This is a genomic window from Priestia sp. TGN 0903 (genome assembly GCF_050846855.1).
Taxonomy (GTDB): Bacteria; Bacillota; Bacilli; order Bacillales; family Bacillaceae_H; genus Priestia; species Priestia zanthoxyli.
On sequence record NZ_JBOZGL010000001.1, the window covers coordinates 1,093,199 to 1,150,869 of the forward strand.

General features: G+C 38.7%; 53 protein-coding genes (1 of these 53 cut by a window edge). 11 read left to right on the forward strand and 42 right to left on the reverse strand.

The annotated features are described in order from the left end of the window. The 3 genes from ACRPLY_RS05625 to ACRPLY_RS05635 all read right to left on the reverse strand — a co-directional run. A protein-coding gene (locus tag ACRPLY_RS05625) for a DNA-binding protein (protein ID WP_049163765.1) crosses the window boundary here: on the reverse strand, window positions 1–1,310 show its 5' portion. Its footprint begins 277 nt before the window's first position; the window shows 1,310 of its 1,587 coding nt (coding positions 1–1,310); the start codon lies at window positions 1,308–1,310; the stop codon falls past the left edge of the window. 181 nt (window positions 1,311–1,491) lie between these two features. Continuing rightward, window positions 1,492–1,638 (reverse strand): hypothetical protein, encoded by a 147-nt coding sequence (locus ACRPLY_RS05630; RefSeq protein WP_432231649.1) that lies wholly within the window; start codon window positions 1,636–1,638, stop codon window positions 1,492–1,494. A gap of 68 nt (window positions 1,639–1,706) precedes the next feature. Beyond that, window positions 1,707–1,850 carry a hypothetical protein gene (locus ACRPLY_RS05635; protein ID WP_165635728.1) on the reverse strand — a complete coding sequence of 48 codons (144 nt, stop codon included), beginning with the start codon at window positions 1,848–1,850 and terminating at the stop codon, window positions 1,707–1,709. Between the two features lie 216 nt (window positions 1,851–2,066). Between ACRPLY_RS05635 and ACRPLY_RS05640 the strand changes: the two genes are divergently transcribed. After that, window positions 2,067–3,740 carry a ribonuclease J gene (locus ACRPLY_RS05640; RefSeq protein WP_034266664.1) on the forward strand — a complete coding sequence of 558 codons (1,674 nt, stop codon included), beginning with the start codon at window positions 2,067–2,069 and terminating at the stop codon, window positions 3,738–3,740. A 227-nt stretch (window positions 3,741–3,967) separates the two neighbouring features. Further along, a complete protein-coding gene (locus ACRPLY_RS05645; RefSeq protein ID WP_014460817.1) occupies window positions 3,968–4,120 on the forward strand; it encodes a YpzG family protein in 153 nt (50 codons plus the stop codon). A gap of 44 nt (window positions 4,121–4,164) precedes the next feature. On the opposite strand, the gene ACRPLY_RS05650 is transcribed toward ACRPLY_RS05645, so the two are convergent. The 3 genes from ACRPLY_RS05650 to ACRPLY_RS05660 form a co-directional block, all read right to left on the reverse strand. Then, window positions 4,165–4,305 carry a hypothetical protein gene (locus ACRPLY_RS05650; protein ID WP_013082476.1) on the reverse strand — a complete coding sequence of 47 codons (141 nt, stop codon included), beginning with the start codon at window positions 4,303–4,305 and terminating at the stop codon, window positions 4,165–4,167. A gap of 69 nt (window positions 4,306–4,374) precedes the next feature. Then, window positions 4,375–5,718: an amino acid permease gene (locus ACRPLY_RS05655; RefSeq protein ID WP_432231650.1), complete on the reverse strand. Its 1,344-nt coding sequence runs from the start codon at window positions 5,716–5,718 to the stop codon at window positions 4,375–4,377. Window positions 5,719–5,837: 119 nt separating this feature from the next. Next, window positions 5,838–6,461 (reverse strand): LysE family transporter, encoded by a 624-nt coding sequence (locus ACRPLY_RS05660; RefSeq protein WP_432231651.1) that lies wholly within the window; start codon window positions 6,459–6,461, stop codon window positions 5,838–5,840. A gap of 170 nt (window positions 6,462–6,631) precedes the next feature. On the opposite strand from ACRPLY_RS05660, the gene ACRPLY_RS05665 reads away from it, so the two are divergent. Beyond that, complete coding sequence (locus ACRPLY_RS05665; protein ID WP_033578506.1) at window positions 6,632–6,868, forward strand: hypothetical protein; 237 nt, start codon at window positions 6,632–6,634, stop codon at window positions 6,866–6,868. A gap of 142 nt (window positions 6,869–7,010) precedes the next feature. On the opposite strand, the gene ACRPLY_RS05670 is transcribed toward ACRPLY_RS05665, so the two are convergent. The 15 genes from ACRPLY_RS05670 to ACRPLY_RS05740 form a co-directional block, all read right to left on the reverse strand. Next, entirely contained in the window at window positions 7,011–8,450 is a 1,440-nt protein-coding gene (locus ACRPLY_RS05670) for an aldehyde dehydrogenase family protein (protein WP_432231652.1), read from the reverse strand. A 495-nt stretch (window positions 8,451–8,945) separates the two neighbouring features. Further along, a complete protein-coding gene (locus tag ACRPLY_RS05675) occupies window positions 8,946–9,236 on the reverse strand; it encodes a putative quinol monooxygenase (protein WP_098627159.1) in 291 nt (96 codons plus the stop codon). A 198-nt stretch (window positions 9,237–9,434) separates the two neighbouring features. Continuing rightward, window positions 9,435–10,100 (reverse strand): type 1 glutamine amidotransferase domain-containing protein, encoded by a 666-nt coding sequence (locus ACRPLY_RS05680; protein WP_028413948.1) that lies wholly within the window; start codon window positions 10,098–10,100, stop codon window positions 9,435–9,437. A 267-nt stretch (window positions 10,101–10,367) separates the two neighbouring features. Further along, entirely contained in the window at window positions 10,368–11,588 is a 1,221-nt protein-coding gene (locus ACRPLY_RS05685; protein ID WP_049163753.1) for an MFS transporter, read from the reverse strand. Window positions 11,589–11,942: 354 nt separating this feature from the next. Continuing rightward, a complete protein-coding gene (gene hutP / locus ACRPLY_RS05690) occupies window positions 11,943–12,407 on the reverse strand; it encodes a hut operon transcriptional regulator HutP (protein ID WP_028413950.1) in 465 nt (154 codons plus the stop codon). Between the two features lie 207 nt (window positions 12,408–12,614). Further along, window positions 12,615–13,574, reverse strand: a complete 960-nt coding sequence (locus tag ACRPLY_RS05695; protein ID WP_034266646.1) for an L-threonine 3-dehydrogenase — start codon at window positions 13,572–13,574, stop codon at window positions 12,615–12,617. Window positions 13,575–13,611: 37 nt separating this feature from the next. Then, window positions 13,612–14,802, reverse strand: coding sequence for a glycine C-acetyltransferase (locus tag ACRPLY_RS05700; protein WP_098113424.1), 1,191 nt, complete (start codon window positions 14,800–14,802; stop codon window positions 13,612–13,614). Window positions 14,803–15,264: 462 nt separating this feature from the next. Continuing rightward, the gene (locus tag ACRPLY_RS05705; protein WP_098113425.1) at window positions 15,265–16,725 is read right to left on the reverse strand and encodes an MDR family MFS transporter; all 1,461 of its coding nucleotides are present in this window, start codon (window positions 16,723–16,725) and stop codon (window positions 15,265–15,267) included. A 303-nt stretch (window positions 16,726–17,028) separates the two neighbouring features. Beyond that, a complete protein-coding gene (locus ACRPLY_RS05710; RefSeq protein ID WP_013056263.1) occupies window positions 17,029–17,463 on the reverse strand; it encodes a ferritin-like domain-containing protein in 435 nt (144 codons plus the stop codon). A gap of 105 nt (window positions 17,464–17,568) precedes the next feature. Then, complete coding sequence (locus ACRPLY_RS05715; protein WP_223546472.1) at window positions 17,569–19,134, reverse strand: glycoside hydrolase family 32 protein; 1,566 nt, start codon at window positions 19,132–19,134, stop codon at window positions 17,569–17,571. Window positions 19,135–19,230: 96 nt separating this feature from the next. Beyond that, window positions 19,231–20,685: a glycoside hydrolase family 68 protein gene (locus ACRPLY_RS05720; protein WP_028413955.1), complete on the reverse strand. Its 1,455-nt coding sequence runs from the start codon at window positions 20,683–20,685 to the stop codon at window positions 19,231–19,233. A gap of 585 nt (window positions 20,686–21,270) precedes the next feature. Continuing rightward, entirely contained in the window at window positions 21,271–22,959 is a 1,689-nt protein-coding gene (gene ggt / locus ACRPLY_RS05725) for a gamma-glutamyltransferase (RefSeq protein ID WP_033578497.1), read from the reverse strand. A gap of 221 nt (window positions 22,960–23,180) precedes the next feature. Then, the gene (locus tag ACRPLY_RS05730; RefSeq protein ID WP_228307643.1) at window positions 23,181–23,897 is read right to left on the reverse strand and encodes a YjjG family noncanonical pyrimidine nucleotidase; all 717 of its coding nucleotides are present in this window, start codon (window positions 23,895–23,897) and stop codon (window positions 23,181–23,183) included. A 36-nt stretch (window positions 23,898–23,933) separates the two neighbouring features. Beyond that, window positions 23,934–24,626, reverse strand: coding sequence for a Crp/Fnr family transcriptional regulator (locus tag ACRPLY_RS05735; RefSeq protein ID WP_432231653.1), 693 nt, complete (start codon window positions 24,624–24,626; stop codon window positions 23,934–23,936). Window positions 24,627–24,798: 172 nt separating this feature from the next. Then, window positions 24,799–26,172 carry an amino acid permease gene (locus tag ACRPLY_RS05740; protein ID WP_432231654.1) on the reverse strand — a complete coding sequence of 458 codons (1,374 nt, stop codon included), beginning with the start codon at window positions 26,170–26,172 and terminating at the stop codon, window positions 24,799–24,801. 289 nt (window positions 26,173–26,461) lie between these two features. Here ACRPLY_RS05740 and ACRPLY_RS05745 point away from each other — a divergent pair, with 289 nt between their 5' ends. Next, a complete protein-coding gene (locus ACRPLY_RS05745; RefSeq protein ID WP_028413960.1) occupies window positions 26,462–27,076 on the forward strand; it encodes a LysE family translocator in 615 nt (204 codons plus the stop codon). A gap of 186 nt (window positions 27,077–27,262) precedes the next feature. Continuing rightward, complete coding sequence (locus ACRPLY_RS05750; RefSeq protein WP_028413961.1) at window positions 27,263–28,402, forward strand: SpoIIE family protein phosphatase; 1,140 nt, start codon at window positions 27,263–27,265, stop codon at window positions 28,400–28,402. 30 nt (window positions 28,403–28,432) lie between these two features. Here ACRPLY_RS05750 and ACRPLY_RS05755 read toward each other — a convergent pair whose 3' ends face one another. From ACRPLY_RS05755 to ACRPLY_RS05805, 11 genes are all read right to left on the reverse strand, one after another. After that, the gene (locus ACRPLY_RS05755; protein ID WP_028413962.1) at window positions 28,433–29,287 is read right to left on the reverse strand and encodes a CheR family methyltransferase; all 855 of its coding nucleotides are present in this window, start codon (window positions 29,285–29,287) and stop codon (window positions 28,433–28,435) included. A gap of 18 nt (window positions 29,288–29,305) precedes the next feature. Then, window positions 29,306–32,059 (reverse strand): CHASE3 domain-containing protein, encoded by a 2,754-nt coding sequence (locus tag ACRPLY_RS05760; protein ID WP_432231655.1) that lies wholly within the window; start codon window positions 32,057–32,059, stop codon window positions 29,306–29,308. Between the two features lie 492 nt (window positions 32,060–32,551). Next, a complete protein-coding gene (locus tag ACRPLY_RS05765; protein ID WP_047751329.1) occupies window positions 32,552–33,604 on the reverse strand; it encodes a pyruvate kinase in 1,053 nt (350 codons plus the stop codon). Between the two features lie 129 nt (window positions 33,605–33,733). Continuing rightward, window positions 33,734–34,615: a glycine betaine ABC transporter substrate-binding protein gene (locus ACRPLY_RS05770; RefSeq protein WP_098113427.1), complete on the reverse strand. Its 882-nt coding sequence runs from the start codon at window positions 34,613–34,615 to the stop codon at window positions 33,734–33,736. Between the two features lie 21 nt (window positions 34,616–34,636). Beyond that, complete coding sequence (locus tag ACRPLY_RS05775; protein WP_028413966.1) at window positions 34,637–35,500, reverse strand: ABC transporter permease; 864 nt, start codon at window positions 35,498–35,500, stop codon at window positions 34,637–34,639. A 2-nt stretch (window positions 35,501–35,502) separates the two neighbouring features. Next, entirely contained in the window at window positions 35,503–36,756 is a 1,254-nt protein-coding gene (locus tag ACRPLY_RS05780; RefSeq protein WP_432231656.1) for a quaternary amine ABC transporter ATP-binding protein, read from the reverse strand. An 81-nt stretch (window positions 36,757–36,837) separates the two neighbouring features. Continuing rightward, complete coding sequence (locus ACRPLY_RS05785) at window positions 36,838–37,986, reverse strand: aromatic ring-hydroxylating oxygenase subunit alpha (RefSeq protein WP_047751332.1); 1,149 nt, start codon at window positions 37,984–37,986, stop codon at window positions 36,838–36,840. Window positions 37,987–38,052: 66 nt separating this feature from the next. Further along, the gene (solA, locus tag ACRPLY_RS05790) at window positions 38,053–39,213 is read right to left on the reverse strand and encodes an N-methyl-L-tryptophan oxidase (protein WP_098113429.1); all 1,161 of its coding nucleotides are present in this window, start codon (window positions 39,211–39,213) and stop codon (window positions 38,053–38,055) included. Window positions 39,214–39,243: 30 nt separating this feature from the next. After that, complete coding sequence (locus ACRPLY_RS05795) at window positions 39,244–41,667, reverse strand: GcvT family protein (protein ID WP_432231688.1); 2,424 nt, start codon at window positions 41,665–41,667, stop codon at window positions 39,244–39,246. A gap of 361 nt (window positions 41,668–42,028) precedes the next feature. Beyond that, window positions 42,029–42,670 (reverse strand): 3-hexulose-6-phosphate synthase, encoded by a 642-nt coding sequence (hxlA, locus tag ACRPLY_RS05800; RefSeq protein ID WP_034266616.1) that lies wholly within the window; start codon window positions 42,668–42,670, stop codon window positions 42,029–42,031. 203 nt (window positions 42,671–42,873) lie between these two features. Then, window positions 42,874–43,239 carry a winged helix-turn-helix transcriptional regulator gene (locus ACRPLY_RS05805; RefSeq protein ID WP_014460848.1) on the reverse strand — a complete coding sequence of 122 codons (366 nt, stop codon included), beginning with the start codon at window positions 43,237–43,239 and terminating at the stop codon, window positions 42,874–42,876. Window positions 43,240–43,403: 164 nt separating this feature from the next. Between ACRPLY_RS05805 and zwf the strand changes: the two genes are divergently transcribed. Then, window positions 43,404–44,918: a glucose-6-phosphate dehydrogenase gene (gene zwf, locus ACRPLY_RS05810; RefSeq protein WP_432231657.1), complete on the forward strand. Its 1,515-nt coding sequence runs from the start codon at window positions 43,404–43,406 to the stop codon at window positions 44,916–44,918. Window positions 44,919–45,100: 182 nt separating this feature from the next. Here zwf and ACRPLY_RS05815 read toward each other — a convergent pair whose 3' ends face one another. From ACRPLY_RS05815 to ACRPLY_RS05840, 6 genes are all read right to left on the reverse strand, one after another. Beyond that, window positions 45,101–45,349 (reverse strand): hypothetical protein, encoded by a 249-nt coding sequence (locus tag ACRPLY_RS05815; RefSeq protein WP_432231658.1) that lies wholly within the window; start codon window positions 45,347–45,349, stop codon window positions 45,101–45,103. Between the two features lie 38 nt (window positions 45,350–45,387). Further along, window positions 45,388–45,873, reverse strand: coding sequence for a PaaI family thioesterase (locus ACRPLY_RS05820; protein ID WP_098113433.1), 486 nt, complete (start codon window positions 45,871–45,873; stop codon window positions 45,388–45,390). 139 nt (window positions 45,874–46,012) lie between these two features. After that, window positions 46,013–46,855 carry an aldo/keto reductase gene (locus tag ACRPLY_RS05825; protein ID WP_154972734.1) on the reverse strand — a complete coding sequence of 281 codons (843 nt, stop codon included), beginning with the start codon at window positions 46,853–46,855 and terminating at the stop codon, window positions 46,013–46,015. A gap of 118 nt (window positions 46,856–46,973) precedes the next feature. Next, on the reverse strand, window positions 46,974–48,218 hold the full coding sequence (locus tag ACRPLY_RS05830) for a Bcr/CflA family efflux MFS transporter (RefSeq protein ID WP_028413975.1): 1,245 nt from the start codon (window positions 48,216–48,218) through the stop codon (window positions 46,974–46,976). Between the two features lie 199 nt (window positions 48,219–48,417). Next, the gene (megL, locus tag ACRPLY_RS05835) at window positions 48,418–49,605 is read right to left on the reverse strand and encodes a methionine gamma-lyase (protein ID WP_033578482.1); all 1,188 of its coding nucleotides are present in this window, start codon (window positions 49,603–49,605) and stop codon (window positions 48,418–48,420) included. A 154-nt stretch (window positions 49,606–49,759) separates the two neighbouring features. Further along, a complete protein-coding gene (locus tag ACRPLY_RS05840) occupies window positions 49,760–50,809 on the reverse strand; it encodes an NAD(P)/FAD-dependent oxidoreductase (protein WP_432231659.1) in 1,050 nt (349 codons plus the stop codon). A 189-nt stretch (window positions 50,810–50,998) separates the two neighbouring features. Between ACRPLY_RS05840 and ACRPLY_RS05845 the strand changes: the two genes are divergently transcribed. The 4 genes from ACRPLY_RS05845 to ACRPLY_RS05860 all read left to right on the forward strand — a co-directional run bounded on the left by ACRPLY_RS05845 (window position 50,999) and on the right by ACRPLY_RS05860 (window position 54,810). Further along, window positions 50,999–51,793, forward strand: a complete 795-nt coding sequence (locus ACRPLY_RS05845; protein ID WP_028413978.1) for an ABC transporter ATP-binding protein — start codon at window positions 50,999–51,001, stop codon at window positions 51,791–51,793. Beyond that, window positions 51,794–52,714, forward strand: coding sequence for an iron-hydroxamate ABC transporter substrate-binding protein (locus ACRPLY_RS05850; protein ID WP_028413979.1), 921 nt, complete (start codon window positions 51,794–51,796; stop codon window positions 52,712–52,714). Between the two features lie 81 nt (window positions 52,715–52,795). Further along, on the forward strand, window positions 52,796–53,806 hold the full coding sequence (locus ACRPLY_RS05855; RefSeq protein ID WP_154991520.1) for a FecCD family ABC transporter permease: 1,011 nt from the start codon (window positions 52,796–52,798) through the stop codon (window positions 53,804–53,806). Further along, a complete protein-coding gene (locus ACRPLY_RS05860) occupies window positions 53,803–54,810 on the forward strand; it encodes a FecCD family ABC transporter permease (RefSeq protein WP_432231660.1) in 1,008 nt (335 codons plus the stop codon). Before ACRPLY_RS05855 ends, ACRPLY_RS05860 begins: the two co-directional genes overlap by 4 nt. 37 nt (window positions 54,811–54,847) lie before the next feature. On the opposite strand, the gene ACRPLY_RS05865 is transcribed toward ACRPLY_RS05860, so the two are convergent. Next, window positions 54,848–55,009: a YfhD family protein gene (locus tag ACRPLY_RS05865; protein ID WP_074894520.1), complete on the reverse strand. Its 162-nt coding sequence runs from the start codon at window positions 55,007–55,009 to the stop codon at window positions 54,848–54,850. Between the two features lie 128 nt (window positions 55,010–55,137). On the opposite strand from ACRPLY_RS05865, the gene ytzI reads away from it, so the two are divergent. After that, a complete protein-coding gene (gene ytzI / locus ACRPLY_RS05870; protein ID WP_080754395.1) occupies window positions 55,138–55,272 on the forward strand; it encodes a YtzI protein in 135 nt (44 codons plus the stop codon). A gap of 29 nt (window positions 55,273–55,301) precedes the next feature. On the opposite strand, the gene ACRPLY_RS05875 is transcribed toward ytzI, so the two are convergent. The 3 genes from ACRPLY_RS05875 to ACRPLY_RS05885 all read right to left on the reverse strand — a co-directional run bounded on the left by ACRPLY_RS05875 (window position 55,302) and on the right by ACRPLY_RS05885 (window position 57,659). Further along, window positions 55,302–55,499, reverse strand: coding sequence for a helix-turn-helix domain-containing protein (locus ACRPLY_RS05875; RefSeq protein WP_028413982.1), 198 nt, complete (start codon window positions 55,497–55,499; stop codon window positions 55,302–55,304). A gap of 44 nt (window positions 55,500–55,543) precedes the next feature. Continuing rightward, window positions 55,544–55,972, reverse strand: coding sequence for a MarR family winged helix-turn-helix transcriptional regulator (locus ACRPLY_RS05880; protein ID WP_034266596.1), 429 nt, complete (start codon window positions 55,970–55,972; stop codon window positions 55,544–55,546). A gap of 61 nt (window positions 55,973–56,033) precedes the next feature. Continuing rightward, window positions 56,034–57,659 carry a DHA2 family efflux MFS transporter permease subunit gene (locus tag ACRPLY_RS05885; protein WP_033578477.1) on the reverse strand — a complete coding sequence of 542 codons (1,626 nt, stop codon included), beginning with the start codon at window positions 57,657–57,659 and terminating at the stop codon, window positions 56,034–56,036. Between the last annotated feature and the right edge of the window lie 12 nt (window positions 57,660–57,671).

Genomic DNA, 57,671 nt, shown 5'->3' on the forward strand with positions numbered 1-57,671 from the left:
TTAGCTGAAAGCCCGCTTACCTTTACGCGTATTTGGAATACGCCGCTCGTTGGTAAAATGGCTTGATGTTCAAATGTGTAAGCACTAGCAGTTGGTGGTTGCGTAGTTCCACCTTTATAACCATATGAACCAGATGCAAAAGTTGACGTATCGTACCATTTATACCCTGCTGTAGGTGCTGACCATGGTTCTGGCTGAGGCTCAGTGGACTGACTTGGCGTTTCCGACGAAAGTAATGCTGTAGCTTGATCCAATTGAAGTCCTGATACTTGATTCAAAGAAATATAGCTTTCTTGCTTCGCTAACCAATTGACCATATTTACAAGCAGTGTAGAATCGTCTTGTTCCTTAAATCCGTCATATGTGGTTTTAGAAGATCCTGTATCTTCTCGTTTATATTTTGGTGTAGCATCTTCAACCGGTGAAGAATCTCCTATAAAAGCAGCTTTACCTGCCCCTACTTTTGAAACAGCAGCAAAAGGACCTTCTGCTCTTCCCCCTCCGTTATACACTCCTTGATCTACAGCATTTGACCATTTTGCCGTTGTCTTAGGAAGATACACAATTCCTTTTGCTTTGTTTGGGTCCGTAATTGCAACCGTAGAACCTGCATGCATAGCAACGGTGGAAACACCTAGCGTAATACCGAATGCTTGAGAAGGAGATACAATATCATTGGCTGTCACATCACCAATGGCATTATAGCGAAAGCGAACACCAAAGTTACTTGCTAACCAGTCAGAACTTGTTACGTTTTGCATTGCCTCAGAGTTTGCTTCTTCCGTTGTCATGCCTTTTGCTGGGTTTGTCCATGCTCCACGACGGTACCCGTTAAAAACTTCTGAAGAATCCCAGCGGTTTTTGTTTCGGTCTGCATTGTAATGATCAGCAATAAAGAAGACGCTTCCCCCGTTCTGAACATATTGTAAAAGGGCAGCTTGTTCAGAAGATTTATACGGAATATTTGCTTCTGGCACAACAAACACACTATAACCGCTAAGGTCACTGTATGTAATCGGCGTAGATTTCCGCAGCTCTTTTACATCAAACCCGCTGCCAGCCAGCCCTTTCCCAAAATCAGAAAAACCTCCGTCAATAACCCAATCTGCTGTACCCGCCGTTTGACCATGGGTATTATCAAACAAGATTTTTTTACCATTGTTTTCATTTACAACAGAAGCTTTAATTTCTGGTGCAGGGTCAGCAGCGCTTTCTGCTGATGCTGGATGAGTAGTAAAAGGCAGTGAGATAGATAAAGCTGTACACATTGTCAAAACGGCATAACCTACGCGATTATATTTTTTCCGCATATAAAATGCTCCCCTCAAATTTTTGCAACGCTTGTCTTTTCAAGAGGATTATAGCAGGTTCATTTATGATTTTTTTAAATTTATTGTAAATAATATATATTTTTTCAAAAAAGGTTCTTTATACCTTATATTTGTCGAGACATTCCCTTTTAAATATGCCCATGATTATATGTAAAATTTGTTAACGATAACGACTTGAATATTCGAGAATACTGTGCAGCATTTGACGTGTACTCTTTGATTCGTTTGCGCGTTCTTTATATTCAAGAGGACGACTAGGCGTTGACTTATTTTCTTCTTTATACTGAGAATTTTTGTGTTCTGACACGTTTTTTCACTTCCCTATCTCTATTTTATCCAGAGCAGCTCAAAGCTGCTCTTTTGTCTGTCACTCTTTTATTTGTTATGACGACTTGCTTTTGCTTTTTGAAGCTCATCTGTATGAATATCGTTTGATAAAATATTTTTATTCACATTATCAACAGGAGCTGCTGCACTGCTGCTGACTCCTTGGTTTGTGCTTTTATTTTGTTTACTCATTTCATCCACCTCCATGTGTAACGTCTATATTTTATGGAGTTATAAAAAGAAAATAAGAGGTAGTATTAGGAAAATGACTTTCTTTTCTTTTTGCTTGCATCCTCATATTGAATAAAAATAAAATCTCCATATTTAACAGAATGCACCAGAAATAAATGTTCATACTAAGAGTAGAAATTCTGCATATTCATTTTGAAAATATAGGAGGAACTAAGTGTGAGTACAAATAGAAACACACTATCCATTTTTGCTTTAGGGGGCATTAATGAAATAGGAAAAAATATGTATGCCGTTCAATATGATGATGACATCATTGTAATTGACTGTGGCTCTAAATTCCCTGACGAAAGTTTATTAGGAATTGATTTGATCATACCTGATATTACATACTTGCAAGAGAACCGAGAAAAAGTTCGAGCACTGGTTGTTACACATGGTCATGAAGATCATATCGGAGGTATTCCTTATCTTCTAAAACAGTTAAGCCTCCCCATTTATGCAACAAGCCTTACACTCGGATTAATCGATATTAAACTCCAGGAGCATCAATTATCTGCTGAGACGGAGCTTATTGAAATCAACGAAGAGTCAGAAATTACATTAGGCAATATTCCGCTTTCTTTTTTTAAAACGAATCACAGCATTCCAGATTGTCTTGGAATTGTCTTTCATACGCCTGAAGGAGCTGTTGTACATACGGGAGATTTTAAGTTTGATTTAACTCCTGTTAACGACCAATATCCAGATCTTCATAAAATGGCGAAAATCGGCAGTGAAGGTGTACTGGCTTTAATATCAGAAAGTACAAATGCTGAACGCCCCGGATTTACACCTTCAGAAAAGCTAGTTGGCAAACATATAGAAGAAGCTTTTCGTAAAGCAAAGCGAAAAGTGATTATTTCTACTTTCGCCTCGAATGTTAACCGCGTACAGCAAATTGTCGATGCAGCGATTAAAACGAACAGAAAGCTTGCGCTGCTAGGAAGAAGCATGGTTAACGTTGTATCAGTTGCCTTAGAGAAAGGATATTTAACCATTCCTGAAGGGATGCTGATTGAACCTTATGAAGTACATTCACTTGCGCCTGAACAAGTCGCTATTCTCTGCACTGGAAGCCAAGGCGAGCCGATGGCCGCTTTATCTAGATTAGCCAGCGGAAATCATCGACAAGTAGAGATTCTTCCTGAAGACACGGTCATTTTATCAGCAGGGCCTATTCCTGGCAATGAACGTAATATCTCTCGTATTGTCGACAGTCTTTTCACACTCGGGGCTCATGTGATTTACGGTTCAGGAAGCGCAACAGGCATGCACGTATCAGGACATGGCTATCAAGAAGAGCTAAAATTAATGGCTACATTGATGAAGCCAAAGTATTTTATCCCCATTCACGGTGAGTTTCGAATGCTTCATCACCACAGCTTATTAGCAGAATCCGTAGGGGTGGAAAAAGCGAACATTTTTATTATAAATAACGGTGATATTGTCGACATCAAGGGCGGAACAGCTGTTCAAACAAGAAAAATCTCTGCAGGCAATGTATATGTAGATGGGTTTGGCATTGGGGATGTTGGAAATGCGGTTTTACGTGACCGCAAACAGCTTTCAGAAGATGGCATGCTGGTTATTGTGATTACTTTAAATAAAACGGAAGGAAAAATTGTGTCGGGTCCAGATACAATTTCGCGAGGTTTTGTTTATACAAGAGACTCAGAGCAGCTATTAAAAGACGTTAATCGACAAGTGACTAAAATTGTAAATCAATTACAAAAAGCGCACGTTCACCAATGGAACATTATGAAAAAAGAAATTAAGACCACCCTTGGACAGTTCTTATATAACCAAACGAAAAGAAGACCTATGATTCTTCCCATCATTATCGAAGTTTAATCCCTCCAGCAAAAACTGCCTTAGTCCCCACTAAGGCAGTTTTTCCCTTATAAATCCGAAGCTTAACCTAAAGTTAGAAGTTGCCTTCTGTAGTTTATGAATAGGCACTGCTTTTATATGTATGGTTAAAAGTGTTAGGTGTATTTCTTCTTTTTTACCCCATTCTATAAGAGAGATATTTCACCGCAAATATCTTGTGAAAGTATCCTATCCTTGAGGTGATTATGATGAATGATAAAAATCATGTAGATCAGCATTCAGAACTATTCCGCCACAACTGGACGAGACCGAAGCGTTCAAAGTCCCAAGTAAATGGACATACAGAGATGTCTCAAACGAACATCATCTTGCGAAGTAATGCAAAAGCTCATCGTTGGTAAGGATACACTTCAACAAAAAAAAGACGCGAACGCGTCTTTTTTTGTTATTGGCCGTCTGCCCCGCTTTGAGTTATCTTGCGAATATGACCATCTTCATAATTATTTTCTCGTAGCGCTTTTGCTTTGTCATCTACTACTTGTTTTTGATCTACTTGTGAAGAAGGAGTCTGCTTGTTTTTTGGCATGATCATAACCACCTTTTATTTTGTAATTGTACAACGTGCATAGTGTCCCTCATAAAGATTAAATATATGTTAACTAGCGGCTTCTTCTTCTTTCCACTTATGGCGCAGTTTTAAAATAACAAGGCTTATAACAATTAAAAAGCCTAAGCTTGCAAAGAAACCTGGTCTGCTTGCAGATTCTAACAGCGTACCGCTTACTGCTAGCAGGATTAATAAGAGGCCAACAGCTTGTTTTACTTTATCCCAAACGGTTTGTTTAATTAAGCGATGAAACGAAATTAAAATAAAAAACCAGTTATAAATCAGCATCAGTCCAGCTGCTGTTGTAATGTACTCATAAATTTTCCCGGGCAATAGCAAGGAAAGGACAATAGAAATAACTAATCCCGCTGTTGTTAAAAGTAAAGCCGGTAAAGGAAACTGCAGCTTTTTCTGTTTTTGTTTTGAAAACAATGCAGGAGCATCTCCATCTTCTGAAAGAGTGACAATCATTGTTGTTACGGAAAAAAAAGACGCTGACATCGTTGAGAAACCCGCAATAATCATTGCTTCATTAAAAACATGAGGAAAAAATGGAAGATGATATGTTTCTAAAGCCTTTATAAATGGACTTTGATTTCCATGAAAATCATGAAATGGCACAATTAAAATAGCTAAACTCAGTGAAACAATATAAATAATTCCAAGAAGAATAAGCATACTTCTTCCCGCTTTCGGTGCGTCTTCTTTTTTTTCTAAACGAACCGTCATGATTCCCATGACTTCGATGCCGCCGAAAGCATAAAAGGCATAAAGCAAAGCGCCCCATAAACCTAAAAATCCATGAGGAAATACTTCACTTATCGTTCGCGGCACTCCTTGTTTGGCACCTTCGTCAAGAAATCCAAATAAAGCGAGACTAGCTAATACAATAAACATTAAAATAGCAGCCACTTTTGTGACAGCAAATACATTTTCCATTCGTTCAAAGCCTTTTGTCCCGATTAATACAACACTAATGCCTAAAACAGCATAAATAGAGGCAAAGACCCACAGTGGAATATCTTCAAACCAAAAACGTGTAAAAAGAGATAAAGCCGTGAGCTGACTCCCCATGATCAGCATCTCTGAACTCCAGTACACCCATCCGCTGCTAAATCCTGCCCATCTTCCATAAGCTTTTTTAGCATAGGAGCGAAACGAACCTTTTTGAGGATCTTGAGCACTCATTTTAGCAAGCGCCTCAAATACAATAAATGTGCATACTCCTGCCAGTAAAAAAGCAATTAAAACAGAGGGCCCGGCTGCTTTTATGGCAATACTTGATCCTAAAAAATAGCCTGTGCCGATTATGCATCCTACTCCGATTAAAGACAGCTGCCACCATTTTAATTTCCCTTCAACTTGACTTCCGCAGCCTATTTTCTTTTTCACTCTATCACTCCTCATACTTCGATGTAGTGTGTGATAGTTTGAAAAATTTATGCGTAAAAAGAAGCATCTTTTCTATTATTTTTCAACGTACTGAAAACACTTTAGATTCAGCACTTCTTTTAGCCTAATTGCTGTGCGGCTTGCCAGCCGAAATATAGGCCAAACCCTATTAAAGATAACCCCGATACAACGGACACGGCAGTTAAAAACGTCGCAGCTAAGTATCGTCGAAACGTGCTTGCTAAAGCTGCCATCGCAATATCCCAGGCCAGAATTCCCGTAAAAATAGCGCAGCTATGTAAGATAAGCTGTTCAGTTTCATATGTATTAGCCATTTTTGCTAAAACAGAGCCATAAATGCCAAGCCAAAAGAGAATTGTAAGCGGATTCGTTAATGACAGCAAAAAACCTGAGAAAAAACACTTTAACACAGAATCACCGTTTGTTTTTCTATGCTGTGTAATCCTCCCTGCACCCATTAGCCCCTCAACACCTGTATAAATTAATACAAAGCACCCAAACGAAAAAAGAAACGTTTTCATAAAATCGCTACTTAAAAAATGAACGGATCCAAAATAAACTACAAGCATATAAAGAGCGTCAACCGATGTTGCTCCTATACCTAAGAACCAAGCATGCAAAAAACCATTTTTAATTCCTTTATCAAGCTGAGCTGCATTGATTGGACCGATTGGCGCAGCTAATGATAGCCCTAATAATACATAGCTGAAAAAAGCCCCCACATACATCCACCCTCTATCACTTCTAAGATTTTATAAATTGAACTATGATAAATCTATGCAACCTGCTTAGCTTGTACTACGTAATTTTTATTTTATTTCTAAATACTTTTGTATAGCTACGAAAAACCAGCGCATGTTAACTGTAAATACTATACAGAAGGGTGAGAAGCATGAATTCATACACTCATATTAAAGAAGCATTACAATTAGCTGAACAGGCTGTTTATCAAGGGCAGATGAATTTGGATGCAGCCAATTTTCAAAAAGCTCAAATGCAGTTGAATATGGTTCAGCAGCAAATTAATGAACAAAAAGAAGCGGCGTCTGGTGATAAAGAATTAAATCGAATGGAAGAACACTTAAGACATTTACGCGAAGCACAGCAAGCTATTCAGCAAAATTTTTAATAAGAGTAATAAACATAACTGTTTTCTCACTTCCAGATAAACAAATCTGAAAAAGCTCTAAGAACACACTGCGTTCTTAGAGCTTTTAATCCTTTATCCTAAAAAAAGAAAGGAGAAAAACTCCCTTCTTTTTTTACATTAATTATACTTTTGCCGGAACTTTAACGCCCATGATCGCTTTTGGCTCTAGATATTCTTCAATACCAAATGCTCCCCACTCGCGTCCAATACCAGATTGTTTGAATCCGCCGAATGGTGCAGCTCTGTCTTGCTCAGCATCGTTGACGATGATTTGACCAGCTCTAATATTTTTAGCAACATAGTCAAGTGTTTCTTGGTCTTTTCCGACCGCATAGCCTGCAAGTCCATAAACTGTATCATTTGCGATTTCAAGAGCTTGTTCTAAGTCATCATACGTAATAATAGTTGTGACAGGTCCAAAGATTTCTTCTTGTGCAATAACCATATCATTTGAAACGTCAGTAAAGACTGTAGGTTTAACAAAGTATCCTGTCTCTAAGCCGTCCGGTTTGCCCGTTCCGCCAGTAAGAAGCTTTGCACCTTCATCCATTCCTTTTTTAATATAATCCTGTACGCGATCCCACTGTTTTTCCGCTACGAGCGGTCCAGTTACGTTGTCTTTATCTAACGGATCACCAACTGGGAATGATGGTAGAACCTTTTTCACTGCTTCTTCAAATTTTTCTTTCATAGAGGCAGGAATGATAATGCGCGTTGCTGCCGTACATACTTGTCCTGTATTCATTGCAATGTGTGAAACTGCTATTTTAGCCGCTTCTTCTACATCCGCATCCTCTAATACAACTAGCGGTGATTTCCCGCCTAGCTCAAGCGCTACTTTTTTGATTGTTTTAGCAGCGTTTTGCATAATTTTCTCGCCTACAGCACCTGACCCTGTAAATGATACAAAATCAATGTCCGGGTGAGAACTAATACCGTCACCGATTGTGCTTCCCGTTCCGTTTACAAGGTTAAAGGCACCTTTTGGCACACCAGCTTCATCAATGATTTCTGCTAATATCATCGCTGCATACGGTGTAAGTTCTGATGGTTTTAATACCATTGGACTTCCTGCTGCGATAGCTCCCGCAATTTTAGTAGACGTTTGATTTGTTGGGAAGTTCCATGGTGTAATAAGTCCGCTTACTCCAATAGACTCTTTTACGACCTTGTAGCTTCCATGATCTTTTTCAAATGTGTAATCTTCAAGCGCATTAGCTGCTTCTTTAAAGTGGCTAAGCCCCATTTCATAGTGAACTTCTTCTGAAATCTTTAAAGGAGCGCCAAGCTCTTCAGTCATAACTTCAATAAGTTCCTGTTTACGCTTTTCATATCCTTTTGCAATATTGCGAAGCATTTTAATTCGCTCTTCTTTTGTTGTTTTTGAAAATGTGGGAAGAGCTGCTTTAGCTGCTGCCACGGCTTTATCTAGATCTTCTTTTGTACCTAAGCTAATTTTACCAATTGATTTTTCAGTAGCAGGATTGATCACATCTGACGTTTCGCTTCCTGTTGATTCAACCCATTCTCCGTTAATAAAGTGCTTTAAGTTTGTACGCATTGATTTGATCTCTCCTTTTAGTTTGTTACTTTTAGTTTGTTAATTATTGAACTATGTCATCTAGTTTTTATCTACCCGCCTGTCTGCTTCTCAAACACCACTGGTATTATTTTTTGTTTCTTCCACAGCCTTATCCCTTTTCCAATCGGCTTTTTGCAGCTGAAATTTTTTTCCTCTGCAGCTTTTTAGTTCTTTATAACAAACAGAGATTGAGTCATAACGAAATCAATCCCATCTAAAGATAAACAAATGGGATAAAGGACTTAGTATGGGTTATTTGTTATTCCGCTGTTGATTTCCCTGCAAGCCTTTTCTTTCTGCGTGCGGTCGATTAGCCTCCTCATCGCTTACGCTTCTGCTTGGTCTCACTAAATGAAACTCATATTCACCATAACCACAAAAAAATCCGAACGAGTTTGATTCTCCATCAAGAATCTCGATTACTCGTTCGGATCTTCCTTCAACTAAAACACTTTTGTTCCAGCTTCTTTTTTATTAACGTACTTCTTGTAAACGATGTACTGCTCTGCTTTCAATTAACGGTTCTGTTTGCTGTCTGTATTGTTGATAGTGAGGTGTTTCAATGTGAGCTTCAACATCTTCTTTGCTTTTCCATTTCTCATAAAAAACAAATGTGCCTGCTTTGTCTGTATCCTGGTGGAGAATGTATTGAATACATCCTTTTTCTTCTCTTGATGGTTCAATAACTTTTACTAACTCTGATCGAAGCTCTTCTTCTTTTCCTGGCTTGGCTTGTAAAATGGCGTTAATAATAACTTCTGACATCGTTTTTCCTCATTTCTTTTAAAAAATAGTCTCCATAAAAAACTTCCCTCTTTTTGTATTCATTACACTGACCATCATATTTTTTGTATGATGATGGATCTCTCTAGTCCAAAACAGCAAAACATACACATTATCTACGGCGGTCTTTGTTGATGCTGTTAATAAAAAAGCCTGTAGGACTACAGGCTTTTTTACATCTTAGTTTAATAATTGTTTCACGACTGCTTTTGCTACACTGATTGTTGACTGAGGATTTTGACCTGTTATTAGGTTGCCATCTGCTTGTACATTATCTGTCCAGTTTGGAGCAGTTACTACATTTGCACCAAGTTCACGCAGACGTGTTTCCAAAAGAAACGGCATGAAGCGGTCCAATGTTGTTTCACGTTCTTCATCATCTGTAAACGCAGCAACATCTTTTCCTTCCACCAACGGCTTTTCATCTGATAATGTAACACCTACTAAGCCTGCGGGTCCATGGCATACAGCGGCTACTACTTTGTCTCCTTCGTATAGTTCACGAATTAAAGCGTGAAGCGTTTGATTATCTGGCAGATCAAACATTGTGCCATGACCGCCTGGTAAGAAAACAGCATCAAATTTAGCACTGTCTGTAATTGTATCAAGTTTTAGGGTATTCTCTAGATGCTTAGCTGTATTTAAGATTTCTTGAGAAGTCTCTCCTTCAAGGCTGCGAGCATCCACCGGCGCTTTCCCTCCTAGAGGACTTGCTACAGTAATCGTAAATCCAGCTTTTTCAAACTCTACGTACGCTTCACCAAATTCTGAAAGCCAAAGGCCTGTTGGATGATTTTCTTTCATTTTGTCAGCCGTTGTTACGACCATTAATATATGTTTAGACATAGTAACGTCCTCCTGTAAATAAAGATAGTATTTTCTGTTTCCGCCTTACACACCATATTGTAAGAGAGGAATAACTATAATACAAATTAGAAAATATCTGCTTATCCATAAATATTTTTATAGATACTGTGAACGTCTTTGTTAATAAAGCATCTGTGAAAGAAACAATCATCTAACACCTGAACTTATTTTTTTATACACTCAAAAAAACCGCCCTTTTGAGTAAGCGCGGTTTTTTCCAGAAAAGCATAGAATCTATTTTTTATGTTAAAGAGCAGATTGAGCGTTCATTTGTTTCACGTTCTTTTCTCCCGTTTTTTTAAGACTCATCATAAAAATAAACGAAATACAGTACAGCCCTGCCAAGTACGTCATCGCTACCGTCATATCATAGCTTTGCAAAAGATAGCCGACAAGAATGGGTGACAACCCTCCGAGCGCTCTCCCGAAGTTAAAAATAGTGTTCGTTGCAGTACTGCGAACTTCTACCGAATAGTGACTGCTGATCAAGGCTCCGTATCCTGCGAACATTCCGTTTGAGAAAAATCCGACAACAGCTCCTCCTATAAGCAGCCCTGCACTTCCTTCGGCATACGAGTATAAAAATACCGCACACGCTGAAGCGAGAAGAAAAATTCCAAAAGTACGTTTCGAACCAAAACGATCCATAAATTGACCAAATGTTAGCATGCCTATAATCATTCCAACGGCTGTACTGATTGTCCAAAGAGCTGAACTTGAAACAGAGAGTCCTTGTGATTGCTGAAGCATAGACGGAAGCCATATCATGAGTCCGTTATAGCCTGCAATTTGAACGGTAGCCATCACTGCCAGAGAAATAGTCGTCATCGCCGTCTTAGGCGTAGCAAATAGTTGACGTAGCTTGCCATTATTTTTAACAACGGCTGTTTTCTCTTTTTGAGCTTTTAACCACTCAGGAGATTCGTTTAAATTTTTTCGTACGATAAAAGCAAAAATGACGGGGATAATTCCGACAAAAAACAGCGCTCTCCATCCGAAAATCGGCAGGATCAGAGAACTTAAAAGCGCCGCAAGAATAACTCCAAATTGTGCGCCAATACTAACATAAGATGAAGCTCTTCCTTGCTTATGTTTCGGCCACGCTTCTGCAACAAGAGCCATACCGATTCCGTACTCTCCTCCAGCCCCAATTCCGGCAATAAATCGTGAAGCATACACTTGTTCAACATTTGCTGCAAAACCTGTTAATGCCGTTCCGACTGCAAATAGAAGAACCGTGTAGGTAAAAACCCGCACTCTTCCAAATTTATCTGCTAAAATTCCGAAGATGACTCCGCCTATCAGCATTCCTATATTCGTAATAGAAGAAATAAGTCCACCCGTTGCTAAATCAATGTGAAATTCAGCGATAATCATTGACATAGCAAACGAGATAAACATAATGTCCATCCCTTCTAACGTCAAACCTGCTACTGATGCTACAACTGTCTTGTTACGATAATTCATGTTGTTCCACCCTCCACTGTATTCTTTCTGTATCAACGCTCTTTCTTTTTTGAAGGAATGGATAAAATAACATATGTCCATTCTCTTTTGAAGCCTCTCTGGACTTCGTTTAAAAGAGGTACGCAACGCATAAAAGCCCTTTTGTCGCAGAGGGCAAAAGGGCACAGATAGGCATAGAAGCAGTAAATAAGTGATCCGTCCTTTTCGGCCTCTCTGGACCGTCTTAAAGGCAATTATTATATTAATCATTATGTTAACACGCCGCACAAAAGCTTTCAATAAGAAAAATATCTTTTTTAAAGCAGCTATGTGCATCTCTCACTTTTTACGTTCATACTATTTTGTCCATTATTTTTAAATATGGTTAAAACCAAAACCTAACGTATCATGTTCAAAGCCTTTTTTCGGTGCACCTATCGTTCCATACACACAAACGCTAATCCATTCGTCGCTTGATCCTGAGAACTCAATTTTTCCGCGCACAATTGAAAATGTGAGTCCTACCGTCCGTAAAATATCACCTAGCTGCAGCGTTCCTCGACTAACTCCTTGAATAGCTTCAAGTATAGCATGATAAAGAGCGTGGACTTCCCGGTACGACTGGGCATTAATAATGTTGTTTGTCTTGGCGCTCGTTTCAATTGCGGCCACAACTTTAGACAGCTCCATCGCTCCGACTTTTCCAACTGTATAGCTATATCCTCTCTCATTGATTTCCTTTTCAATACCTTCAGCTAGTTCCGTATTATGTAAAAGAACGAGTAAAGATGTTAATCTTCCCATTGAAAAATCATTAACTTGTTGAAATTTATTGCTCAACTGTCATTCCCTCCCTTCTATCCCCTTATTATTTTAACAGACGGTACCTAAAAGGGTGCTGATTATTCAACGAACGAGCGCTCACTTAAAGGGTCAGAGAATCTATGTGTACTGTCCACCACTGTTACGAAGTAGAACTTGCAACAAGTAACTCACCTTTTAGTAAGCGCTTACTTTATTGTCAAGGAAGAAATCATTTTTCTCTACTTACGTTAAGACAAGCTGTGATTCAACTTTTAACTTTCCCAGCATCTCTCTCGTCATTTTTTCTAGGTTATATTCTGCTTTAAATCCCCACTCTTCTTTCGCACAGCTGGAATCTATATGGTTGGGCCAGCTTTCAGCAATTGCTTGTCGAACAGGATCTACTTGGTAATTCAGCACAAATTCCGGAATTGTTTTTCTGATTTCAGCTGCCATTTGTTCTGGATCAAAGCTCATGGCAGAAACGTTAAATGAATTTCGATGCTTCAGCTTAGAACCGTCTGCTTCCATTAGTTGGATGACAGCGTTTAGTGCGTCAGGCATATACATCATATCCATATAGGTTCCTTTGTCGATATAAGACGTATAGCGCTTATGTTTAACGGCTTCATAATAAATTTCAACAGCGTAGTCCGTTGTCCCTCCACCTGGAGGCGTTACGTATGAAATTAAGCCTGGAAAACGTAGCCCTCGTGTATCTACTCCGAATTTATGGTGATAGTAATCGCAAAGTAATTCACCCGCTACTTTATTAACACCATACATCGTGGTAGGACGTTGAATTGTATCCTGCGGCGTCCAGTCTTTTGGAGTCGTTGGACCAAATGCACCAATTGAACTTGGAGTAAAAAATTGGCACTTCAGCTCTCGAGCTACTTCGAGCGCGTTTACTAATCCGCCCATATTTAGATTCCAAGCTAGAAGCGGCTTTTGCTCGGCTGTCGCTGATAACAGCGCAGCCAAGTGAATGACCGTATCGACTTTATGCTTTTCGGCGATCGTAAATAACGCAGTCTGATCCGTTACGTCTAAAATCTCGAATGGACCTGAAGTCACAACATCGCTCGTCGTCTTGCGAATATCAGTGGCAATAATATTTTCTGAACCATATATCTCTCTCATTTTCATTGTTAATTCAGAACCGATTTGTCCTAGAGACCCCGTTATTAATACTTTTTTCATCTCAATATCCTCCTCATGTACTGCTTAGATTCAACGTTTAGATTAATTTCATTTCCTTGCCTACTTTTTTGTAGATACGAAGTGCTTCATCTAACATTTCTTTTGTATGAGCAGCCGTTGGCATATTGCGAACGCGTCCTGTTCCTCTTGGAACGGTAGGGAAAACAATTGATTTAGCGTATACCCCTTCTTCTATTAATCTCTCACTAAAAATCTGCGTTTGATTTTCATCTCCTATAATGCACGGAGTAATAGGTGTTTCACTTTCGCCGGTATCAAAGCCCAGCTCTTTTAATCCTTGCTTTAAATAACGGCTGTTTTCCCACATTTGATCCTGCAGCTCTGTACTTGTGCTTAGAATTTCAATCGCTTTAATACAAGCAGCAGCCGTGCCTGGTGTAATAGCAGTTGAGAATAAAAACGGGCGGCTTCGTACTTTCAACCAGTCAATTAAGTCTTTTTTTCCAGCTACGTATCCGCCTACAGCTCCAATCGCTTTTGACAATGTTCCAATTTGGAAGTCTACTTTTTCAGATAAGCCAAAATGTTTGACTGTGCCCATGCCGTTACCTAATACGCCCGATCCGTGAGCATCATCTACGTATGTGATTAAATCAAATTCCTGTGCGATTTCTACAATTTCCGGAAGCTTAGCAATGTCTCCATCCATTGAGAATACACCGTCGGTAATTACCATTATTTTATTATAGGCACCGGACTTTTGTGCTTCGCCTGCTTTTGCACGAAGATCTTCCATATCCGAATGCTTGTAAGGAATAATTTTTGCTTTTGACAATCGGCATCCGTCAATAATTGAAGCGTGATTCAGCTCATCTGATAAAATCGCGTCATGTTTATCCATAACCGCAGAGATAGCTGCCATATTGCAGTTAAAGCCAGATTGGTAAGCTATAGCTGCTTCCGTATGCTTAAACTCGGCAAGCTTTTCCTCTAGCTCAATATGAATATCTAGAGTTCCATTAATTGTCCGGACAGCTCCAGCCCCCACTCCATATTTTTCAGTCGCTTTGTTGCACGCACTAATAAGCCTTTCGTCTGTAGCAAGCCCCAAATAGTTGTTGGAAGATAAATTAATTAGTTGTTTCCCCTCAATTTGAATAACAGGCCCGTTTGGTCCCTCTACCGGATTGATAACGTTGTACAGCCCTTTATCTTTTAAGTCTTCTAAATTATTATTCAAGAATTCTTTTAAACCTCTACTTGTCATCTTCCATACCTCCTCATTGTTGTTCAACACGTCTTATAAACTTCTCTTTTCCCCATTAAAAGATTAATCTAAGCACTTACAGTATATGAGTTAAAATTCAAGTGTGTTCCTGAGAAAGACAAATGTTTCTTTTGAAAGCGCTTAAAATTCAATACTTATAGAATTTATAATAATCAACAACCAAGTAAATGTCCATACTAAAAAAACAAAAAATAAGAAATTTTCGGCAATAATAAAAATCCGTCCTTCTGTTAACGATTTTTCCCGAACGTTATTAGACAATATCTTTTTTCTTTTCTCTCTTTGATAATTCTTTTAAAAAAAAGACTGATACATAACTAATTCAACAGCTAAAAGTACCTACATTCACCTACCAATAAAAAAATCCGAACGAGTTTGGTCCTTAATCAGACTCGTTCGGATTGTCCTTCAATTAAAATACTTTTATAACAGTCTCTTCCGTTACTTTTGCACAGATACATTCTTTATTTTTTCATGTCTTGTTTTTACTAGAAAGCATGAAACAACAAAGCTTAGTAAGGCTGCTAAAAACGTTCCGCTGTAAATAATGTGAACACCTGATGCAAGAATTTCATGCAGCTTTGACAGTTCTTCTGGTGGTACCCCGCCTGTCTCAAACGAAGCATTCAAATTTTCTTGCCCTAATTTCTTTGCTTGTGAAAGCGTCACTAAGTTAAAAATTGTACCAAACACTGCGGAACCTAGCGTTTGACTAAATGTATTTGTAAACGTATTAAGAGCCACCGCTACTCCTCTTTTGCTAGCTGGAACCGCTGATTGAATAACTAGCATAAAAATAGGCGTAATAATACCCATTCCTAACCCAAGGACCCCAACGGCTACATAAATTAAAAATACGGGTGAGTGGGTGGAGACTAAAAACAGCATAAAACATGCTGTACTTACGATTGCCGTGCCCAGCGTAAGAATGGAGTGCGTTTTAAGACGCCCCACTAAATTCCCTGAAAGCAGTGAACCAATCGTCCAGCATACTGGCATAGGCATTAGTACAAAACCTGCAGCAGTTGCACTTTTCCCCAGCACCCCTTGACTCCAAATTGGAAGGTAGACCGTAATACTAATAACTACTGATCCGACAAGAAGTGTTAATAAGTTTATAACAGATACACTTCGAATGGAAAACAGTTCAAGCGGGATAAGAGGTTCGGGCGATTTCTTTTCGATATAAATAAAGCCAATGAATGTCAGAACAGCTAGAACAAATAATCCTATAATGGTTGGATCTCCCCAGTTTTGATGCTGACTTCCGGTTAAAAGCGCGTATAAAAATGCAATGGTTCCCACTGAAAACGTCACCGCTCCAATGTAATCGATATAGCGTTTTTCTTTTACCACTTCTTCTTTATAGTTTACTAAAAGAACAATAAAAGCCATTAGTCCAAACGGTATATTTAAAAAGAAAATATAGCGCCAAGACAGCGTATCGACTAAAAATCCCCCAAGAAGAGGACCGAGAACTCCAGCAACTCCCCAAACTGCGCTAATCCATCCTTGCGCTTTGGCTCTTTCTTTTGCTTCTTCATACAAGTCGCCAATAATAATCATTGTAAGCGGCATAACGACCCCGGCGCCTAGCCCTTGGATTGCTCTATAGACAATTAATTGCTGCATCGAAAAGCTAAGTCCGCAAAGTATCGATCCGATTAAAAAAATAATAATTCCAACAAGCATAACTTTTTTGCGGCCGAATAAATCTGCTAACTTTCCGTATATAGGTGTAGATACAGCGGTTGTCAGCATATAAATGGCATACACCCAGCTAACTAGCTCAATGCCCGACAAATCACTTGTAATTCTTGGAACAGCCGTACTGACAATGGTTCCTTCCATTGCAGCTAAAACAGTGACAAGCAGCAGCGCTGTCATGATTCGTTTCCTCATTTTTTTCTCTCCTTACAACTGCGGGCATACCGTGTTTTTTTCTTGCAGAAGATAAAAGCGGTTTCAATATACGGATACCCTTTTAGCCTTTATATGTATGTGATGCCTCGCATATAGTTGCTGCCATATGCAGCCAAATAATTATTTTACTATAAATTTTTTCAAAACGATAGATAATTTCAAAAATATGACTTTCCTCTCATTAATAGAAACATGCGTACATGATGTTTAATTCCCTTTTTCAATTACAAAAAAGCACCCCGTAACACCTGGTACGGGATGCTTTTTACGTATTTTGTATAATTAACTTAGTCGGGGATCTTTTAATAAACGTTCCATTTCTTCCATATGATTTGTTTCATCTGCAATCATATCCTCAAGTTTGACAACAAGCTCTGTTAATCCTAACTCTTCTGCTTGCTTCTTTCGCTCTTCGTAGCGCTGGATCGTTTCTTTTTCAGCCTTGCTCGCTTCTTTAAGCATTTCCGTCACGTTTGAGACGTGCTTCACCTCAGCTGGCTTTGTTGTTGGCTCACCGCCAAGGTTTTTAATTTTTTCTGATAAATAAAGGGCATGCCCTTGCTCATCAGGAATTTCTCCTTCAAAGAAAGGTTTTAAAATTTGATATTCTAGGCCGGTTACTGTAGACGCATAGTAAGTGTACTGAATAACCGCTGAATATTCACCCGCTAAATCGGTATTAAGTCCCTCTATTAGTTGTCTCATTTTCTCTTCCATTTGAATAAACACCCTTTCATTTACTGTTAGTAGGCATGTACCCTTTTTAACGAGTCCTAAACCATAATAAGGTGATATTCTGCTCCCTTTTTAAAAATAGGGAATTTACTGACTGGAACGAAAATGTTTGATTTCTATGTTCTTAAAGAAAGACGTTCCTCCTTGGGAAAAAAGCGTAATTCCTTGATCATTGTGACGAGGAAACACCTCGCTAGAATGTACGGTTTTTCCATCATCAATAAAGACTTCAATACTTGTTTTATCTACCAATATCTTCAAATGAACATTTTTCTTGCCTGCATCAAAGTAATCGCGGCTTTCCACATATTTTTTGCTTTGATCAGGCTGATTACTATAGCTTCTATTCACATATGAGACGTTATCTTTTGCAAAAACCCCGACATCAATGTGCCGCTTTTGATCTTCGGACTCTCGCAGTCGTAAGCCTACATTCTCTGCGTCCGACCACGAAATATCTGTATCAAGCTGATAAGCTTCGCCTTTTATTTTTAACTTTTTCTCTCCGTTTACTTCTACTTGCTTGAGAGAATTTGTTGAATTAGTTAGCTGATTTAATTCCTCAACAGGCTTTGATAACAGACTGTACTGATCGTCGTCTTGTTTTGAAAGCGTAATTTCACGGGTTACTGAATCGAATCCGTTAAACCCATCTTTCATCGTTGGTGTCTTATCTGGATAATCCCAGTTGTTCATCCATGCAAAAGCGTAGCGTTTTTCTAAAGAATCCTCATTTTTACCGTCTTTAAACGTGACTGCTCCGTACCAATCAAAACCATGATCTAGCCATTGTGGCTCATCCATATCGGGAGTGAATGTTGTTCCATCGTAATTTCCTGTCCAATAAGCATAGGTGTTTGGCTTTCCGCTTTCTTTTCCATTTGCACTTGTCCCGAGAACCCACTTAACTGTCCCGTCATCCGCCTTCATTTGGAAAAGATCTGGACATTCTGTAATGCCAATATCTTTAGTGACAAATCCTCCCGTATACGTCCAATCCTTTAGATTAGAAGATTCATAAAATCCGATTTTTTCACCTTCTGACATGACGAGAACCCACTTATCGTGTTCATTATCCCATATGACTTTGGGATCTCGAAAATCTTTGGTGCCTGGATTAGGCATGATAGGATTTTTGCTATATGATTTAAAGGTTTTTCCTCTATCGGTGCTATACCATAAATACTGTTCTTGCTTTTGTCCATCAGCAGAAGGCTGGGTCATAATCGCTACAATTGCGCCTTTACCAAAACCTGCTGTGTTCTCTTTATCTTCTACAACGGATCCGGACCATATATCGCCATTTTTATTTGTATACTTTGGAATAGCTACTCCTTTATCTTTCCAATGAACCAAATCTTTAGACGTTGCATGTCGCCATTCCGTCCCGTTCCCTTTAGGGTAATCATGATTGTATAAGTAATAGTAATGATACTCTCCGTCAAAATAAATGGGCTTTTGAGGATCATTTTTCCATTTATCAGGCGTGCTAAAGTGATACACCGGGCGATAAGTGGATTCACTTTTATTTCCTTTTTCTTTTCCTTGATCTTTTGTATCCTCTTTTTTGGATACGCCTGCTATAATGAGTCCGGCTATTACAACTAAAAGAACGGCAAGCGTTATCCATTTATAAGCACCTTTTTTCTTCAAACAAACCCCGCCTTTCTCTTTTTTGTCTACATCGAATAAAACAAAAGAAAATGGTGATTACAATCACCATTTTCTTTTGTTGCTATTGCAAAGGGCTTAGTCTTCATCCACTGTTAACTGACCTTGTTCAAGAACGCTATCTTTTACAACAGATGTTTTTGAACCGTCAATATTTACTAAGAAGCTTGGTGCAAATGTAGAGTGGTTGTCTTCATAAAAGCCTCTGTTTGTCATGTAGCTTGTAATAACAACATTATTACCTTTTGTTTGCGGTACGGCAAAGTGAGAATACGTAAATGTTTTATCATTAGGATCTAAATCCATATGAAGAACTAATCCCGTATCATTTAAAGGCTTATATTTTCCTGTTAACGTATTTGAAACATAGCCTAGCATATACACATCATCTTGTCCGATTCCATCAATCGTCATTTTAGATCCGCGAGAATCAGTGAACAAGTACCATTTTCCATCTTTTTTGAAAATGTTTGCACGTTCAATTTCGTCTGTAACTGTATTTGATGTGATAAGCGGCTTCATTACTTTTTTGAGCGTATAGTCATCATTTAACTCAATAATGCCCAAAGCCCCGTTTGCTAAAGAAGCTTTTTCTTTATTAGATCCTTCAAGAAGCTTTTTCTTTTCAGATTGGAAGAAAGGATTGTTTCCTCCGTAGTATGCTCTGTTATATAGAGAGTCTTCGCCTTGATAGCCATCTTCTGTTCCAGTGTTAGCTTCGAAAACAAGGTACTTATGTCCATTGTCTTCTATGTAATGAGGATCTCTTAGCGTATGGTTATCCCCTGTGTCATAACCGCCTTCATCAATAAACTGCTGAACCGTTTGATAAATCTTTCCGTCACCATCAAAGATTGACTTGTAATCTTCTACTCCGTCAACTTTTAACGTATTATCGTTTGGCTGAGACATGTTCACTTGAGCTGTCGTTAACGTTTGTTTTCCGTATTGTTTACCTGAATAATCCGTGTAGAATAAACGAACTTTACCATCTTTCGTTAATGTGGCAGAACCAGACCATTCTTGTGTTTGATTTTTAAGATGCGGGTCATTCGGAACGAATTTATCGCTGTCTTTAAACACTCTTCCAGCGTTTTTCCAGCTGTCAATCGATTTGTCTCCAGCTTTTTTATAGAAAAGATAAACAGACGTGTCATTCGAATCTTTTGGATCACCTGCTAGGGCAAACACAATTTGATATCCATGATAAGTCGCCACTGTTCCGTCAGCATTTTGTAATGGCCAGCTGTCCCATACATCTAAGTCAATTGTATTTCCCGATGCATCTTTTCCCTTAGCAGAAGCAATGTTTTTAATAGTTGATTCGTCAAAAGCAGGAACTTTAAACTGATCACTGTTTTGCTGCTGTGGAATTTTCACCATATTATCGCGAGTAATATGCGAAATTCCGTAGCTGTTATTAAAGTCTTTACTGTCGTTTCCTTTAGCAAATGTTTGGTATCCCCCGCCTACTAGTAGGGCTGCAGCCAATGTAGCAGCAGTTGTATGCTTAGCAACTCGTTTCATTTTCATATGTTTTCTCCTTTTGGGTTAGTAAAGAATATAAATTTATTAATTCAATTAGCTATTAAAAATCCGAAAACAGAACCGGTTCCGTTCAACCAAAAGATTACTTGGATAAATGACGAAAGTCAAACGTGCCAAATGTAGCTATTTCTCATTTTCATCTTTTTCATTGAGCTGTAACTAGGACCAAAGTTTACGTGCAAGAGACTTTTTATGTAACCGTTTTTCAAAAAAAGGGTACGACTTTTTTTACATTCCAAACTACGTTTTCCAGCCGTTGCGTTTTATACTCTTTACACGATTAAATACTCTATCTTTCTAGCATTGAAAGCGCTATTCCTTTTTTTATGCTTTCCAATCATTTTGTTTTCATCAATATCTTGAAAAATCAGTACTCTTTTTTATTATTCGGACATGAAAACGTTCTATTCTTTTTCCTTTCTGGAGATTAGGATGATGCTAATAAAGGTCTAAAGTATGTTTTCCGAAAAAAATATTCCTTCTTTTTACCTACTTATTTTTATCTTTTTTAATGCATCATACGCCATCCCTTCTTGTAAAAGAGGGAGCGTATGATGCATCTTTTTAATATTAAGAGTCTAAGCCAGTTGCTTTTCCTTCACGGCTGGAATCAGCTGCTCCAAATAAACGGCCGTTTTCTTTATCAATTTGAATACCTTGAACATTTCCGATTGGGAACGGCTCATCTCCAAAATTAAACCCCATGGCTTCTAGCTCTCCTTTGGCATTCATATCCACTCCGGCTTCCCAACCGATAAGTGATCCTGTACTATTAAAAATTCTTGGTTCTTCAATCGCTTCTTTTATATCCATTCCATAGTCTAAGACATTCATAAGCGTTTGGAACACAGAGCCTACAATGGTTGGTCCGCCCGGAGACCCTAAAGTGAGTACAGGTTCACTGTCTTTAAAAACGATGGTTGGGCTTTTACAGCTAACCGGACGCTTTCCTGCATCCGCTTGGTTTAGCCCTCCAGGAATAGCATCAAAATCAGTAAGCTCGTTGTTGAGTAAAAATCCATGGTCTTTAACCATAATTCCTGTACCAAAAGGATGTTCCACAGTTGATGTACACGCGACAATATTGCCCCAGCGGTCAACTACCGTGAAGTGAGTTGTTTCACTAAGCTCGCGTTCAGGTTCATAAGGCTGACGCACAACGTTCACTTTTTGGCCTTTCTCATAATCCCACGGGTTGCCAAAATCAACTTTCTCATTTTTATGCTTCCAATTAATTAATTTTTGACGTTCCTTTATATATTCGTCATTTAAAAGCCCTTTTAATGGAATGTCACTGTAGGCTGGATCTCCAGAGAATGCAATTTTATCTGAAAATGCAATGCGCATAGCTTCTGCAAACAAATAATACTTTTCCCACGATTTCACGTCGTACTGAGACACATCGAAGTTCTCTAATAGCTTTAAAATTTGCAGCACCGTAGCTCCTCCTGCACTAGGCATGTTGGAAGAAGCAATTCGGTATCCTTTATAATCTCCCCACACGGGTTCATCAATCTTAATCTGGTATTCTTTCAAATCTGACAGTTCCATAAAACCGCCGTGCTCTTTTATCGTTGAAATAATGGCTTCTGCAATTTCACCTTCATAAAAAGCCTCGATACCTTTTTCTTGAAGAATGCGGAATGTTTTAGCAAGATCTTTTTTATTAATCATATCTCCTTCTTGCATAGGCTTGCCGTTTGGAGAATATAGCTGCTTAGCATGTTCTCCTAGTCGATAGGCATATGTTTTTAAAATATCTCCAAGCACCCAGTTTGTTTCCACACCCGCTTCTGCTGCTTTGGCAGCCGGTTCAATTAATTCAGCAAGGGGTTTTGTTCCATACTCTTTACGAGCTGCTTCCATCGCCTTTAAAATCCCTGGAATTCCAATTGCCGTTGCATGAGTAGAACGCTTTCTAAACGGAATAACTTCTTTATTTTCATCAAGAAACATTTCCGGATAAGCTGCTTTAGGAGCCTGAGAATGCCCGTCAAAAATTTTAGTTGTTTTGCTTTCATTGTGGTATACCATAAAAAAGCCGCTGCCTCCAATACCGGTCATCATCGGTTCTCCAACGTTGAGCCCAAACTGAACGGCAATTGCTGCATCAATTGCATTACCTCCAGCTCTTAGTACCTGTTCTCCGGCGTCGGTTGCAATTGGATGGGCACTGGCTACCATTCCTGTTTTTCCAACGGCTGTTTCTCTTCTATATGAACTCTTTCCTGAACGAGATAAACTTTTGCCATTAATCATCTTTTACGACCTCCTAGTTACTTACTTTATCTGGGATATTGGTAAAATACCCTATTGCTTTTGGGATAAAACTGTTTAAATTTGTATTGATTACTGTACCTAGACCGATATCCCTAGCGTATTTTAAGCCCTTTGAAATCTATAAAACAGAAAAAGCGCCAACCCGTTTTATTTAAAGAACAGGGTTGGCGCTTTTTGCGTTTTCTAACGTTTATACACTTTTACACTTGTACCGAAGCTACTTCATTATTTACATTCAGCAGGTTATAAAGCTCTTGAAGCCTTCCAATTTCATAGGTAGAATTCCAATTTGTATCATTCTTTTTTTCCTGAGGATTAAACCAGCACGTATCAATACCGGCTAGCTGCCCGCCTTGAATGTCTGCACTCAAAGAATCTCCAACAATCAATGTTTCATGTACGGACAGCTCTTTTATACGTGAAAAAACATAATCAAAATATTCCTTCATAGGTTTTTGAAAACCTGTATCTTCTGAAACAAATACTTCTTTAAAATAAGGATATAGACCTGAGTCCTGAAGGCGCTTATATTGTGTAGCCGATACGCCATTTGTAACAACATATAACTCATAGTGACTGCTCAGGTTTTTAATTACCTCAATAGCTCCGTCAATTAGCTGATGACCATTATTCAAATACGTTCGGTACTCTGCTTCAAGCAGCTTTCCGTCTTTCTCTATTCCATATTCTTTACATAGAGTAGAAAAGCGAGTATTTACAACTTGCTCACGACTTATTTTATTTTCTTCAAAAGCTGTCCATAACCCCTGGTTTATCAAACTATAACGTTTTTTGCTTTCATCAGTCAGCGGAATACCGTGGTTAGCAAAAAGAAGCTGTAAAGCCTGCTCTTCGGCTGCGTTAAAATCTAAAAGCGTATTATCAATGTCAAATAGAAGCGTTCTGTATGTTTTCATTCTTCTCTCTCCCCTTCAACTAATCTATTGCTTTTTCTACTCGTATATATTGTCGTTTGCTAGACAGCTCAGTTTTTCTTTATCTTTGAGAATAATAGAGCCTTTCTGTTTTTCAATAACTCCTTGCGCTACAAATTTCTGAAGAACACGATTTAAATGCCGGTAAGTCGTTCCGATTAAATTGGCTATATCTTTTAGGCTTTCTGTTTTTTGATCCATAACCAAATGCGATTCTTCACAAAAAATAGAAAGCAAGTAGCTAGCCAGCCGCACTTCAACTGGGTACATTAAATTAAAGCTGAGCGAGTTCGATTTTGCGCAAAACTTTTTTGTGAGCATTTCCAGTAAAAACGTCAGCAGCTGTGGATCATCGCTCGCATGCTGTTTTAATCGTTTGTATGGTATACCAATTACAACTAAAGGTGAAACGGCTTCAACCGTATTCATAATATCAACATCCTGTACATACTCAATATCGCCTATCACTTCAAGGGGCTGTTTAAAGGAAAGAACAAGCGTCTTGCCTTCGGGCGATATGGTATAAACTTTAACCTTGCCTTTCACCAGTATGTACAAACAATGAGACACGTCTCCTTGAGAACAAAGACGTTCTCCTGCCTCCACATCATACAGTGACAAATGCGGTAGTAAGTCTTTCTTGAAAACTGACTCTAATCTATAAGTATTTATATACTCCAGCAGCTGTTTCTCACTCGTAATTTCCCTCATGTTTTCCTCTCCATCATAACGGTTTCTTTTTATTAAATAATAACACTTCCCAAAATAAAAAGGACATATGTCCCGAATAAAATTTTAGTTTTTACGTTATGTTCATAGATCCTTTCAAAAGAAATATATACACAAAAAAGACTCTAGCTCGTTGGCTTAGAGTCTTTTTTTGCTAAACGCTCTTTTTATTTCTCCCGTATCCAACGTAAATAAAGACGCCAATCAGCATCCAGCCGATTGAGTACATCCACGTTACCATTGATAAGTTAAACATAAGAAAGATACAGCAAAGAATAGCAAGAATTGGAATGAACGGTACAAAAGGTACTTTGAAACCGCGCTTTAAATTAGGCTGAGTTTTTCGCAGAGCTAAAATTGAAAATGAAACGGCAGCAAACGTAACAATCGCTAGCATATTTGCTAAATCCGCCAGCTGTTTTAAATCAACAAAACCAGCTACGATCGCGCCTAACGCCCCCACAAGCCATGTAGATATGACAGGCTCGCTATTTTTTCGGTTCACTTTCGCAAAAAGAGACGGCAATAATCCATCATGGCTCATTGACATCAGTATGCGGGGCACGACAAACAAATAAGCAAATACGACGGCCATAATACCAATAACCGCTCCGATAGATACAATGAGCGCTGCCCATTCTTGTCCTACACTATTGAGCGCATATGACAACGCATCGCCTACGTTTAGCTCTTTATAAGAAACCATTCCTGTTAATACTAATGCAATTACTACGTAAATGACTGCACAAACACTTAGTGCAATCAAAATACCTAGCGGCAAGTTTCTTTGGGGATTTTTCACTTCTTCTGCCGAAGTAGAAATGGCATCAAATCCGTTATAAGCGAAAAAGACGGAAGCTGCGCCTGCAAAGATCCCTTTCACACCAAAAGGAGTAAATGGGTGCCAGTTATTTGTATGAATAAAAAAGACGCCGACGGCTACAAATAAAAGAACAATACCTATCTTGATTAAAACCATTAAGTTATTTATTTTTTTACTTTCTTTTACCCCTCGTGTTAATAAAAACGACATGCATAGGACAATAAATACTGCCGGAAGATTAATAATACCTCCGTCACTTGGTATGGCCGTGAACGATTCAGGAAGCCTGATACCAAATTCAGTAAGCACGTTATTCACGTAAGAAGACCATCCTCCTGCTACAGACGCTAAAGACACCGTATAGCAGCCTACGATCGACCACCCTATTAAATGCGCTATAAATTTCCCTAGTGAAACATATATGTATGTATATGCGCCTCCCGAACTTGGAACAGCTGAACCAAATTCTGCATAGCACAACGCAACAAGAATACAGGCTATTGCAGAAATAATAAATGAAACGGAGACCGAGGGCCCTGCATCCCTGGCGGCAACTAGTCCTGCTATAACCAGAACTCCTGTCCCAATGGTTGCTCCTACTCCCATCAAAATAACATCAAATAACCCTAGTGTCTTAGTTGATTCTTTTGCTGCATTTTCCTCTAACAGCTTATTAACATCTTTTTTTGCAAACAGATTACTCATGATGACTAACCTCTCTTCATCTCATTACGAATGACTACTTTATAGTGGTAGATCTTTCTATATATGTAACAGTGAATTATTTTACTACATTTAATTTTCTGTGTAAAATAATTTAGTCTTTTAACTTTTTAATGATTAAAACAAAATCACTAATAATGTTTTCTATCACACCATTATGATGTACCCGAACAGACTAAAAACATGCGTTAACACCTTTCTCAAAATTAGCTTCATTCATAATTGCTTTTGTACTATACTAAAGAAAAACTTCATAGGAGCAACGTAAAAGATGAACTTATTTTATTTTCTAAAGGGGTTAGTGATCGGTTTTTCCGTTGCTGCTCCCGTCGGTCCCATTGGTATTTTATGCATCAATCGCACGTTATCTAAAGGGCGATTACACGGGTTTGTATCCGGGCTGGGAGCAGCTACAGCAGATGCTCTTTATGGATGCATCGCTGCGTTTGGCCTAACGTTCATTACAACCTTTTTATTAACCCAAAAGATTTGGCTTCAGCTGATTGGGGGATTATTTTTATGCTATTTAGGTGTACAAACTTTTCGTTCTCAACCTGCAGAGCACGCTGCTGCTGCTAAAGGAGAAGGGTTGCTTCGTTCGTATACATCCGTTCTTTTTTTAACGGTTACGAATCCAATGACAATCTTATTTTTTATTGGCGTGTTTTCTGGTGTAGGCATTAGTAAATCAGCATTTGATGTTGCTTCTGCGCTGACAATGGTTGCAGGCGTATTTTTAGGATCGGCCTGCTGGTGGCTTTCGCTCAGTTTTGCTATTAGTCTTGCCCGGTCGAAGTTTACGAATAACAGCTTGATCTGGGTAAATCGTATTTCGGGAGCGGTGGTACTGACTTTCGGGATATTTGCGTTATACAAGTTGCTATAAAAAGTCACTTGTCTCCTTTTCTGGGGACAAGTGACTTTTTTAATAGAAAAGAATAATCTTAAAAAATACCCTAAACGCTGTGTTTTCTGTATAATAGATAAATAGAAAAACAGAAAAAGTATAAAAAATGCTTGAAAACTACATACTCAATCAATAGTCTTCAAACATAATAAGGGGAAATAAAGCATGACCATTCTTCTCGTAGATGACAATCAAGTCAATCTATTTGTGATTGAAAAAATTCTAAAAGGCGCTGGCTACGATAACTGTGTGTCTCTTACGTCTGCCCATGCGCTTTTTGACTATCTTAACCTGGACGATGAGAACTCAAAAACGAATTCGGTCGATTTGATTTTACTTGATATTATGATGCCCGAAATTGATGGAATCGAAGCCTGCAGGCGAATTCAACAGGTAGAACGCTTAAAACATATTCCAATTATCTTTGTCACAGCCCTAGAAGACAGCAGCAAATTAGTAGAAGCTCTAGACGCTGGCGGAACAGATTACGTCACAAAGCCGATTAATAAAGTGGAACTGCTGGCTCGTATGCGGGTAGCCTTACGCCTTAAAGCAGAAATTGACTGGCACACGGAACATGAAAAGAAAATTCAAACTGAGTTAGATTTAGCTACGCACGTACAGCAAAACTTACTCAGCCCCCCTTTACGAGAGAAAGATATTCAAATGGAAGTTTCATATTATCCTTCTTTTAAATTAGCGGGTGATATGTACTATTGGCACAAAATTGACGAGCACCGGTACGGTATTATTCTTTTTGATATGATGGGGCACGGCATCTCTGCCTCGCTTGTTTGTATGTTTATTTCGTCTGTGCTCAGAGAAGCTATCAAGTCCCTCATAGACCCTGAGCAGGTTATTACAGAGTTGAATCGCTACATGGAATTATTGCACAGCGAAAAAGATGAAATTCCTTACTATTTCACTGCTATTTATTTAGTGATTGATACGGAAGCTAAGACAGTAGAATATGTGAATGCCGGACACCCAGAAGGTTATATGTTAGTGGATGAACATACGCTCGTTCCTCTTCAACGAGGAAGCTGCCCTGTAGGGTTTTTTGAAGAAATGGACGTTCAGAAATCTGTTGTCAGCTTTGAGAACGATGTGCAAATTTTGCTATTTACAGACGGAGCTCTTGAATCGATGGGCCCTTGCGAAAATGAATCTGCTCTTCGTCTTCAACAACTTACTGAACAAAAATGGACAAATCCGCAGGCATTTATGAATGAAATTTTCTCAGAAGAACAAAAGTTAAATCAGCCTGATGACATGTGCGTGCTTATGATTCAAGCACAAGCATAATAAAAAAGACCTCATAAATGAGGTCTTTTTTTATTGCTTTTGATAGATGCGCTCGTTCCCTGCAAACTCAATATAAGAAGCTGCTCCCTCAGCAAAGCGAAGCGTTTCTTTATCGCCAAGCCCAAGAAACCCTTTTACACACAGGCTTTCTGAAAATAAATTATACACTTGATTTTGCAGCTGAGCTGTAAAATAAATAAGGACGTTTCGGCAAATGATGACGTGAAATTCATTAAATGACTGATCCGTGACTAAATTATGCTGAGCAAAGATAATATTTTTTAACAGCGACGGATGAAAATATGCATAGTGATGATCCGTTTGATAATATTCCGAGAAGGCATTCTTTCCCCCGGCTTGAATATAATTTTTTGTATATGACTTCATTTTACGTAAAGAAAAGGCGCCTTGTTTTGCTTTTTCTAATACATCTTCGTTCATATCGGTTGCGTAAATGACCGTTTTATCCATTAACCCTTCTTCTTCTAAAAGAATCGCCATAGAAAATACCTCTTCGCCCGTTGCACAGCCAGCGTGCCAAATGCGAATTTCCGGATAATCCTTTAATACCGGAATCACTTTTGTGCGAAATGCTTTAAAAAAGCTTGGATCGCGAAACATCTCTGTTACATTTATTGAAAAATCATTTAAAAGCTGATTCATAAATTCTTCTTCGTGAATCGCTTTTTCTAACAATCGAGACACGGTTGGAATACGTTCAATTTTCATTCGATTATAGACTCGGCGACAAATAGAAGATTTAGCGTACTGTCTGAAATCGAATCCCGTTAATCGATAAATAGCCGTCAGCAGTAAATCGATCTCTAAATCTGTTTTTTTATTCATAACTAAGTCTTCACTTAAATCTAGGTGCTTCATATCCATTTATGTTTCATACCCCGCTTAATTTACTAGCCATACACGCATAACGGAGAACAGCTGATTTAAATCTAAAGGTTTACTGATATAATCTGAAGCTCCAGCTTCCAAGCATTTTTCACGATCGTTTTTCATCGCTTTAGCGGTTAATGCAATAATAGGCAAATCAACGAGCTTTAGCTCTCCTCTAATTTTCTGCATGGCTTCATATCCATCCATTTGCGGCATCATAATATCCATTAAAATGAGATCAAATGGTTCACTATTTTCCATCATTTCAAGACACTCTATTCCGTTATGAGCTGTCATAATGGTCATACCTTGTTTAGCTAGCGCAGTTTTTAAGGCAAAGATGTTGCGCTGGTCATCATCTACGATGAGCACTCGCTTATCTTGAAACACATTTTCACCATCTTGCAGTGAAGATTCAACTGGTTGTACAGGATGATCAATTTCAGTTATTTCTGCTTCAGGTTCAGCTTCTTCTACAGATACCGCTACTTCTTCATATGCAAAATTCACTTTTTCATAGTCAATAAGACCATTAGAGAGGCTAGGAAGGTATAGCGTAAACGTACTTCCTTTTCCTACTTCACTGCTTAGAGAAATCCAGCCGCCCAATAATTTTGCAAACTCACTGCAAATAGATAAGCCAAGTCCTGTTCCTCCGTACTTGCGGACCGTAGCTCCATCTGCCTGCTGAAACGCTTCAAAGATAAGCTGATGCTTTTCTTTTGGTATACCAATCCCTGTATCAGCTACAGCTATTTCTAGCCAGCAATCCGTATCAACTGTACGCATAGCTGTTGTAAGACGATGGTCAGCTACTCGTTGAATGGATACTGTGACAGATCCCGATTCCGTAAATTTAAATGCATTTGATAAAAGATTTTTCACAATTTGCTGGAATCTCTTTTCATCTGTGTGAATGATGTCCGGTACATCTTGTGCTTTATTAATTTTCAATTGTACGTTTTTCTGTTCAGCAACGTGGCTGAAATTACGTTCGATTTGATCTGGAAGCTCACTCATATTCATCTCAGCTAGTAAAATATCTAGTTTTCCAGACTCTACTTTTGATAAATCCAAGATATCGTTGATTAACGCGAGCAAGTCTTTTCCTGAAGAATGAATAATACGAGCGTATTCTTCTTCATCTTCAGATAGCGTTTTAGCTGCGTTTTCCTCAAGCATTTCAGACAGAATAAGAATGCTGTTAAGTGGTGTTCGAAGCTCATGCGACATATTAGCAAGAAATTCAGATTTATATTGAGAATTCAACTCCAGCTGATGCGCTTTTTCTTCTAAATCTTCTTTTGCAGCCTCTAATTCAAACGATTTTTCTTCTGCGTCTTTTGTTCTTTCTTCTAGCTGTTCATTAATCATACGCAGCTCTTCAGACTGCATTTGCAGTTCTTCTGATTGTGTTTGAAGTTCTTCAGACTGAGCTTGGAGCTCTTCTGTCATCGCCTGAGATTCTTTTAATAGACGAGCAATTTCCATACGTCTAATTACGCCATTGATAGTGAGACCAAACGTTTCAATCACTTGACTAATAAGTTCTTGCTCTAAAACTGTAAACTCGTGCAGCGATGCAAGCTCGATAACAGCAATTACTTCATCTTCAAACAAGACGGGTACAATAAAAATACTCTTAGGTTTTACGTCTCCTAATCCTGAAGTAATGAGCTGGTACGTGTCAGGTACATCGTTTATGACAAAGGTTCTTTTCTCTAAAGCAGCTTGTCCAATGAGCCCTTCGCCTATCAAAAAGCTCTCTCTTCCCGCGTCGCCTTTTCTATCTGCAAAAGCAGCTTGTTTGACGAATAAGTTTCCTTTATCATTTTCCTCTCGAACATAAAATGCTCCGAAAGAAGCTCCTGTCATTTCTGAAACCGTAAAGAGAAATTTTTCCGCAAGCTTGTCTACCGATGCTATGCCTTGGTACATCGTTACAGCATGAGCAATGTTCGTTTGAAGCCAGTTTCGCTCTTCAATATTTTCTAACAACGCGTTCGTGGCTAGCCCTAAATCTTTAATTTCATCATTAGATCGAACTTTAATTCTTCCTTTTAACTCGCCTTTTGAAGCCGTAATTCGTTTGATCGTTTGCGTAACTTCTTTAATCGTATTCACAATAGAATTAGACAACACAATAGCGATAGCAAGTGAAATAAGCGTAACGAATAACAGCAAACCGTAAAGTCCAATTTTAATTTTTTGATTTTTCTCGTCTAACTCTGTTGCTCTTGTTTCAGTCGATTTTTTCTCTACATTTCTAAAAGAAGTAAACTGGCTGCGTATATCGTCCATATACTGGCGCCCAGGATCTTTCTCAAAAAATTGCTGAAGCTCTTTTGTATTATTTTCTTTTTTTAATGCAATGGTCGGTTCACCAGCAGCTTCAATCCAGTCTTGAATACTTCCTTTAATCTTCTCCAGTTTCTCCTGCTGATTTGGATTATTATTTAGAAGCTGATACAGCGCATTATAATCTTTTTCCCAACTTGTTGCTGCACTGTTATAAGGTTCTAAGTAACTCGCTTCTCCTGTAATAATATAGCCTCTTTGTCCGGTTTCCATATCAAGCAGGTGCTTTTCAATTCGATTGGTCAGATCATGGACTTCAATATCATGATCAATGATAAAATTTCGCTCTTTTTGCAAAGATGAAATTTGACTGTTTAAAACAATAAATGCAATAAATAAACAGACAATAACAATTAAATATCCAATAATAATTTTGGATTTGATGCCAAACCTCATTTTCTTTTCCATAATGTTCCTACTTTCATTCTAGATATTCTTCTAGAAGCATTCGAAAAACATGTTTATTTTTGCCGCTGGACAATTTCACTTTCAGTACACACTCTCCACTCCATCTTCCTTTGCTTGATAAGGCTTCTCTCTTTTTCCTATCAAGTCAACATTCCTATTATACACTCTATTTTTGTACAGAAGAATATTTATTGTGCAAGAGGTGAAGATTAATTCCCCAATTAGAAATTGACGTTTTAAAACGCCATATAAAGATAAGCCCATGCCTGTACAGGCATGGGCTTATCTCATAATATATTTGTACACAATAAGGTAATGAAAAGTAATTTATGCTTTGGGGAATCACATAAATTATGACAACATAGGTATAAATACTTATATGCAAAATGCAAAGCATTCATTAATTGAATTGTACTTGGATAGTAGAAAACATTGCCACTTTTTTTAATTTAAATATATTTTTTAAACTTACATATCTACTTGCTGTACTTTTTATCTCGAGCTCTTTAACATTGCCAAAATCTCTGCGGAGCTCGCAACTCTTTTATTTTGAAGCGTTTCAGCAAGATGTGATACTTTATAAAGTGTTTCCATGCTTTCAATCGGATATTTCCCAGCTGCTGTTTCAGCAGAAAGCATCACTGCATTCGTGCCGTCCAGTACTGCCTGAAACACATCCGTCACCTCGGCTCTTGTAGGAATTGCGCTGCTCACCATTGATTGAAGCATTTGTGTCGCGGTGATCACATATTTATCGTGCAAGCTGCATTCATGAATTAATATTTTTTGGAGCAAAGGAATCCATTCATACGGTAGCTCTACCCCTAAATCTCCTCGTGCAATCATAATTCCATCGCCTTCTTCACATATTTGCTTGAAATTTTCTATAGCTTCCATTGTTTCCACTTTCGCAATCAGCTTTGGTGCATTTAGATGTTTTAAATGGATAAAATCTTTAATGTCTTTTAAATGTTCAGGGGTTCTTACGAACGAACAAGCAAGAAAATCTACTTTTTCTTTCAATAAGAATACGATGTCTTTTTTGTCTTTTTCAGTAATGGCCGGCAAACCGACGCGAGCACCTGGCAAATTCACGCCTTTATGAGACGAAATAGATCCGCCCTTTTTTACCTTTGTGACAAGTGTATCTTCTTCTACTCCTTCAACAGCCAGTTCTACTTGACCGTCATTGATTAAGATTTTGCTTCCTGTTTGAACATCCTTCACGATACCCTTATAGTCAACGCTGGCTCCTTTTTCATTTCCTGACATCTGCTCTGTATATAAAATAAAAGATGCGCCTTCTTTTAACACTATTTCTTTTGACTTTATCACTCCAAGTCTAATTTTAGGACCTTGTAAATCTCCTAAAATTTGAATAGAGGAATTTAAAGATCTTAACGTATCTATAATTGTTTTATGACTTTCATGCGACCCATGAGATAAATTCAGCCGAGCAATTGTCATTCCTTTTTCCAACAGTCTCTCTAGTACATCTTTCTTATTACTAACAGGTCCGATTGTACAGATTCTATCGATTGCCACTGCCTTTCACCATCCTTTTAATGTAGGATGCCCATTTCCATAAAAGAGATAAGCTTTATACAAAAATAGGTATATCACCACAAAAAAATGCCTCTTAGTCAATAACTTGCCTAAGAGACAGCCTTTTTATTACTTTACCCAGCTTTCCGTCACTTTCTTATTTTTAGAAATCCAGTTTTTCACGCCTTTTGTTTCGTCTTTTGCACTGTTAATTTCTGATTCTAATGATGCCAATTGATCAGCGCTAATCGAAAAATCTTTAAGCCACTTTGCTGCTTCTGGATAATCTTCCTTAAAAGCTTTTTTACTGATTGACTGTATTTTCTCAGGTCCAGTTGGATTCATCGTATTTTTGGGATCTTTTAAGTATCTGAGATTATACTTTTCAAAAGCCCAGTGCGGGCGCCATAACGTAACAACAATAGGTTCTTTATTAGCAATGGCTTTATCCAATTCCGATAGCATCGCAGCTGTACTGCTCTCTACTAAATTCCAGTCTGTTAACCCATAGCTGGGCATGGCATGGTCTTTCGTAAGACCATTGATTCCAGATCCCGGTTCAATGCTAATAATCTTTCCGTTAAACTCTTCTTTCTTATTTTTTAAATCACCTATCGACTGCGCGTCTACATAGTCGGGAACGGCTAATCCGCTGTCTGCTTGATCGTACCAAGTGCCGAGAACGTCTACTTGTTTTCCGAATCTTTTCATGTAAGAACTATGGGTAGTAGGCATCCATACATCCAAAAATAAATCAATATTTCCTTGAGCAACTCCTGAGAAAAGCGGGGCTACGTCACTTTGAACTGCTTTAACTTTATAGCCTTTTTCCTCTAATAATTCCTTCCATAAAAACGTAACGGCTACGGCTTCGTCCCATGGTATGTACCCAATTGTAATTTCTTTTTTAGTCGTCGTGCCGCTTGCCGTATTGCTATTTCCGCATGCAGAGACAAGCAGCATGACGACGATTGTTAGCATAATAAAAGAAATTTTTTTTGAATGTTTCATCTAATCCCACCTTTATCCATTTTATTTGCTTGATTGAATATCTTGGCTTTTTCGAGTAGAAAGATGCGTTAAACGATCTAAGATAACGGCAATAATAACAACCGCAATCCCACCGATAAACCCTAAGCCTACATCCAGCATACTGATGCTTCGTAATACCTCTGCACCTAGGCCTCCCGCACCGACCATGGAAGAAATAACAACCATCGAAAGTGATAGCATAATAACTTGGTTTACACCCGACATAATCATAGGCAAAGCGAGCGGCAGCTGGACTTTAATTAATTTTTGCCATTCTGTCGCTCCAAAAGCTTCCGCTGCTTCTAAAGTGGTGTGCGGAACTTGCTGAAGCCCAAGCAGCGTCAGACGAACGGCAGGCGGCATTGCGAAAATAAACGTAGCAATAAGAGCTGTAACATTCCCTAATCCAAATAAAAGTACGGAAGGAATTAAGTAAACAAAAGCAGGCATCGTTTGCATAATATCAAGAATAGGCTTTATGACTGCCCCCACTTTGTTAAAGCGGTGTGATAATATGCCTAAAGGAACGCCGAATAAAAGTGAGATAATCGTAGAAGCTAAAACGAGAGATAAGGTCAGCATTGATGCTTCCCATAAATCCAAGCTAATAATAAGAAGTAACCCAAAACACGTAAATGCAGCTATCTTCCAATCTGTCAACCATAGCGCTAATAGAACAAAAACAAGGACAGTTACTAGCGGAGGAGAGGCTGTCAATGCCCATTCAAGGCTGCTGATTAAACTGGTCATTATCTGGTTGATTCCAGTAAATACACCTGAAAAACTATCAATCATGTAATCAACAAATGAATTTGCCCATTTATCTAAAGGAATACGAGGAATCATCGCAGCATTCACCATCATATTTATCGAACCTCCACTTGATATGATTTAACTTCTTGCTGCTCGGTCACTGCAATACGTTCAGTGAGATTTGCAATAAGAGTACTCGGGGAAATCATACCTTGTAGGCGATGATGATTATCAACAATGACTACAGGCGAATGACTGTCTGTAAATAGAGGAATCATTTCTTGTAAAGACATATCAGGATTGACGCAATGCGGCTGTGTCAATGCTTTTCCTTTTAAATCATGCTTATGAGCTTCAATAAGCTCCATCACTGTATAGATGCTCATCATACCTAATAAGCGGTCAGAACTATCAAGAACAAAAATCGTAGATAAATGACTGGTTCTCATTCTTCTTAATATAACTTGTGGTGATTCATACTCATAGGCAGCCGTTTCTACCGGAATAACAGCGTCTTTAGCAAGGCGGATTTTGCCGTAATTAACGTCTTGAACAAGCAGTTTTACATAATCGGTTGCGGGTTGACTTAAAATATCTTCAGCCGTTCCAAGCTGTACAATCTCTCCGTCTTTCATTACGGCAGCCCGGTGCCCTAAAGTTAATGCTTCATCTAGATCATGCGTTACAAAGATAACTGTTTTTTGTACTTCTCCTTGAATATCAAGAAATAGCTTTTGCATATCTCTTCGAATAAGAGGATCTAACGCCGAAAAAGGCTCATCCATCAGCAAAATCTCTTGTTCAGAAGCAAGGGCTCTCGCTAATCCAACCCGCTGCTGCATACCTCCTGATAATTCATAAATTCTTTTATAAGCTTGTCCATTTAACCCCACCATTTCAAGCGCCTCTTTCCCTCGCTTTTCCCTTTCGCTTGCTGATACGCCTTGAATTTCTAGACCGAACGTAATGTTGTCAATTACGGTGCGGTTTGGAAGAAGGCCTACATTTTGGAATACCATTCCAATTTTATTTCTTCGTACTTGCTGAAGCTGTCTTTTTGGCATATGAGAAATATCTGTATTTTCTAGATATACCGTCCCTTCTGTTGGTTCTATAAGTCCGTTCAAACATCGAAGTAAAGTAGATTTACCGCTTCCTGATAATCCAATTAACACAAAGGTTTCTCCCTTTTTCACTTCGAAATGAGAATTGTAAATAGCAACGGTTGTCTTAGTAGCTTGTTCGACTTCATATTTACTTTGTCCAGACTCTCTCAGCTTAAGAGCCTGTTCTTTTTGACGGCCAAACACTTTTGAAACATCGGTAACGCGGATAATGGGTTCTGTTAGTTTAGAGCTTGTACTCAATTTATTTCCCCCTTATTTTTAAAGTAGATTGTTAGAGATGGTCTGGCACACCGAGATAATGTGCCAGACCGCTTCTATTTACTATTCGACCTTCATACCGATTGCTTCTAATACATAATTGTAAAAATGCGAAACGTGCTGTTCGATAGGTACTAAAATCCCTCCTTCTTTATAAGATTTTGAGCTCATATTTTCTTGACACCACTCACACGCTTCAAAATCTTGTAAATTAACGCGGTGAAATAATTCCACGGCATCTTTTGGGTCAAAATCAGGCTTAGCCATTTCTTCCGGGTCGAATAACCATTCGCAAATTACTTTGGACTTTTCTGCACTGATTGGAATAATACGATGAATAATAACGTGATCCGGTGTTAAGTTGATAAATACAAGCGGCAGAACGGTAATGCCAAAATACGTGCGGTCATCTTCAGGAAGCAACCCTTTTAACATAGGACGGCTTCCTTTCCCGCTAATTGAAAAACCTTCTAACTCATTGCCAAACTTAGCTCCACCCCCTACTGAATTTTGAGTGCCGACTCCCGAACGAAATTCAGGGAGCGTTGCCGTAAGTTCAGGGTGAATAGAGGAACAGTGATAACACTCTTGAAAGTTTTCTACAATAAGCTTCCAGTTTGCCTCGACTTCGTACTCTTCACGATGAGCGGATTTTAAATTTTGAATTTCATACCTAGCAAACGTATAAAGCTCTCCAAAACGATCAAAAATTTGTGCATCTAGCTGATATTCAACAGATATCGGATTGTCTGATAAATTAACCCAAACCATGCCGTGCCACACTTCAATGTGAACGGATGTTAGTCCGTAACTTTCGTTATGCACGAGTTCTTCTCGACAGTGGCTTGTGTTAGGAACACCTACTAAATCACCATCTAAGCTATAGCTCCACGAATGATACGGACAGCGAATGACCCCTGCTTTACCGGATGCTTGGCTGCACAGCTTAGCTCCTCGATGCCGACATACGTTTAAAAATCCTCGCAGTATATGGTCTTTTCCTCTAGTAATTAAAATATTTTCGCCTTCAACTCTCGTCGTAATATATTGTCCTGGTTCTGCTATTTCGTATTCAAATGCAACTAAACTCCATGATTTAGAAAATATATGATCTTTTTCTAACTTAAAAATGTCCGAAGATGTATACAGCTCTCCTTTCAACGTGGGCTCAAGTCTCCCATTATCATTTACTAAACCATGTTCCATAACCATCTGCTATTCCTCCTTCGCTTCTTTAGAAACATTTAAATAGAACCATTCGCAAGAGCTGACGACGATTTATACTATTTTGTTCGCCGCAAATCGCTGCGGAGCAAACAAATCAATTGGGTGATTGGTTTTTCCCTCTGTCACTAAATCTGCTAAAATCTCTCCTACTACGCTTGCAAACTTAAAACCATGTCCGGAAAATCCCGCTGCAATTGCTACTTGAGGATATTCAGGATGCAGCGAAATGACAAAATGTTCATCTGGTGTATTGGTATACATGCACGTTTTCCCTTGTAAAAACCGACCGTTGAGCTGCGGAAGACCTTGAGCTAGATAGTGCCGCATCATGTTCACTTCATCTTCATATATATTTCGATCAATCGTTTCCGGCGTACACGCCGTTCCTTTTCGGAAAAACGCCACTTTTGCTCCTTCAGCCTTTAATCCAAAAGAAGGGAAACCATACAACTGTACATAATCATCTGCTTCCCAAATATAAATCGGCTGTTTTCCCACTGAAAAAACGTCTATTCCTTGTGTTGGTTCAAAAAACATTTGCACATGACGCTCTACTTGTAAGCTAACACCTAATTCCCGTAATAAATCGGGTGCCCAGGCGCCTGCAGAAATAATGATTTTTCCAGCTTCATATATTCCATTAGCTGTTACAACACGCACGCCTTCACCAGAAGGATGGGCTTCCCACGACACCACTTCTTCAAAAAAATGAAGCTCAGCTCCGTATTTTTCTGCTTGAAGAAGGTGAGTATATACGCTTGCTTCCGGCCTAACGAATCCAGCTTTTTCTTCATATAGAGCAACCGTAGCAGGTGAAGGTGTAAATACCGGAAACCGTTTGTAAATATCCTTTGCTTCTAGAATCTCATACGCAAGATTCCACTGTTTAGAGCTTTCGATGCTTCCAGAAACCGTCAAGCTTTCAGGAGGTCCCATCATAAGTCCACCGGTAACCGTAAAAATTTCTTGACCGCTTTCTCTTTCAATTTCATTCCACAATTCGTAGGCGCGAAGCAACAATGGAACATAAGCAGGGTCTTCAAAATACGACTGCCGAATAATTCTAGAACCGCCGTGACTCGATCCTAGATCATGAGCAGGACCGTATTGTTCTAACCCCAATACCCGCTGCCCTTTTTTGGCGAGCTGATAAGCAGCCGTACTCCCCATAGCTCCTAATCCGATAATAATGACATCATAATGTGTTGACATCTGCATTCCTCCTGCCTTTCGATTGATCAATTAAACTACCGCTGGGGAGTGTGTCATCATTGCTGCTTTATAACGCTGACCAAAGTATTCAACTTCTAAAACCATTTCTTCATTTACAGCTTGAGATAATAAGGTGTGTACAATTCCTTTGCCTAAGCTGTATGAATAGCCAGCACTTGTCACAAATCCGAGGGCCGTTTCTCCATAAAAGACCGGTTCATATCCCATTACTATCACTGAAGGATCATCTAATATGAGCGTCGCTAATACTGTTTCAGAATCTTTTCGCTGACGATCAAGCAATGCCTCTTTTCCAATAAAAACTGGTTTTGTTAAATCAACCATTTCATGAAGGTCGACTTCATATGGATGATGTTCGCTCCAAAAGTCTTTCCCGCTTTTTAACGAAAAAGATTCAATTCGAAGGTTTTCAAGAGCTCGGTCTCCCCCAGCAATCAGCTGATAAGGCTGTCCTTCTTCCATTAATAAATCCCATAAATTCAGACCTTGATCGGAAGTCGTAATTAATTCCCATCTCTCCATTCCCCCGCAGGAATCACGCAGAGCAAGGACTGAAACATTTTCGATAAACAGCGTTTTCGCTTGCCCTTCAATCCAAGTGTTGCCAAGGTCTGAGCGTTGAACCATGGACTTCATTACTCCTGTAGCTTTAGGGCCAATTAATGCTAAACTGCATGTCCCTGACGTTACATCTTGAAAAACAACTTGATCGCTGTGTGGCACGTGTTTTTGAATCCAGCTTGCTTCTACAGCTCCCGTACAAACAATCAAGAAAGTGGATATATTTTTGCGAATAACCGTTATTTGATCTTTTATGCCGCCTCGCTCATGCAACATACACGTGCGTATGCTTTGACCTACTGCAATGTCTATATTTCCTGTCGTTAGCTTCTGTAAAAACTGGAGAGCTCCTTCTCCTTTAATTTCTAACCTTTTCTTTGCTGCCGTTGTATCGTAAAGAGCTGCGTGCTGACGAGTATGCAAATGTTCAGCTTCAATAATTGGTGACCAATATTCAGCAGCCCATCCATTTCTTATTACCATCATCTTTTCATAAGTAGATATAAGCGGATAGTTAGCTTCATACCACTGTGGCTGCTCCCATCCTGCTTTTTCATTAAAATAAGCTTTCAGTTCTTGTTGACGCATATAAAATGGACTCACGCGCATGTTTCGCGATACTTTTCGCTGCATAAATGGATGGTGAATACTATAAACCTCTTCATACTCTTCAATAGACCGCTGTTTGTAATAAGCAGGGCTGCATGCATACGTATCGAAACGATTAATGTCGCATAGCTCTAAATCCACAGTCGGCGCACCATTCATCATCCATTCAGCCATTTGTTTTGCGACACCTGCAGAGTGCGTTACCCATATAGCTTCTGCTACCCAAAATCCCTGTACCGTTTGTGATTCACCAAGCAGCGGCATACCATCGGGCGTGAATGAAAAAATGCCGTTCATTCCTTTTTTTATTCCCGTTTGTTTTAATGTCGGAATTAACTCTATTGAATCTTCCCACGGTTTTTCAAAATCTTTTGGTGTAAAAGGTTTAACAGAAGGCATTTCTTTTGTTTCTCCGTATTTTGTAATATCACTGAGTTCAACTGGAAACGGCTCATGCTGATATGATCCAATCCCAAGCCCTTTTTCTACTTGACGAAAATAAATTGAATTATCTTGATCTCGAATAAGAGGAGTGGCGGCTTCTTCCGTTTCTCCGTTCAACTCAAGTAAATCATTTGTAAACACATATTGATGAGCCATTGGCTGAAGAGGGATCGTTACACCGACCATTTCTCCGATGCGAGGTCCCCAAAATCCAGCACAGCATACGATTAAATCTGCTTCGAATTTCCCGACACTTGTGTACACTGCTTTTACTTGACCCTTTGTCACTTCAATATCCGTCACTTCTGTATGACCGTAAAACTCTACTCCGCACTCTTTAGAAAAACGAGTCATTTTATCAACGGCATGCAAAGGTTTAGCAATACCGTCTGACGGAACATAGAGACCTCCGCAAATACGATCAGGACAAATCAACGAATTTTTTTCCGCGCATTCCTGCGGTGAAAGAAGAAAAGCTTCGATTCCCCATGAGCTGGCAACACCAGCCTTTCTCTTTAGATCTTCTAATCGCTCTGGTGTACGGGCAACTTCTAAACTGCCGACAGGATAAAACGAGCGCTGTTCATCTGTACTCAACTCTTTAAAGGTCTCGACTGTTTGAGAAGCTAGTGTTGTCAGGATTTTTGAAAAGCTAAGCTGAAATACAAGCCCCGGAGCGTGAGAAGTAGATCCTCCTGTTTCTAGCAAAGGGCCTTGCTCAATCACTGTTATGTTTCGTTGCCCCATTTTACTTAAATAGTAGGCAATGCTGCACCCGACAATTCCAGCTCCTATCACTACTATCCTCTTATGTTCCATCACTTTATATCTCCCTCCTTTTTTGGTTTGAAGATGTTAAATATTGTCGATAGTTAATTATATTTTTAATATTCATAATTTTCAAAGTATTTTGTCAAAAAGTGTGACATAGATTTTTTTCCCTTTCTTCCGCTAATGTTCGGATAACGCTTTCTTAACTTTAAAATCCCAGAAAAATCGCCGTTTTTTTCTTTCGAATAACGAATTTTAAAGAAACTATCTATCTGTCAAAATGACACTTATCAATGAATGGTTATACCAAAAATGGCGGAAAGAAGATAGCTAAAATAACTTAGCTATCTTCTTTTTAAACCATTTACCGATTAATTAATTTTGAAGGCTTAAATACTTTTGCTTATTTTTAGACCAAAGTTGCTTGTTTGACTACTTTTTTCATTTCTTCTGCAACGTTTCTTTTGTCTTTTTCACTTGTAATCCCCCCTCCTACAATCACAAGATCCGGCTGTGACTGCACGACTTCAGGAAGTGTATTCAGTTTAATACCTCCTGCCACCGCTGTTTTTGCATTTTTCACAACTCGTTTAATCGTTTGAAGCTGCTCGAACGGGGTTTCTCCTTCAGCTTGAAGATCATACCCTGTGTGTACACAAATATAGTCAACACCGAGTGCATCGACTTCTTTTGCACGTTGTTCAAGGTTTTTTACATTAATCATATCGACAAGAATTTGTGTTCCTTGTTTTTTGGCCTCTTCTACAGCGCCTTTTATAGTCGAATCGTTAGTAGCGCCAAGTATGGTAATAATACTAGCACCCGCTTCAGAAGCTTTCATGACTTCATAAGCACCTGCATCCATAATTTTCAAATCAGCTAATACCTTTAAAGACGGAAATGCTTCCTTGATTTCTTTGACTGCTTTTAGCCCTTCGTTAATCACAACCGGAGTACCAATTTCTACAATATCGATATACTCTTGAACCTCCTGCACTACTTCTTTTGCCTCTGAAATATTTACAAGATCCAATGCTAATTGAAGTTCCATACCTGCTTCACTCCTTCATTAAATGGGGTTGCCTAGCATGAATTCATTGTAAAACCGTTACTTTTTAAAAAAAAGTAGGCACTTTTAAAACATATAGTCACTAAAAATATACTATGGATGCTTCGGTGTATCTTATCACTTGTATTTATTTTAGAAAATTCTGAATAATAAAGGCGTTTTTGTAACCTTCTCAAGAAAAGATTTTATCCCATATGTGTGGAGTTATTCATTTCAGGTTCTATAAAGGTTTCCATATAATTTTTTCCCCACTCGTCCATGCTTTCAAGAATGGGCATCAAGCTTCTCCCGTGCTCAGTCAAGGAATATTCAACTTTTGGAGGTACAACCGGATAGACTTTTCGGTGAACGATTTGATCTTCTTCTAATTCTCGCAGCTGACTTACTAACATTCGCTGAGTAATTCCCGGCATCATAGATTTTAACTCACCAAATCGCTTTGTTCCTTCTTTTCCTAGATGCCACATAATCAACATTTTCCACTTGCCTCCAATAATCGTCAACGTTAATTCCTTTTCACAGTTAAACGTTTTGCTAAAAAGTCTGCTCAATCCTTTTTCCTCCCTTTTTATGCGTAATAGTATAGTTTTAGACACTATATGAAAATAAAGTGTCTACTTATAAAGGAAAATTGTACCTTCTATACTGTAATCTGTAAAGATGGTAAAAGACTATATTCACTGCAATAGACCGTTAAAATAAAGGAGGAGATCAATTGGACAGCGTAGCTCGTTCACGTGATAATTGTCTCAAGTCTCATTTACCACAAGCGTTAGAAGTGGATTCCATGACCTTTATCTTATTTGGAGCAACAGGAGATTTAGCTAAAAGAAAAATTTTTCCTGCGTTATATAATTTATTTTTAGATAAAAAGCTGCCTTCTTCCTTTTCTATTATTGGTACGGGTAGAAGCAACTGGTCTAATGATGCCTTTCAAATATATGTAGGAGAATCCGTAAAGACTTTTTCAAGGCGCTTTAGCCAAGGTGAATCCAAGATAAAAGAATTTCTTAAGACAGTTCGCTATCATAAAATGGATGTTACCAACAGTGATGGATATGACCAGTTGCTGCATGCTATTCAAGAAGGTGAAGCAGAATTAAATATTCCTGAAAATCGTCTTTTCTATTTATCAGTGGCTCCTGAATTTGTAGACGTTATTGCTTCAAATATAAATAGCGGCGGATTAGGATCTACAAAAGGCTGGAAACGTCTTATTATCGAAAAGCCTTTCGGACACGATTTACAATCTGCTCAAGTGTTAAATCAAAAGCTTACTGAAACGTTCAATGAAGAAGAGATTTATCGTATCGACCACTATCTGGGAAAACCAATGATTCAAAATTTGGAGGCTCTAGCAGCTGCAAACCCTATTTTACAAGCACTATGGAATCATCACTACGTTGCAAATGTCCAAATTACAGCTAGTGAAACAGTTGGTGTAGAAGAAAGAGCGCCTTACTATGATCAGTCCGGTGCAATTAGGGATATGTTCCAAAACCATATGCTTCAAATGCTTATGATGACTGCCATGCAGCTGCCAAAGACACTTAACATCGCAAAGACTCGCCAACAAAAGATAAAAATTATGAAAAGCCTTCGCCCTCTACAAAAAGAGGTTATCCATTCGAACGTCATAAGAGGTCAATACAAAGCGGGAAAAATCCAAAATTGTTCCGTTATAGGATATAAAGAAGAGCCCGGCATCAATGCTGCTTCCGTCAATGACACATTTATAGCAGTCCGGGTATGGATTGATCATGAGCTTTGGAAAGGAGTGCCTTTCTATCTTCGCACGGGAAAAAGAATGAGTAAAAAATGCACGCGTATCGTCATTGAATTTAAACATCCTTTAAAGGAGGTTTATACAGCCGATGAAATCATTCCTAACCTTTTAGTTGTCGAAATCAGCCCAAATGAAGGTATTTCGCTGCAATTAAACAGCAAAAATCCTTTGAATGGCAATAAAATCGAACCTATTTTTATCAATTTCTCCACAAATCAAAAAGAAGTACCAGAAGCTTATGAACTGCTGTTATTTGATGCTCTACAGGGAGACTCCACGTTTTTTGCTCATTGGGAAGAAGTTGAATTATCTTGGAAATGGGTGCAGCCTATTTTAGAAGCTTTTAACAATGAGGACTTTCCTCTTCATTTTTACTCTGCTGGTACAATGGGACCAACAGCTTCAAAGCATTTGTTAGAAGAAGATGGGTTTAAGTGGTGGTAGTTTTATAATTACCCTAGATTATTTCTAATCTATAAAAAGAGATTGAGACATAACTAAAACAATGGAAAGATCCGAATGATACGTTGTTCGGACCTTCCTTTAACTAAAACATTCATGTTCCATCCTCTTTTTGTACATGTTTCAAATAACTTCACCTGGCTAAATCTATGACACTTAAAAAATTAAATCTTCGTATCTTCTTTATTTAATATCAGCCATTTGATTTTTCGATCTCGCTCTTTTCTTTCTTGTTCATCAACCAACTCATATTTCTTCAGCAAATGAAACATCTCGTTTAATGTTGTTTGCGAAGGGTTTCGCACGAGAAACTCATGAAATAATGAACGAATATCTTCTGGCAGCCACTGTGACTGCGAATTAAACTTCTGATGTACATCTTCTACCGAGTGGTCTAAATTACATTTACCCATACCTTTTCCTCCTCTTTTATGTAACTGTTTTGCATTTTTTAGTCTTCTTGGCGTTTAAACGTATTTGGCATAACAACTGCCACAACTTCTCCGGTCGCAACAATAATGTCATTCGCGTATACTTCTGTTTTAACTCTCCATTTCTTCGGGTGAATTTCTTCAACGGTTCCTATCGCTTTTAGTACTTCACCCTGTGGCGTTGGTTTTTTAAAATCTACGTGGAGAGAACCGGTAACAAACCGCGGCGGCTCTGCTGAATCTCCTATTTCGCAGCCATTTTTACGGTATAGAGCAAGAGATGCAGAGCCTGTTCCATGACAATCAATCAGTGATGCAAGAAGTCCGCCATATACAAATCCTGGTATAGCTGTATGTTCAGGCTTAGGTGTATAAAGGGTAATTGTTTTTTCTCCTAGCCATCCTGTCCGAAAATGATAGCCGTCTTGATTTAATCGGCCGCAGCCGTAACACCATGCAAAATCATCCGGATATTCGTCTTGAATCGCTTTTACTACTTTTTCCATGGTTCACCACTCCTTTTTTCGGAATATTTTAACACATTTTCTCTTACAATCGTTAGAACTAAACGGACTATTTTCAAGCTTACATAACTAAAAATCTTAGAAGAAAAGCCTCACTTAAAAAATAAGTGAGGCCTTATCGTTAAAATTCTTCATAGGCAGCGGGGTCTTGATTATTAAGTCTTCCATCTTCGCGGTTCAATTCTGAAAGCATATTCATCTCCGTTTCATCTAAAGAAAATGAAAAAATCGATATGTTTTCAAGCTGCCGCTTGCGAGATGACGATTTTGGGATTGAAATGGCGCCTAGCTGATAATGCCATCGCAAAATCACTTGTGAAACTGTCTTATTATGACGGTCTGCAATTTGTTTAATTGTTTCATTTTCTAAAACAGCACTCGCTCGTCCTAGTGGACTCCAAGATTCAATTTGAATGTTTTTCTCTTGATACCAATTTCGATATTGATGTTGATTAAAAAAAGGATGCAGTTCTATTTGATTGATGCTTGGTAAAATGCCGGTCTCTTTTTCCAAGCGCTCAATATGCTCGGGAAGAAAATTACAAACACCAATTGAACGAATCAAGCCCCAGCGCTTCGCATCAATCAGTGCTTGCCAAGCTTCTACATAATGATCTTGTTTAGGATTAGGCCAATGAATAAGATACAAATCGTAATAGTCTAAATTCGCCCGATATAAAGATTCTTGAACGGTAGGAATTGCTTTGTCATACGTATGGTATCGCCCTGGGAGTTTAGAGGTAACAAATAGTTCTTGTCTAGAAACCGGTGTTTTTCGGAGAGCTTGCCCCACAGTGCCTTCATTTTCGTAATTATAAGCAGTATCGATTAAACGATACCCTACATCAATCGCACTCGTTATAGCGCTGACTCCTTCATTTCCGTTAAGCTTGTATGTACCAAAACCTATAGCAGGCAAGGTTACCCCGTCATTAAGGGTTATTTCAGGAATTACTTTACTCATTATTATCCACTCCTTTCGATCATGCCCTAAGCTTAGCATATATTATCCAATACTTGAATAAATTTGCATCACTCCTTTTCACAAAGGAGTGATGCTTTTAAAACAATCCAAAAAGCGATTACGGAGAAACCTCCGTTTTAAACTCGTTAACTTCGCACTTTTCTGCTTCTTTCTTGTTTTTAGTTAACGTAAAGAAAGCTACAAAACCTAAAAGCGCCGTACTAAATAAGATAGCAGCCATCGGAATCGCTGTTGTTTCGTTAATCCCTACTAAAGGAGAAACAATTGATCCTAAAGTTAATGGAAGCATACCTAACACGGCACTCGCACTCCCTGCTCTATGTCCTTGATTTTTCATTGCCAATGTCACCGAGCCTGTGATCGTCATTCCTATAGAGATCATGTAAATAAAAATGGGAATAACAATCGTAGCAAGCGGTCCTTTAAGCATAGTCATGATAAGAAGTACGCTAGTAGCACTTACAGCCGTAATCACGGCAATGCGAAGCAGGCTTCTTTCATGGATAATTCCGCTAAAGCGCCCAATAATAAAGCTTCCAGTCACAATAGCCAAGCCGTTAATACCAAACAAAATGCTAAAAACTTGCGGAGAAACATGGTATATCCCTTGATAGACAAATGGAGTGCCTGATACATAAGCAAAGCTTCCTCCATGGACCAGTCCGATAATTAGGGCATACCCAATAAAAGAACGATCTTGTAATAAACTGCCCATTGTGCGAACAGAATGACCAATTGAACTTGGTGTTCTATTTTCAATGGGCAAAGTTTCTTTTAAACGCATTGAGATTGTTAAAACAATTAAAAGACCTATTAAACTTAAAAACAAGAAAATAGTATGCCAGCTTGCAAAAGGAAGAAGTAAAATAGCACCTCCGGCCATTGGTGCTATCATTGGTGCAAAGGCATTGATAACCATTAACAGAGCAAAAAACTTCGTAAGTTCTCTTCCGCTAAAAACGTCTCTGACAATGGCGCGAGAAAGAACAACTCCTGCCGAAGCCGTAAACCCCTGCAAAAAGCGTGCGATAACTAAAGCCGTGATAGTAGGAGCCAGTGCACAGAGCAATGACGATAACATAAATAAAGAGATGGAGATGAGTAAAGGTCCTTTTCGTCCCTTTGCATCACTGATTGGACCAATCACGATTTGACCAACGGCAAGTCCTAGTAAACACGATGTTAAGCTAAGCTGTACAAGTGAAGCTCGCGCATCTAAATGATCAGCAATAGCAGGAAAACTTGGCAAATACATATCGATATTAAGCGGACCTAATATCGCAAGCGTGCTGAGAAGAAACGCCAATCCTAGACGTTTTTTTCCAGTTGGATTATGAAGCATAATAGCAGAGCACCTTCCTTACCTAAATATTGTATTTTCACAGATAACCTCTAGTCTATTGAAAGGCACCCCTTCTGTCTAGGACATTTGTCTAGAGATGCAGATAAAGTTCCACTGGCAAAGAAGGAGGTATGAGTAACTACAACTACATACGGTTAACATAAAAAACAGCGCTTGAAATTCCTCCAAGCGCTGTTTTTTATATACTATCTAATGCCTGCTGTAAATCTCTCATAATATCTTCCCAAGCTTCCAGCCCAACTGATAAACGAAGAAGTTCATTTGAGATGCCCATTTCTTTTCGAGCTTCTTCCGGCACAACTGCATGCGTCATCGAGGCAGGATGCTGAATAAGTGTTTCAGCATCGCCAAGACTCACCGCGATGGAAATGAGCTTAAGCTGATTCACCACTTTTACGGTTTCTTTATAACCGCCTTCCACTTCAAAAGAGAGAAGCCCCCCTCCTTTTTTCATTTGCTTTTTCATGAGAGAATAAGCAGTGCTGTTTTTATCCCCTGGATAATAAACGGCTTTTACTTTGGGATGGAGACTTAATTGTTTTGCGATATGTTCAGCATTCTCACAGTGGCGATCCATTCGAACGGCCAGCGTTTTTAAGCCTCGGAGTAACAGCCACGCATCAAATGGTGAAAGAATACCTCCAATATCTTTTTGCGTTGTTTTGCGCAGTACGGAAATAACCTCTTTGTCCCCTACTACAATTCCTGCCACAACATCTCCGTGTCCACCAATAAATTTAGTTGCGCTATGAATAACTAAGTCGCATCCAAGCTTCAGCGGCTGCTGCAAATAAGGAGTTGAAAAGGTATTGTCTACTACCACGGGAATTCCTTTTTGTTTGGCGATACAAGTCACTAACTCTAAATCTACTAAAGTCATAGTCGGGTTAATCGGTGTTTCAATATAAATACATGCTGTATCTTCTTTGATAGCAGCAAGAATTTCTTCCTCAGTTTCCAAGTTGGAAAAAGAATGATGGATTTGATATTTTTCCTCAAGCATTTCCAGTAAACCAAACGTGCATCCATACACTCCTTTAGAACATAAAATATGATCGCCTGCTTTTGTAAGTCCAATTAATACAGCCGATACTGCAGCCATTCCTGATCCAAATGCCAAAGCGGCTTCGCCTTCTTCAAGCTGTGCCATACGCTCTTCTAAAATGGTGACCGTCGGATTAGATAACCGAGAATATACATAACCATTTTCTTCTCCGCTAAATCGGTTTGCACCTTGTTCTAGAGATGAAAATGTAAATGTAGACGTTTGATAAATAGGTGGAGCTAAACTATCAAAATGATGTTTTGATTCGTACCCTGCGTGAATGGCTTTTGTTTCAAACTGATATTTCTTTTTTTCGTTCATACGGCTTCCCCCTTATGCAAACAAGCGCTGTGTCATTTTTAAAAATGTAAGCGTTTTCTTTTATTATATTTCTCTTTTCTTTTTTCGTTCCCTGCCTATCTATGTAGATAATTCCACCGTAGAGAAGGAAGCGACATGCACACTGCACCTCGCTTTACTTCATCATTTGTTTAATTAGTATTGAATTACGCTTTTTAAATACTTCATTATGAGAAGAAACCATAGCTGTCTTAGCAGCAGAGGGCTGAACGAATTGTTTTGCTTTGTTTACGGCATTAGCAGCATCTTGAAAAGCGCCGGTAATCAAATGGACTTTTCCTTCGTGCATGAGAATATCTCCAGCTGCATATACACCTTCTACAGACGTTTCGCTTGCTGCATTACCTGCAACGTAATAGTCATCAATGGTTTTGATATGTAGTTCGCTGTTTTTTAACAGCTCTGTATCTCTTTTATAACCGTGATTAATGATAACTTCGTCAATCGATAAATAAGAAACCTCACCGGTTTGATGATTAGTCAGCTCAACTTTTTCAATAAATTCATGCGTCGCATCAGCCACTAATTTTGTAATAGATGTGTTAAGCAGACACCGAGCCGAACTGTTTATTAATTGTCTTACTTGTGCTTCATGACCGTTTAGTTCACTGTTTCGGTACGTAATATATACCTTTTTAGCAACGGGCTCTAGCTCATTTGCCCAATCAATGGCTGAATTGCCTCCCCCGGAAACAATCACCGTTTTATTTTTAAAATGCTGCAGAGATTTAACCGTATAGTTTAAGTTTGATATTTCAAATCGTTCTGCTCCTTCAATTTTGAGCTTTTGCGGATTTAAAATACCTCCTCCAACAGCAAGGATAATGGTTTTAGAGTAATGATGTTCACCTGAAGAACCCGTCAGCTGGAAAATACCATCTTTCAAGCGAGAAATGGATTCAATCTTCTCATCTAAAACAACAGTCGGATCAAACGTCAGTCCTTGTTTCACAAGCTGTTCAATAAGCTTCGCACCGGAAATAGGCGTTTGGCCCCCTACATCCCAAATCATTTTTTCAGGATAAACGTGAAGTTTTCCGCCTAGTTTTGGCTGATATTCAATCAGCTTTGTTTTCATTTCCCTTAGCCCGCTATAAAAGGCAGAATAAAGGCCAGCCGGTCCCCCGCCTATAATTGTCACATCAAAAAGTTCATTGTGTATCATGCACGTTCACTCCTCGTAATCAATTGTCATTGATTATCATTCTCATTTAAATATACATCTTCTTCAACGTTTTGACAATAAAAATAACTATTGACATCCGGAAACGTTCGAATTATAGTATGTAAAGTAAACGATACTGATAATCATTATCAAGTATTTGTTGTATTAAATGTAAACGGAGGGTCAGATATGGTTCGCCTATATACAGAGAAATTACATATTAGTTATGGTGAACGTCTAATAGTAAAGAATTTAAGCGTTAACATTCCAGACAAAAAGATTACTACAATTATTGGTTCAAACGGATGCGGCAAATCAACGCTTTTGAAAGCCATTACCCGCATTATTTCTCATCAATCCGGTTCCGTTATTTTAGACGGCGAAAACATTTCAACAGAACATACAAAAGCACTCGCTAAAAAAATGGCTATTCTCCCTCAAACCCCTGAAAGTGCTAAAGGCTTAACGGTGGGAGAACTTGTATCTTATGGGCGATTTCCCTATCAAAAGGGGTTTGGGCGTCTATCAAAAGAAGATTATCAAACGATTGACTGGGCGCTTGAAGTAACCGGAACAAAAGATTACAAGTTTCGTCCTGTAGATTCTCTTTCAGGCGGTCAGCGCCAGCGAGTGTGGATTGCGATGGCTTTAGCTCAAGAAACCGATATTATATTTCTTGATGAGCCGACTACCTACTTGGATATGGCTCATCAGTTAGAAGTGCTTGAGCTGCTTCAAAAATTAAACAAAGAGCAGGGACGTACAGTTGTAATGGTGCTTCATGATCTAAATCAAGCCGCTCGCTTTGCGGATTATATTATCGCTTTAAAAAATGGTGAAATTGTCAAAGCCGGAAAATGTGAAGAAGTCATTACGCAGGACGTTCTAAAAAAAGTGTTTCATATCGACGCTGAAATTGGACGAGATCCGAGAACAAATAAACCAATGTGCATCACGTATAACTTATTAAGAGGAGATAACTAAATGAAAAAATTATTGCTTCCATTCATGCTTATATTCGTACTACTTATTAGTGCCTGCAGCAGCGGTTCAACTGAAAGCAAAAATGATTCTAGCAAAAACAGCGAATCCAAGACGATCACATATCAATCTGAAGACGGCCCTGTAAAAGTTCCGGCTAATCCGAAACGTGTTGTTGTGTTAGGTTCCTATGCAGGTAACGTACTTTCTTTAGGTGTTAACATTGTCGGAGTAGACTCATGGTCTAAAATGAATCCCCGCTTTGAAAAGAAATTAAAAGGCGTGGAAGAAGTATCAGACGAAAATTTAGAAAAGATCATTGAATTAAAGCCTGACTTAATTATTGGCTTATCTACTACAAAAAATATTGATAAATTGAAAAAAATTGCCCCTACTGTCACGTATACATACGATAAAGTAGATTACCTTACTCAGCATGTAGAAATTGGAAAGCTATTAAATAAAGAAAAAGAAGCACAATCATGGGTAGACGACTTTAAAAAGCGTGCGGCAAAAGCTGGTTCTGATATCAAAGCTAAAATTGGCGAAGATAGCACGGTTTCAGTTATTGAGAACTTTGACAAGCAGCTTTATGTGTTTGGGGATAACTGGGGACGCGGAACGGAGATTCTTTATCAAGAAATGAAATTAAAAATGCCAGAGAAAGTAAAGAAAATGGCTTTGAAAGATGGATACTATGCGATTTCGCCAGAAGTTCTTCCTGAATATGCCGGAGATTATTTAATCTTTAGCAAAAACCAAGATGGAGATACATCATTTGAGAAAACAGATACGTACAAAAATATTCCTGCTGTAAAGAATAATCACGTATTTGAAGCAAATGCAAAAGAATTTTATTTTAATGATCCAATCACATTAGATTATCAACTAGATTTCTTTACTCAAAAATTTCTTGGCAAGTAATTCATTCAAGAGGAATTCTTTTTAGAATTCCTCTTACTTTGTTTTACTAAATTTATTCTTACATGAAAAGATGGGTGTGTTATGAAAAAAGACAATCAGCGTTTCATTCCTTTTTTATACAAATTAATAGGTATGCTGCTCGTATTCATCATAATGTTTGTTTCTTCAATGGTTTTTGGCGCTGCTGACATATCGATAAAAGATGTATGGCTAGCACTTTCATCAAGCAGTGTAAACGAACAGATTTCGATCATCAGAGATATTCGTTTACCTCGTGAAATCGCCGCTGTTTTTGTGGGGGCTGCTTTATCAGTATCAGGGGCTATTATGCAAGGTATGACAAGAAACCCACTTGCAGATCCAGGACTTTTAGGGTTAACGTCTGGCGCAAATGCGGCTTTAGCTGTAACAATTGCCTTGACCCCTGCTATAAATTATTTGGGTATTACGATTGCTTGCTTTATAGGAGCCGGGGTTGGCGCAATCCTAGTGTTTGGGATTGCTGCTCTAAAAAGAGGAGGATTTTCTCCGCTTCGAATTGTACTAGCGGGAGCTGCCGTTTCAGCATTTCTTTATGCCATTGGAGAAGGCGTTGGTATTTATTTCAAAATTTCAAAAGATATATCGATGTGGACTGCTGGGGGAATGGTAGGCACTTCTTGGGAACAGCTTCAAATCATTGTTCCTTTTATTCTCGGAGGTATATTCATTGCCCTTTTGCTTTCTCGGCAGCTTACTATTCTGAGTTTAAATGAAGAAGTGGCTGTAGGATTGGGCCAGCAAACGACAAAAGTCAAAACCATTTTATTTGTCATCATGATTCTTCTTGCGGGTGCTTCTGTTGCGCTAGTGGGAAACATGGTGTTTATCGGCTTGATGATTCCTCATATTGTACGAGGAATTGTAGGAACTGACTATCGTTTTATTATCCCTATGTCCGCTATCACTGGCGCAGCGTTTATGCTGCTCGCTGATACATTGGCTCGAACGGTCAGTGCTCCTTATGAAACACCGATAGCAGCAGTTGTATCGATGATTGGTTTACCTTTCTTTTTAGTCATTGTTCGTAAAGGAGGAAAAGCATTCTCATGATTCACCCAGCGCTTATTAGAAAACAACGAATAATTATGATGCTGCTCACTGTTTTGATTCTTGGAACGGTTGTGATAGGAATGGGACTCGGTGATGCACCCCTTCCTTACAATAAAGTGTTTCCTACTCTTTTGGGCAAAGGGAATTTTACAGATGAGTTCGTCCTTTTTTCAATTCGACTTCCGCGGATTATCATTACGCTTCTAGCAGGAATGGCTCTAGCTTTATCAGGAGCTATCTTACAAGGTGTTACGCGCAATGATTTAGCGGAACCTGGTATTATAGGAATTAATTCAGGAGCAGGAGCCGCAATTGCTGTGTTCTTTTTATTTTCCCCAATTGAAGCAGGCTCTTTCGTTTATGCCCTTCCGCTGGTAGGCTTTATCGGCGCCTTGTTGACAGCTGGTCTTATCTATCTTTGTGCATATAGTAAAAGCCAAGGACTGCAGCCTGTAAAGTTGATTTTAACAGGCGTAGGTTTTTCAATGGCTCTTTCTGGAATGATGGTGGTGATTATGTCATCAGCTGATCGGGTTAAAGTTGATTTTATTGCTAAATGGATTGCAGGGAGCATCTGGGGGACAGACTGGCCTTTTATATGGGCTCTTCTACCTTGGCTTCTTGTCTTGATTCCTTTTATATTGTACAAAGCAAACTCATTAAACATTTTTAATTTAAATGAAGCTGCAGCTATTGGAGTCGGAATTTCTCTGGAGAAAGAACGTGTAACATTGCTTTTAGCCGCGGTGGCATTAGCGGCAGCCGCGGTTTCAGTGACGGGCGGCGTGGCTTTTATTGGACTTCTTGCTCCTCATATTGCTAAAGGCTTAGTAGGACCGAGAAGTCAGCTTTTTATTCCCGTTGCTATTCTACTTGGCGGTTGGCTTTTGCTGATTGCAGATACGATAGGACATAACATTGCCAATCCTAACGGTATACCGGCAGGAATTATTGCCGCCGTAATCGGTGCTCCTTATTTTGTTTATTTGCTTTTGAAAAAATAATAAGCAGACGCGCTTTTTCAGAAAGCGCGTCTAGTTATTATTTTTTTTGTCTTTCATCTGCAGCGTTCGCTCTAGCCTGTGCTTCTAAATCGTCTTGGTCTGCTAATTCACGCGAAAACTCTTCGTCCACTCCATCTGCTTTAGATGCAGGATAATCTGCTACCTTTTTTAATTGTTTCTTCAACTCTTTTTCATTCATAATGAACACTCCTTTATTCTAGACTGTTATTAGTATGCGTTTGTCGTTTCTGCACTATGTGGAGAAAGAAGGAATTTTACCAATAAGACCGAAAGCATACGTAATAAGAAAAAGAAAGGACGTTTTATATGATCATCATTATTACGCTCTCTATTATCATTGTATTTGTTATTTTACTGCTGTGCGTAGTTACCACCTCAAAAGCTTATGATTATAAACATACCGTAGATCCGCTTACAAAAAAACAACACGAAAAAAAGTAGGTGCGCTCGTTTCACACCTACTTTTTTTATTAGCCCTGCAGTGATTTTAAATCATGATCGTTCAATTGAAATGCTTGCTTAATTTTGTCTTCTAAGTTTTTTGTTACTCTTCTCTTCCCAACTTCAACCAGGGCGATTAAAGAAAAACTGCAGTTCACTGCTTGAGCGAAGTTTCGCTGATTCATATTGTAGTTTTTTCGAATGTTTTTTACCATCTCTTTATCCATTTGCACTCACTCCGCATAACTCAATATACTTTTTTTATTCCTCTTCAAGTCACATGTTCATCTAGCTGCCGACAGAGCGTAAGAAATTGCTGCTGCTCTTCTTCTTTATAGCATGCAAACAGTTTTTCAACCCTTTGCTGCATGTCTTTCTCAGCCGCTTGAATCACTTGTTTTCCCTTGCTTGTAAGCTCAACCATAACTTTACGCCGATCTTCTTTTGAATGGTAGCGCTCCACAAGATTCAGTTCATACAAACGTGTAATTGATGCTGTGATAACGCTTGGGCTCGCCTTCATTTCGTCTGCCACTTTGGTCACAGGCATTGTACGTGCACGTTCAACAATCAGTAAAATATGATATTGAAAAGGGGTAATTCTGTAATGCTGTAAAAGGCTTTTTACATTTGTCATTACTTTTTTGTTTAAAGATATTGAAATTCTTTGAATTTCTTCACCAAATATCAATGGATCCATCCACCTCACCGCCCCTTTCTCTCCAACATGTTTTATGATGAACTTTTGATTCTATAGCACTTTATGAATTTATACTTTTTGGAGCTGGAAGCATACGAATATCTTCCTCTTGAGCTTTTGATTTCTTTTCTTCGACTACTTTATCTTTACGTACGTCACGAAGGAAGAAACTTAAAATTAAACCGATAACAGAAATCGCTGTTGCCCAATAAAAAGCATCGTTAATACCTTGAATCGTACCTTGCTGCGTCATTTTTCCAGATAAAATCGTCAGCGCTTGCTGCTGAGCTTGATCTTGTGATAAATGCAAAGTAGCAGCTACTTTTTGTACAAATAAATGAAAGCTATTCATAAAGAATGGATCAGACGTATTCATGGAACTGCTGATTTCATTTACATGATACGTTGTACGGTTTGTAAAAATGGTCGTCATTAAACTAATACCAATTGAACCACTTACTTGACGAAGCGTATTAGACATTGACGTTCCGTGACTGCTTAGTCTCTGCGGAAGCTGATTCAAACCGGCTGTCATAATTGGCATCATTAAAAGTGACATACCAAACGAGCGGATAATATAAATCGCTAAAATATGATTAAACGGTGTATCCATCGTCAGCTTCGTAAATTCAAACGTTGAAATAGATGTAATAAACATACCAACGATTGCTAGCGGACGAGGTCCCACTTTATCAAACAATGTACCTGAAATCGGCGACATAACCAGCATAACAAGTGCGCCAGGAAGCAACAGCAGTCCTGAATCAAAAGCAGAATATCCGCGGATATTTTGCAAGTAAATTGGAAGCAAGAACATACCTGCGTACATACTGATTGTAATCGCAATACTAATAATATTTGATAGTGAAAAAATATTATATTTAAACACGCGCATATCCAATAGCGGCTTTTCAGATTTAATTTGTTGAAGAACAAATATAATTAAAAGAACTGCCCCACCAATGATTGTAGAAAGAACAACTGAATCCGTCCAGCCGTCATTTCCAGCTTCACTAAATCCGTAAAGCAATAATCCCATACCTGCAAGTGATGTCACAACTGAAGGCATGTGAACTTTTACATCCTTTGGAGGCTGAATGTCTTTTAATTGAAAGAAAGCAATAATTAATACAATCGCACCTAATGGCACCATGCCGTTAAAAAGGATGTGCCAATCATAGTTTTGAATAACCCATCCAGATAATGTTGGACCAATAGCCGGTGCGAACATCATGGCTAATCCAAAAATACCCATCCCTTTTCCTCGCATGTGAGGAGGGAAAATAAACACAATAATGGTCATAACAAGAGGCGATAAGACACCTCCGCCAATAGCTTGAATTAAACGGCCGGTAAGCATAATCGAAAATGTAGGTGCAATTCCGCAAATCAATGACCCTACTGTAAAACAAACCATTGCAAATAAGAACAAGCGACGCACACCAAATCGTTCAATTAAAAAAGCTGAAAGCGGAATTAACGCCCCGTTCACAAGCATATATCCAGTTAACAACCACTGAGCTGTATTTGCGGTTACGCCAAACTCAGTAATTAAATGCGGGATGGCTACGTTTAGTAACGTTTGATTTAATATTGCAAGAAACAAACCAAGCATTAAAACAATCAATAGCGGAATATGCTTTTTGATGGATCCATCACTTGTGTTTTCTATACTGGCTGTCATCATATTTCCTCCCTT

Coding starts and splice junctions, on each gene's coding strand:
- ACRPLY_RS05635 (WP_165635728.1), bottom strand. CDS start 1,850: ATGAGTAAACAAAATAAAAGCACAAACCAAGGAGTCAGCAGCAGTGCA.
- ACRPLY_RS05645 (WP_014460817.1), top strand. CDS start 3,968: ATGAATGATAAAAATCATGTAGATCAGCATTCAGAACTATTCCGCCAC.
- ACRPLY_RS05650 (WP_013082476.1), bottom strand. CDS start 4,305: ATGCCAAAAAACAAGCAGACTCCTTCTTCACAAGTAGATCAAAAACAA.
- ACRPLY_RS05665 (WP_033578506.1), top strand. CDS start 6,632: ATGAATTCATACACTCATATTAAAGAAGCATTACAATTAGCTGAACAG.
- ACRPLY_RS05670 (WP_432231652.1), bottom strand. CDS start 8,450: ATGCGTACAAACTTAAAGCACTTTATTAACGGAGAATGGGTTGAATCA.
- ACRPLY_RS05675 (WP_098627159.1), bottom strand. CDS start 9,236: ATGTCAGAAGTTATTATTAACGCCATTTTACAAGCCAAGCCAGGAAAA.
- ACRPLY_RS05680 (WP_028413948.1), bottom strand. CDS start 10,100: ATGTCTAAACATATATTAATGGTCGTAACAACGGCTGACAAAATGAAA.
- ACRPLY_RS05685 (WP_049163753.1), bottom strand. CDS start 11,588: ATGAATTATCGTAACAAGACAGTTGTAGCATCAGTAGCAGGTTTGACG.
- ACRPLY_RS05695 (WP_034266646.1), bottom strand. CDS start 13,574: ATGAAAAAAGTATTAATAACGGGGTCTCTAGGACAAATCGGTTCTGAA.
- ACRPLY_RS05700 (WP_098113424.1), bottom strand. CDS start 14,802: ATGACAAGTAGAGGTTTAAAAGAATTCTTGAATAATAATTTAGAAGAC.
- ACRPLY_RS05705 (WP_098113425.1), bottom strand. CDS start 16,725: ATGAGGAAACGAATCATGACAGCGCTGCTGCTTGTCACTGTTTTAGCT.
- ACRPLY_RS05710 (WP_013056263.1), bottom strand. CDS start 17,463: ATGGAAGAGAAAATGAGACAACTAATAGAGGGACTTAATACCGATTTA.
- ACRPLY_RS05720 (WP_028413955.1), bottom strand. CDS start 20,685: ATGAAAATGAAACGAGTTGCTAAGCATACAACTGCTGCTACATTGGCT.
- ggt (WP_033578497.1), bottom strand. CDS start 22,959: ATGATTAATGGCAAAAGTTTATCTCGTTCAGGAAAGAGTTCATATAGA.
- ACRPLY_RS05730 (WP_228307643.1), bottom strand. CDS start 23,897: ATGAAAACATACAGAACGCTTCTATTTGACATTGATAATACGCTTTTA.
- ACRPLY_RS05735 (WP_432231653.1), bottom strand. CDS start 24,626: ATGAGGGAAATTACGAGTGAGAAACAGCTGCTGGAGTATATAAATACT.
- ACRPLY_RS05740 (WP_432231654.1), bottom strand. CDS start 26,172: ATGAGTAATCTGTTTGCAAAAAAAGATGTTAATAAGCTGTTAGAGGAA.
- ACRPLY_RS05745 (WP_028413960.1), top strand. CDS start 26,462: ATGAACTTATTTTATTTTCTAAAGGGGTTAGTGATCGGTTTTTCCGTT.
- ACRPLY_RS05750 (WP_028413961.1), top strand. CDS start 27,263: ATGACCATTCTTCTCGTAGATGACAATCAAGTCAATCTATTTGTGATT.
- ACRPLY_RS05755 (WP_028413962.1), bottom strand. CDS start 29,287: ATGGATATGAAGCACCTAGATTTAAGTGAAGACTTAGTTATGAATAAA.
- ACRPLY_RS05760 (WP_432231655.1), bottom strand. CDS start 32,059: ATGGAAAAGAAAATGAGGTTTGGCATCAAATCCAAAATTATTATTGGA.
- ACRPLY_RS05770 (WP_098113427.1), bottom strand. CDS start 34,615: ATGAAACATTCAAAAAAAATTTCTTTTATTATGCTAACAATCGTCGTC.
- ACRPLY_RS05775 (WP_028413966.1), bottom strand. CDS start 35,500: ATGATGGTGAATGCTGCGATGATTCCTCGTATTCCTTTAGATAAATGG.
- ACRPLY_RS05785 (WP_047751332.1), bottom strand. CDS start 37,986: ATGGTTATGGAACATGGTTTAGTAAATGATAATGGGAGACTTGAGCCC.
- solA (WP_098113429.1), bottom strand. CDS start 39,213: ATGTCAACACATTATGATGTCATTATTATCGGATTAGGAGCTATGGGG.
- ACRPLY_RS05795 (WP_432231688.1), bottom strand. CDS start 41,667: ATGGAACATAAGAGGATAGTAGTGATAGGAGCTGGAATTGTCGGGTGC.
- hxlA (WP_034266616.1), bottom strand. CDS start 42,670: ATGGAACTTCAATTAGCATTGGATCTTGTAAATATTTCAGAGGCAAAA.
- ACRPLY_RS05815 (WP_432231658.1), bottom strand. CDS start 45,349: ATGGGTAAATGTAATTTAGACCACTCGGTAGAAGATGTACATCAGAAG.
- ACRPLY_RS05820 (WP_098113433.1), bottom strand. CDS start 45,873: ATGGAAAAAGTAGTAAAAGCGATTCAAGACGAATATCCGGATGATTTT.
- ACRPLY_RS05825 (WP_154972734.1), bottom strand. CDS start 46,855: ATGAGTAAAGTAATTCCTGAAATAACCCTTAATGACGGGGTAACCTTG.
- ACRPLY_RS05830 (WP_028413975.1), bottom strand. CDS start 48,218: ATGCTTCATAATCCAACTGGAAAAAAACGTCTAGGATTGGCGTTTCTT.
- megL (WP_033578482.1), bottom strand. CDS start 49,605: ATGAACGAAAAAAAGAAATATCAGTTTGAAACAAAAGCCATTCACGCA.
- ACRPLY_RS05840 (WP_432231659.1), bottom strand. CDS start 50,809: ATGATACACAATGAACTTTTTGATGTGACAATTATAGGCGGGGGACCG.
- ACRPLY_RS05845 (WP_028413978.1), top strand. CDS start 50,999: ATGGTTCGCCTATATACAGAGAAATTACATATTAGTTATGGTGAACGT.
- ACRPLY_RS05850 (WP_028413979.1), top strand. CDS start 51,794: ATGAAAAAATTATTGCTTCCATTCATGCTTATATTCGTACTACTTATT.
- ACRPLY_RS05855 (WP_154991520.1), top strand. CDS start 52,796: ATGAAAAAAGACAATCAGCGTTTCATTCCTTTTTTATACAAATTAATA.
- ACRPLY_RS05860 (WP_432231660.1), top strand. CDS start 53,803: ATGATTCACCCAGCGCTTATTAGAAAACAACGAATAATTATGATGCTG.
- ACRPLY_RS05865 (WP_074894520.1), bottom strand. CDS start 55,009: ATGAATGAAAAAGAGTTGAAGAAACAATTAAAAAAGGTAGCAGATTAT.
- ytzI (WP_080754395.1), top strand. CDS start 55,138: ATGATCATCATTATTACGCTCTCTATTATCATTGTATTTGTTATTTTA.
- ACRPLY_RS05875 (WP_028413982.1), bottom strand. CDS start 55,499: ATGGATAAAGAGATGGTAAAAAACATTCGAAAAAACTACAATATGAAT.
- ACRPLY_RS05880 (WP_034266596.1), bottom strand. CDS start 55,972: ATGGATCCATTGATATTTGGTGAAGAAATTCAAAGAATTTCAATATCT.
- ACRPLY_RS05885 (WP_033578477.1), bottom strand. CDS start 57,659: ATGATGACAGCCAGTATAGAAAACACAAGTGATGGATCCATCAAAAAG.